Genomic DNA, 55532 nt, shown 5'->3' with positions numbered 1-55532 from the left:
GTTCTTGAGGTTCCATTCGCTCTGGCCATGGCGGACGAGCACGAGAAGGCGTTCGGACATCGGGCAGTCTCCGGTCGGATCAGGGCGGGGCGGAATTTCGGTTCAGGACGTTCGCTCAGGACGTGCGGCTTTAAGGAGGTGCGGACTTCAGGACTCGCCGAGGCCGAGCACGTCGGCCATGGAATAAAGGCCCGGCTTGCGGCCCCGGCCCCAGCGGGCGGCGGCCAGCGCGCCGCGCGCGAAGATCATGCGGTCCTCGGCCTTGTGCGCGAGCTCGATGCGCTCGCCCGGTCCGGCGAAGATCACATTGTGCTCGCCCACCACCGTGCCGCCGCGAAGCGTGGCGAAGCCGATATCGCCCGCCTGCCGCGCCCCGGTATGGCCGTGGCGGGTGAACACGCCGCGCTCTGTCAGAGAGATGTCGCGCCCTTCGGCGGCCGCCTCGCCCAGCAGCAGCGCGGTGCCGGACGGCGCGTCGACCTTGCGGTTGTGATGCATCTCGACGACCTCGATGTCGAAATCCTCGTTCAGCGCGCGGGCGGCGCGGCGCACCAGCGACGCCAGCAGGTTGACGCCAAGGCTCATATTGCCGGACTTGATCACCGTGGCATGGCGTGCGGCGGCCGCGATACGCGCATCGTCCTCCGGGGTGCAGCCCGTGGTGCCGACGACATGCACGATGCGGGCCTGCGCGGCGAGCGCGGCGAAGATCACGCTGGCCTGCGGCGTGGTGAAGTCGATCACCCCTTCCGCCCGCGCGAACAGCTCCAGCGCATCGTCGCTGACCGTGATCCCGGTCGGGGGCGTGCCGATCAGCTCGCCGACGTCGCGGCCGAGATGTTCGGAGCCGGCATGTTCGACCGCGCCGGCAAGGGCGAGGTCGGGAGCCTCGATCACCGCACGCATCAGCGCCCGGCCCATGCGCCCGCCGGCGCCGACGATGACCAGTCGCATCTGCGTCATTTAAGGTAAAACTCCTGTGCTACAGGCCGGTATAGCGGCCCGGCGCCGCCACGAAAAGTGCTTGATCGTTCGACATTTTGCCGATGAAATCATCTGCGGCTTGACGCGACCGGCGGCGGGCTGTAGAGGTCGCGCAACTTTACGAAGACGGAGCGCTCCGATGCGCAACATTATTATCCTTATCGTAGGACGGCGCGTCGCCGCGGAGGCTGCCTGACGGCTCCTCCGCCCAACGGTGACGCGCGACATTGGCCCCTGACGGGGCCTTTTGATTTTCTGGACCGCATTTCCCGATCCCTGGCACAGACCGACGAGTTCAAGAGGAAACGACCATGATGCGCGAGATGACCGGCGCCGAAATGGTGATGCAGGCCCTGATCGATCAGGGCGTCGAACACATGTTCGGCTATCCCGGCGGCGCGGTGCTGCCGATCTACGACGCCATGTTCCACCAGAACCAGGTGCGCCACGTGCTGGTGCGCCACGAGCAGGGCGCGGTGCACATGGCCGAGGGCTATGCCCGCTCCTCGGGCAAGGTCGGCGTCGTGCTCGTCACCTCCGGCCCCGGCGCCACCAATGCCGTGACCGGCCTGACCGACGCGCTGCTGGATTCCATCCCCGTGGTCTGCATCACCGGCCAGGTCCCGACCCATCTGATCGGCACCGACGCGTTCCAGGAATGCGACACGGTCGGCATCACCCGCCCGTGCACCAAGCACAATTATCTGGTCCGCGACGTCAATGATCTCGCCCGCGTGCTGCATGAGGCGTTCTATGTCGCGCAGAACGGGCGGCCCGGCCCGGTCGTGGTCGACATCCCGAAGGACGTGCAGTTCGCGCGCGGCATTTATGTCGGCCCCGAGAACATCCAGCACAAGACCTATCAGCCGCGCCTCAAGGGCGACCCGGAGAAGGTCAAGGCGGCCGTCGAGCTGCTGGCCAAGGCCAAGCGCCCGGTGTTCTACACCGGCGGCGGCGTCATCAATTCCGGGCCGGAGGCTTCGCGCCTGCTGCGCGAGTTCGCGCGCCTGTCCGGCTATCCGGTGACCTCGACGCTGATGGGGCTCGGCGCCTATCCGGCGGCGGACAAGCAGTGGCTGGGCATGCTCGGCATGCACGGCACCTATGAAGCCAACATGGCGATGCATGATTGCGACGTCATGGTGTGCGTCGGCGCGCGCTTCGACGACCGCATCACCGGCCGCGTCGATGCCTTCTCGCCGAACTCGAAGAAGATCCACATCGACATCGACCCGTCCTCGATCAACAAGAACATCAAGGTCGACATCCCGATCATCGGCGACGTGAAGCATGTTCTGGAAGACATGCTGACCATGTGGCGCGCCATGAAGGCCGAGCCGGACCGCAAGGCGATCGCCGCCTGGTGGGGCGAGATCGACCGCTGGCGCGCCCGCAAGTCGCTTGCCTATGTGAAGTCGCCCGACATCATCAAGCCGCAATACGCCATTGAGCGGCTGTACCACGCGGTGAAGGACAAGGACGTCTACATCACCACCGAGGTCGGCCAGCACCAGATGTGGGCGGCCCAGCACTTCCACTTCGAGGAGCCGAACCGCTGGATGACCTCGGGCGGCCTCGGCACCATGGGCTATGGCCTGCCTGCCGCCATCGGCGCGCAGGTGGCGCACCCGGACAGCCTGGTCATCGACATCGCGGGCGAAGCCTCGATCCAGATGTGCCTGCAGGAACTCTCCACCGCGCTGCAGTTCAACCTGCCAGTGAAGATCTTCGTGCTGAACAACGAGTATATGGGCATGGTGCGCCAGTGGCAGGACCTGCTGCATGGCGGGCGCTACTCGCATTCCTATTCGGAATCGCTGCCCGATTTCGTGAAGCTCGCGGAAGCCTATGGCGGCGTCGGCATCCGCTGCCACCGCCCCGGCGACCTCGACGGCGCGATCCAGGAAATGCTGAACGTCAACCGCCCGGTGCTGTTCGACTGCCTGGTCGACAAGATGGAGAACTGCCTGCCCATGATCCCCTCGGGCAAGCCGCATAACGAGATGATCCTCCCCGATCATCCCGAAGCGCTGGACGAGGCGATCAGCGAGGAAGGCAAGATGCTGGTGTGAGCCACGCATGACCGGCGCCTGACCGGACGGCGTTGTCCCTTAATGATCCTCTCCCCCTCGGCGGGGGGAGAGGTGGCCCGCGAAGCGGGTCGATGAGGGGCTCGCTCTCGCGACGTGCCGAATACTCTCTCCCCTCTCCCCCTCTGAGAGAGAGGGCTCACGACCTCCCCCAGCATTCCCGAGTGCCCCATGTCCTCCGAACCGATCGAACGCCACACTTTGTCCATGCTGGTCGACAACGAGCCGGGCGTTCTCGCCCGTATCGTCGGCCTGTTCTCCGGGCGCGGCTACAACATCGACAGTCTCACCGTCTCCGAGGTGAGCCACGATTCCAAGCTCTCGCGCATCACGGTCGTGACCACCGGCGCGCCGCCGATCATCGAGCAGATCAAGAGCCAGCTCGACCGGCTGGTGCCGGTGCACCGCGTGGTCGACCTCACCGTGGTCGGCAAGGCGGTGGAGCGCGAGCTGGCCCTGATCAAGGTGCGCGGCAAGGGCGAGATCCGGCAGGAGGCCCTGCTCATCGCCGACAGTTTCCGCGCCCGCACGGTCGACACGACGCTTGAGAGCTTCGTGTTCGAGATCACCGGCAAGCCGGACAAGATCGACCAGTTCGTCTCGCTGCTGGAGCCGCTGGGTCTGGTCGAGGTGTCGCGCACCGGCGTCGCCGCCATCGGCCGCGGCCCCGAGGGGATGTGACGCGGCAAGACACCCGCCGCCTCGCGCGTGAACGCCCATGAGCCCTGTTGAGACCGGGACAGCCGGTTCGCCGGCATCGGCGCGTCCGATCTGGCTTGTCACGGCGCCGTTCAGCTTCCTGCTGCTGTGGTCGGCGGGCTTCGCGATCGGCAGGATCGGGCTCGATTATACTGGCCCGTTCACCCTGCTGGCGTGGCGCTACGGGCTGGTGCTTGCCGTGCTGGTCCCGCTGATCGCGTGGTTCCGCCCACCACTTCCGCGCAGCCCGCGGGCCTGGATCGATCTGGCCGTGATCGGTTTCCTGATCCAGTTCCTCTATTTCAACCTCGCCTATTTCGCGTTCCGCTTCGGGATTTCCGTCGGCACCCTCTCGCTGATCGTATCAATGCAACCGATCGTGGTCGGGCTTGCCGCCCCGGCACTGGCCGGCGAGCGGGTGAGCGGGCGGCGCTGGCTCGGCCTGCTGCTCGGGCTGGCGGGGGCCGCGCTGGTGATCGCCTCGCGCTCGACCATCGAGCTGACCTCGCCCGTCGCCATCGGCCTGACGCTGGCCGCGCTGCTCGCCATGAGCAGCGCAACGCTTTACGAGAAGCGCTTCGGCGTCGCCCAGCACCCGCTCATTGCCAATGGCGTGCAGTACACCGTCGGCTTCGCCTTCACCCTGCCGCTGGCGCTGGCGCTGGAGGACGGCCATGTCGACTGGACGCTGCCGCTGATCGGTTCGCTGGCCTATCTGGTGATCGGCAATTCGCTGGTCGCGATCTCGCTGCTGCTGGCGATGATCCGCGCCGGCGAGGTCTCCCGGGTCTCCGCCCTGTTCTTCCTGGTGCCGCCGGGCTCGGCCCTTCTTGCCTGGCCCATGTTGGGCGAGGCCATGCCCGCGCTCGGCTGGGCCGGCATGGCGGTCGCCGCGGCCGGCGTCGCGCTGGTCTCGGCCACGCCGGGCTGGTGGCGGCGCCTGCGGCGGCATCGGGCGTAAGCCTTGCCACAACAGCGCTTGCAGCCCGCCGGCAACCTGCTATAGGACGGAACCGTAACGTACGGTACGGATTTCCAGCGTAATGGCGACACAGATCGATCACGGCAGCGAGGAGCTGACAGCCCGGCAGCAGGCCGTGCTGGACGCCGTGCTCGCGCTGATGGTCGAACAGGGCGGCGACCTGACCATGACCGCGGTGGCGCGGCGCGCGAGTTGCTCCAAGGAGAGCCTCTATAAATGGTTCGGCGACCGTGACGGGCTGCTGGCCGCCACGGTGCAGTACCAGGCCTCCCGGGTGCGCGCCGGCAATTATGACCGCACGAGGCTCGACGCCTCGGCGCTGCGCGACAGCCTGATCCGTTTCGCCGCCAACTGGCTCTCAGTAATTTCCAGCCCGACCTCGATCGCGCTCAACCGCTTCGCCATCGCGCAGGCCGGCACGCGCGGCTCCAATCTCGGCGCGATCATGCTGGCTAATGGCCGTTTCGCGATCGGCGAACGGCTCAAGCCCGTGCTCGACGCCGGCCGCGAGGCCGGGCTGATCGATTTCGACGACACCGAGACCGCGTTCCGCAGCTTCATCGGCCTAGTCGGCCGCGATGTGCAGATCCGGCTGCTGCTGGGCGATGGCCTCCATCTGCCCGCCGCCGAGATCGAGCGGGATGCCGCCCGGGCGACCGACCAGTTCCTTACCCTTTACGGCACGGGCCTTTCGGTCCCGGGCCGGAACCCGACCAACGCGTGAGACAAGGAGACCCCCAATGCGCGTTTATTACGACCGCGACGCCGACGTGAACCTGATCAAGGGCAAGAAGGTCGCCATCATCGGCTATGGCTCGCAGGGCCGCGCCCATGCGCTGAACCTCAAGGATTCCGGCGCCAAGGACATCGCCATCGGCCTCAAGCCCGGCTCGGCGACCGCCAAGAAGGTCGAGGCCGACGGCCTCAAGGTGATGACCGTCGCCGAGGCCGCCAAGTGGGCGGACCTGATGATGATGGCGACCCCGGACGAGCTCCAGGCCGACATCTACAAGGACGAGATCGCCCCGAACATCCGCGACGGCGCCGCGATTGCCTTCGCCCACGGCCTCAACGTGCATTTCGGCCTGATCGAGCCCAAGGCTTCGGTGGACGTGGTGATGATCGCCCCCAAGGGCCCCGGCCACACCGTGCGCGGCGAATACCAGAAGGGCGGCGGCGTGCCCTGCCTCGTGGCGGTGCATCAGGACGCCTCGGGCAACGCGCTCGACCTCGGCCTGTCCTATGCCTGCGGCGTCGGCGGCGGCCGTTCGGGCATCATCGAGACCACCTTCAAGGAAGAGTGCGAGACCGACCTGTTCGGCGAGCAGGTGGTGCTGTGCGGTGGCCTCGTGGAACTGATCCGCGCCGGCTTCGAGACCCTGGTCGAGGCCGGCTACGCGCCGGAGATGGCCTATTTCGAGTGCCTGCACGAAGTGAAGCTGATCGTCGACCTCATCTATGAGGGCGGCATCGCCAACATGAACTACTCGATCTCCAACACCGCCGAGTGGGGCGAGTACGTCACCGGCCCGCGCATCATCACCGACGAGACCAAGGCGGAGATGAAGCGTGTCCTCAAGGACATCCAGACCGGCAAGTTCACCTCGGAATGGATGCAGGAATACAAGGCCGGCGCCGCCCGCTTCAAGGGCATCCGCCGCATGAACGATTCCCACCAGATCGAGCAGGTCGGCGAGAAGCTGCGCGGCATGATGCCGTGGATCGGCGCCAACAAGCTGGTCGACAAGTCGAAGAACTGAGGTCAAGCGGAAACCGCTTTCCACAGGCGGTCCACAGGGAAGCGACTTGGTTACCCTCAAGATCGCAGTCGGAACCCAAGGCCTCCGCTATAATACCTTCAATGGTTTGCGGAGGCCCTATGGGCGAGACGGACGACTTCGAGTGGGACGATGACAAGGATGCGGCGAACCGTGCCAAGCATGGTTTGCCGCTCCTCTTTGCCGAATTCATATTTGACGGCCGCATACGTCTGGAGCGTCCATCTCCCAAGCTGGTTGTCGGCGACGCGCGCTTTGAGGCAATGGCCGAAGTGGGAGGACGTGTTATATTATGCGTCTTCGTCTGGAGAGGGCACCGTCGGCGGCCCATATCCGTGAGGCGAGCGCATCGGAGCGAGAGACGTGTCTTCGCACAAGCCATCGAGAGAAGCTGAACGTCTGTTGCGCGAGTTCGACTGGTCGAAGGTCGATGCGCTGACGGACGAGCAGATCATCGCTGCGGCGAAGGCGGACCCTGACAGTTCGCTGCCCACCGACGCCGAACTCGCCGAATTCGATCTCGTGCTGCCCGCCAAGGCGCGCCGCGAGAGGAAGAAGGGCGAACCGCCCGAGGAAGCCGCCGAATAGTTTCGCGCGCCGCCCGCCGGCCCGAGCCGAACGTCCGGCCTCCGCCTTATCACCCGGTCCAGTACTTCACCGCCGCCGCGCCGGGCGCGAGCAGCAGGAAGGCCCAGAGCATGGCCGAGGCGATGTTGACCATCTGGAACAGGAATTGCGGCATGGCGAACATGCCGGCGACCAGCGGAACCACGGCGCGCAGCGGGCCGGAGAACCGGCCGAGAAACACGCTCCAGGTGCCGAAGCGGTGGAAGAAACGCTCGCCGGGCTCGATGATGCCGGGATAGCGCGAAAGCGGCCAGATACGCCGCACGCTGTCCTTGAAATGGAAGCCAATCCAATAGGACAGCGCGTCGCCAAGCGTTGCCCCCAACATGGCGCCGAACCACACCGGCAGGAAGGCGATGCCGCCGGCCTCGATCAGCGGGCCGAGCCCGATGAGGATGAAGGTCGCCGGCACGAACAGTGAAATGACCGCCAACGATTCGCAGAAGGCCAGCGCGAAGGCGATGGCCGGCGCCCAATGGCCGTGGGCCTCGATGAAGGCCAGCGCGTCGCGCGCATAAGCCTCGAATGCAGGGAAAGCAACGTCCATCAGAACCTGTCGCGCAGGGCATAATAGGTGAGACCCGCAGCCAGCAACGGCCAGCGCATGACCGGCCCGCCCGGAAAGGCCGGCACCGGCAGGCCGGCGAGCAGATCGAACCGGCCGAGCTGCCCCGCCACAGCTTCCGCGAGGATCATGCCGAAATAGGGCGCGAGCATTACGCCCTGCCCGGAATAACCCGCGGCCGTAAGCACGCGCGGCGACAATTTCCGCACGAAGGGCATCCGGGTCATGGTGATGCCCAGCAGTCCGCCCCAGCCGTAGTCGATGCGCACATCGTGAAGCTGCGGGAAGATCTTCAGCATATAGGGGCGCACGAAGGCGCCGGGATGGGCGCGCAGCCGGCGAGTATAGCTCTCGCCGCCGCCGAACAGCAGCCGCCCATCCGCGCTGATGCGGTAATAATTAACCACGAACTTGGAATCGGCTACGGCGGCGCCGTTGGCGATCACATCGCGTGCGCGCGACCCCAACGGTTCGGTGGCGGCGATGTAATTGGCGATCGGCATCACATGGCGGTCGACGCGCCGGTCGAGGCCGTCCTGCAGGCCATCGCCGCATTCCAGCACCCAGTCCGCCTCGACCACGCCCTTCGCGGTGGTCACCGCCACTTTCGCGCCCTCGGTGATCGAGAGCGCGCGGGAGCCCTCGAACAGGCGCGCGCCAGCGTCCTGCGCCGCCTTGGCGAGGCCCAGCGCCAACTTGAGCGGGTGCAGATGCCCGCCGCCGCGGTCGATCATCCCGCCATAATAGGCGTCAGACCCGACCAGCGCCCGCAGCTCCTCGCGCGAGAGCGGGGCGGCGTCAGGGTAGTCATAGACCTCGTTCAACTTCCTCGCATAAGCGTGGCTATGGGCGACATAGCCGGGCTTGTGGTCGGCGATGATCAGCCCCGGCCGGACATCGCAGGCGATGCCGAGACGCGCGATGAGTGCGTAGAGGTGGGCCTTGGCGTCCTCGGCGAGGCGCCACAGCGCCTTGGCGTTGTCGAGCCCGGTCTGCGCCTCCAGCCAGTCCTGATCGCGGCGCTGGCCGGAATGAATCTGCCCGCCATTGCGGCCTGAGGCGCCGGAGCCGAGGCGCGAGGCCTCCAGCAGCACCACGTCGAGCCCGGCTTCCGCCAGATGCAGCGCGGCGGACAGCCCGGTATATCCACCGCCGACGATGCAGACATCGCAGCGCACCGTCCCGGTCAGTTCGGGCAGCGGCGCGGGAATGTCGACGGTCGCGGCGTACCAGCTTTTCGGGTGGTCCTTCTCGATCAACGGGCTCTACCTTCGCGCGAAAAGACGCTCGACATCGGCGAGCGACAGGGTGACGAAGGTCGGCCGGCCATGGTTGCACTGGCCGGCATTGGGGGTCTGTTCCATCTCGCGCAGCAGGGCGTTCATCTCCTCGACACGCAGCCGGCGCCCGGCGCGGACCGAACCGTGGCAGGCCATGGTGGCGGCGACATGGAGCAGGCGCCGTTCCAGCGGCAGGGCATCGTCCCATTCCGCCGCGTGCTCGGCAAGCTCGCGCAGCAGCTTGGAAATATCGGCGTCGCCCAACAGCGCCGGCACCTCGCGCACCAGCAGCGCGCCGGGGCCGAACGGCTCGACCACCAGGCCGAGCCTCTCCAGCGCCTCGGCGCGCTCGGCGAGCCGCGCGGCGTCGGACGGGTCGAGATCGACCACGAGCGGCACCAGCAGCATCTGCCGGGCGAGGCCGTCGCGCGTCATGGCGGCCTTCAGCTTCTCATAGACGATGCGCTCATGGGCGGCGTGCTGGTCGATGATCACCACGCCCTCGGAGGTCTGGGCGATGATGTAGGTCTCGTGGAGCTGCGCGCGCGCCGCTCCCAGCGGACGCTCCACCAGCTCGGCCGACGGGGCCGCCTCATGGGCGCGGGCATCGACGGAGGGCGCGGCGTCGAGCGCCAGCCCGCCGGCGGAGGCGTAAGGCGGCAGCTCGAAGACGGCCTGCGCGGTTTCCGCGAAGCCGCCCGCGGGCACGGTTTCCGGGGCCGCCCAGCTCCGGCGCCAGTCGAACGGGCCACTCGCCGGGCGCTCGCCACTCCAGCGGGAGGGTTGTGCCGGCAGGGTGGGCGACAGGCCGGGACGTGCCAGATCGGCCAGCCGATCGGCGGCGGTGGAGGCGGTGCGCGGCACGCCGGCGGTGAGCGCGTCGGTGAGCGTGCGCACGATCAGGGCGCGGACATTGCCGGCGTCGCGGAACCGCACCTCGGTCTTCGCCGGGTGCACGTTCACATCGACCTCGCGCGGGTCGAGATCGAGGAACAGCACGGTGACCGGGTGGCGGTCGGAGGGCAGTAGGTCGGCATAGGCCGCGCGAATGGCGCCGATCAGCACCTTGTCGCGCACTGGACGTCCATTGACGAACAGATACTGCGACAGTGAATTCGCCTTGGAGAAGGTCGGCAACCCCGCGAGCCCTTCCAGCCGCGCGCCCTCGCGCAGGCCGGAAATGTCGAGCGCATTGGCCGCCACCTCATGACCCAGAACATCGGCGATCCGGGCGCGCCGACCGGCGGAATCGGCGCTGCGCGCCGGCCAGCTCACCGGCGGGCGTTCATCGGTGGCGAGCGTGAAGCCGACATCGGGGCGGGCGAGCGCGAGCCGGCGCACCACGTCGACGGCGGCGGCGGTCTCCGCGCGCTCGGATTTCAGGAATTTCAGCCGCGCCGGGGTGGCGAAGAACAGGTCGCGCACCTCGACACGGGTGCCGTGGCCGAGCGCGGTCGGGCGCGAGGCGGATTTCTCCCCGCCCTCGACGCGGATCTCGAAGGCGGTCTCGGCACCACGCGGGCGGGAGGCGATGGAGAGCCGGGCGACCGCGCCGATCGAGGGCAGCGCCTCGCCACGAAAGCCGAGTGTGTCGATGGCGAGCAGGTCCTCGTCGTCGAGCTTGGAGGTGGCGTGGCGTTCCACGGCGAGGCTGAGCTCGGACGCCGACATGCCGCCGCCATCATCGGTGACGCGCATCAGCCGGCGACCGCCGCCGTCGATCACTACCTCGATGCGCCTCGCCCCGGCATCGAGCGCGTTCTCGACGATCTCCTTGAGCGCCGCGGCCGGACGCTCCACCACCTCGCCGGCGGCGATGCGGTCGACCAGCGTCGAGGGCAGGAGGCGAAGCGGCATGTCGGGTCCAGAGGCGATTCGGCGGAGGGCGCGGGCGACTATAGCAGCCCTGCCGCGCCCTCGCCCGACTTGTCCCCGGTCACGCTTCCGCCGCCGCCAGCCGCTCGGCCCGGGCACGCTCGATTTCCTGCCGCTTGGTCATGATCGAGGCGAAGATCACCACCACGGTGACGATGGCGATGAGGATGGTACAGGCGGCGTTGATTTCCGGCGTCACGCCGAGGCGCACCTGGGAATAGATGCGCATCGGCAGGGTGGTGGCGCCCGGCCCCGTGGTGAAGCTGGCGATGACCAGATCGTCCAGCGACAGGGTGAAGGCCAGCATCCAGCCCGAGATCACCGCCGGCAGGATGATCGGCAGCGTGATGACGAAGAAGGTCTTGAACGGCGTGCAGCCGAGATCGAGCGCCGCCTCTTCCAGCGAGCGGTCGAAGGTGACGAGCCGCGACTGCACCACCACCGAGACGAAGCACATGGTGAAGGTGATGTGCGCCAGCGTGATGGTCCAGAAGCCGCGATCGAACCCGACCGCCACGAACAGCAGCAGCAGTGACAGGCCGGTGATGACTTCCGGCATCACCAGCGGCGCGTAGATCATGCCGGAGAACAGCATGCGGCCGTGGAAGCGGCCATAGCGAGTGAGCGTGATCGCCGCCATCGTGCCGAGCACCGTGGCGACGCTCGCCGAAAGGAAGGCGACGCGCAGCGTCACCCACGCGGCGTCGAGGAGCTGCTCGTTCTGGAATAGCTTGAAGTACCATTCCACCGAGAACCCCGCCCACACCGTGACGAGGCGCGAGGCGTTGAAGGAGTAGATCACCAGGAGGATGATCGGAATGTAGAGGAAGGCGAACCCCAGAACGATGGAGGTGACGTTGAACCAGGAAAGGCCCTTTCTCATCAGCGGGCCTCCACTTCGCGGGCCTGGACGTTCTGGTAGAACACGATGGGCACCACCAGCACCAGCAGCAGCAGCACCGCCACCGCCGAGGAGACGGTCCAGGAGCGGTTCACCGAGAACTCGGTCCACAGCACCTTGCCGATCATCAGCGTGTCCGAGCCGCCGAGCAGATCGGGGATGACGAATTCGCCCACCGCCGGGATGAAGCACAGCAGGCAGCCGGCGAACACGCCCGGCAGCGAGAGCGGCCAGGTGATCTTCCAGAACGCTGCGATCGGCGTGCAGCCGAGATCGGCGGCGGCCTCCAGCAGCGTGTCGTCCATCTTCTCCAGAGCCGAATAGAGCGGCAGGATCATGAAGGGAAGGTAGGAATAGACGATGCCGATATAGACCGCCCAGTCGGTGGCGAGGATCTGCAGCGGCGCGTCCGGGCTGATGATGCCGAGCGCGATCAGCAGCTGGTTCAGCAGCCCCTCGGGCGAGAGGATGCCGATCCACGCATAGACGCGGATCAGGAACGAGGTCCAGAACGGCAGGATCACCAGCATCAGCAGCGTCGGCCGGATCGATTTCGGCGCCCGCGCCATGGCATAGGCGATGGGATAGCCGGCCATCAGCAGCAGCAGGGTCGAGATGCCGGCGATCCAGAGGCTGGAGCCATAGGCTTCGAGGAACTCGTTGTCCCAGCTCAGCACATAGCCGTAATTCTCGAAGGACAGCTCGCCAAGCGCCTCGCGGAACACGGCCCAACCCTCGGAGAGATCGAAGGTGGGGACATAGGGCGGCTGCGCGATCGCGTCCTGCGACAGGCTGATCTTGAAGACGATGAGGAACGGCGCCAGGAACAGCGCCAGCAGCCAGAGATAGGGGATGGCGACGACCAGCCAGCGGCCCCGTGCGTTGCGTGCCATGGCGGTCTCCTCAGCTCGTCAGCAGCACGCCGGCATCCGCCGACCAGGACACCCACACCTTGTCGTCCCAGCTGATCGGCCGCTCGACCATGCGCGTCAGGTTCGGCTTGGCCGCCTTGATGCGCGAGCCATTGGCAAGCTCGACATGATAGATCGACAGGTCGCCGAGATAGCCGATGTCCCACACCGTGCCCGGCAGGCAGTTGGCGCCCTGCTCGGTGGGCGGATCGAGATCGACCCGGACCTTTTCCGGGCGCACAGCGATGAAGGCGGTGTCGCCGGGCCGGGCGCTCACCTCCTGGTTGACGGTGAGCGGCATGTCGCCGGCGGCCTCGGCGCGCAGGGTCGCCGTGCCGGGGGCAACGCTCGCCACCGTCGCCTCGATGATGTTCACGTCACCGACGAAATCGGCGACATAGCGCGAATTGGGCTGCTCGTAGATCACCGCCGGCGGGGCGACCTGAACCAGCTTGCCGTGGTTCATCACCGCGATGCGGTCGGCGACCGTCATCGCCTCCTCCTGATCGTGGGTCACGATCAGGAAGGTCATGCCGAGCTCCATCTGGATGTCCATGAGCTCGAACTGGGTCTCCTCGCGCAGCTTCTTGTCGAGCGCGCCGAGCGGCTCGTCGAGCAGCAGCACCTTGGGGCGCTTGGCGAGCGAGCGGGCGAGCGCGACGCGCTGGCGCTGGCCGCCCGACATCTGGTGCGGCTTGCGCTTGGCGAACTTCTCCAGCTTCACCAGCTTGAGCATTTCCTCGACGCGGGCGGCGATCGCCTCCTTGCCCATGCCGTCCTGCTTCAGGCCGAAGGCGATGTTGTCCCACACGCTCATATGGGGGAACAGCGCATAGGACTGGAACATCATGTTGGTCTGCCGCTTGTAGGGCGGCGTGCCCACGAGGTCCTGCCCGGCGAGCGTGATCTGGCCGGAGGTCGGCTCCTCGAAGCCGGCGAGCATGCGCATCAAGGTGGTCTTGCCGCAGCCCGACGGGCCCAGCAGGGCGAAGAACTCGCGCTCGTAGATGTCGAGATTGAGATTGTCGATGGCGACGAAATCGCCGAAGCGCTTGGTGACGTTCTGGTAGCGGATGAGCGGAACGGCGGCCGGATCGTTCCAGGGAGCGAATTTCCGGCGGATGCCGCCGACGGTTTTCTGCGTCGTTGCCGTGACGCCCGTGCTCATGTGATGCCCCGTGATGCCCGCCGGTAGCCCGGCCCCGCCACGACGCTATCCGCGTTCCGGCGGCGGCTCAACCGTCCTCATGCAAACTATTTTACCATGCCCGGATTCAGGCAGGCCGGCCCCGCCTTGACGGCTCCGGTATGGGCATGATCCCTTGGCCCATCAGCGCGCTACGCGCAGCGAGAAGGTGTCATGGTCAAGAAGAAGCGCTCGGAAAAGGCGGCAATCCAATCGGGGCGCGGCGTCGCCAACCTCGCGGAGGCGAAGGCATGGATGGGCGCGCGCGGCATCACCGAGATCGAATGCGCGGTGCCGGACCTCGCGGGCGTGGGGCGCGGCAAGATCATGCCGGTGTCCAAGTTCCTCTCCGGCCCGGTGATGAACCTGCCGCTCAGCGTGTTCTTCCAGACCATCTCCGGCGACTATCCGCCTTATGAGAATCTGGTGGATTCGGTCGTCGCCGACAGCGATCTGGTGATGGAGCCGGATTTCTCGACGCTCGCCATCGTGCCCTGGGCGCAGGACCCGACCGCGCAGATCATCCACGACGCCTATCACCGCGACGGGCGCCCGGTGGAGCTCGCCCCGCGCCAGGTGCTGCGCAACGTGGTCGACCTCTATGCCAAGAAGGGCTGGAAGGCGGTGGTGGCCCCGGAGATCGAGTTCTACCTCGTCGAGCAGAACAAGGACCCGGACTATCCGCTCAAGCCCCCGATCGGGCGCTCGGGGCGCCCGGAGATCGGCCGGCAGTCCTATTCGATCCAGGCAGTGAACGAGTTCGACGCCCTGTTCGAGGACATGTACGACTATTCCGAGGCCCAGGGGCTGGAGATCGACACGCTGATCCACGAGGACGGCGCGGCGCAGATGGAAATCAACCTGCTGCACGGCGATCCGATCGCGCTCGCCGACCAGGTGTTCCTGTTCAAGCGCACCATTCGCGAGGCGGCGCTGGAGCACAACATCTACGCCACCTTCATGGCCAAGCCGATCGCCGACGAACCCGGCTCGGCAATGCATCTGCACCAGTCGATCGTCGATGCCGAGACCGGCAAGAACATCTTCTCCGACAAGGCGGGCGACCCGACGCCGGAATTCTTCTCCTTCATCGCCGGCCAGCAGCGCTATCTGCCGGCGGTGATGTCGATCCTCGCCCCTTACGTGAACTCCTATCGCCGGCTGACCCGCGATTCCATGGCGCCGATCAACGTGCAGTGGGGCTATGACAACCGCACCGCCGGCCTGCGCGTGCCGCCCTCCTCGCCAGCCGCGCGCCGGGTGGAGAACCGGGTGCCGTCCTCGGACGCCAATCCCTATCTCGTCATCGCCGCCTCGCTGGCCTGCGGCTATCTCGGCATGGTGGAAGGGCTGCGCCCGACCGAGCCGCTGGAAGCCGACGCCAAGGGCCTCGACTTCGAACTGCCGCGCGGCCTGCTGGAAGCGGTGGCGGCGATGCAGTATTCCGACGAGATCGCCACCGTGCTCGGCCCGTCCTTCGTGAAGACCTACACGGCGGTGAAGCAGCAGGAATTCGACACCTTCATGCGCGTCATCTCGCCCTGGGAGCGCGAATATCTGCTGCTGAACGTGTGAGCCGTGCCGGCCTCAGGCCGGCGGCATCCACCCCGTGCGCACCGAATGGGCGATTGCCGGCCGGCCATGATGTTCGGCCTGCCGGGCGGCGGTCTCGGCATCGTAGGGCACGGCCTGGAACCGCGCATGCCAGCCGGCGGGGCCGCGCTCCAGCAGCGCGTAGCGGGCATGGGGCGCGCCGGCCTCCACCACATGGGGAACCGGCAGCGCGGCGCGGTAGCCGGGCATGCCGACGCTGCCGGGATTGAGCACCAGAACGCCGCCGATAGTGGCCATGCGCGCGACATGGCTGTGCCCGCACAGCACCACCTGCGCCGCGCCGGCCCCGGCGAGCCGCGCGGCGATCGCCGCCTCGGTATCGAGGCGCGGGCGACCGGTGGACATGTCCTCCAGCAGATATTCCTCGTCGCCGCCGGCCGGGCTGCCATGACAGGCGAACACCGCGCCGTCCAGCAGCGTCAGCGTCGCCGGCAGGGCGGCGATCCAGCCGAGCTGGTCGGGGGAGAGCAGCGGCCGGGCGAGCGCGTCGAGCCCGTTGGCGCCGTTTTCCGTCAGGCCGCGCTCATGATTGCCGGCGAGCGTCGGGCAATTCAGCGCCATCTGCGCCGCGGCGCTGCCGGCGGGATCGAACGGCCCGGAAACCAGATCGCCGAGATTGACCACAAGATCGGGCGCGAAGCGGGCGATATCGGCGAGCACCGCCTCCAGCGCGACGAGGTTGCCGTGAACGTCGGCGATGATGGCGAGGCGCATGGCTCAGCTTCCAACCTGATGGGGGAGCGGCAGTGTCGGGAGGCGCGGCACACCGTGCAAGGGCCGGATCGAGGTCGGACGCGACAAAGCGGCGAGGCGCAACAAAAAAGCCCGCCGGAGTGAACCAGCGGGCTTCAGTTGGGCGACACGAGGGGCATGCCGCCAGAAATTCGGTCCGGTTTCCCGCCTGCCATGATCAGCGGCACGCGATCAGGGAGGCCTCGGAGGCCGGCGCGGTCTCATCCGCCGCGATCTGCTTGACGGCACGGGCGACGTTGCGCCGGCTGGCGCGGCGCTCCACCGCACGCACCACCAGAACCGCCGTCGGGTCCTGCCAGAGCGGGCCGGAAGCCGCGTCGCGCAGATCCGAGCGCGTCAGACCGATATCCTTGAGCATGCGGTCGTCGAACTCGCCGAGCTGGCTCAGCGTGTGACGGTGATAGACCGCCCTGGCAAAACCGAAAGCAGCCTTGGAACCGGCAACCAGAAGCGCGCTGGCCATGGTGCCGAACGAGGAGAACGCGGTTCTCCGAACTTCGCCAATATACGACATTGCTACCTCCATCCGCTGGGCGACGCGGGCGGCGAAGCCCGGCGCCTGTCGTCCCGCGTGATGTCTGCTTTGTCGCCGCGAACCACCCTGGCCGCCACCCGAAACCGACATCACTCATTTGCGATACGAGGGTTATGCCGGAGCGCAATCAATCACACTAGCGAATGTTTCTGATCTGACTTATCATGTTCCTTGATACCTAACGCCCCGGAGACGGATCCATGAGCGTGCTTCTCGACATTGATCAATTAAGAACCTTCATAGCTATCGCCGAAACCGGCAGTTTCACGAAAGCTTCCGAGGTGGTTCACAAGACCCAGTCGGCGGTGTCGATGCAGATGAAGCGGCTGGAGGAGCGGGTCGGCAAGCCGATCTTCGCCCGCGACGGGCGCGCCTCCCGCCTCACCGACGAGGGCGACCGGCTGCTCGATTACGCCCGCCGCATCGTCAAGCTGAACATGGAGGCGATGGCGAGCCTGTCCTCCGCAGAGCTCTCCGGGCGGGTGCGGCTTGGCGTGCCGGACGACTATGCCGACCGCTATCTGCCCGAGATCATGGCGCGGTTCTCCAACACCCACCCCAATGTCGAGCTGACCGTGGTGTGCGACCCGTCCACCGACCTGATCGACCGCATCGATACCGGCGATCTCGACCTCGCCATCGTCACCGATTGCGAGATGATCACCCGCGAGCCGGAAATCATCCGGCGCGAGCAACTTCTCTGGGTCAGCTCCGCGCGCCATTCCGTGCATCTGGACGAGCCGCTGCCGCTCGCGCTCGGGCGCCAGACCTGCAACTGGCGGCACGAGGCGATCGCCAAGCTGCAGGATATCGGCCGCCCGTTCCGCATCCTCTACACCTCGTCCAACGGCACGGCGGTGTCCGCGGCGGTGCTGGCGGGGCTGGCGATCTCGGTGCTGCCGGAATCCGGGCTGCGGCCCGGCATGCGCGTGCTCGGCCCCTCCGACGGCTTTCCCGCCCTCGCCCCCTGCCGCATCGGGCTGCTGCGCAACCGGCACGAATCATCCGCGCTCGCGGATGCGCTGGCCAATCACATCATCCAGGGCCTCGACAACATCTCGGAAGCCGCGATCGCCGCGGAATAGGCGCGCCATCTGCCGGCGCGCCTGGCACCGCTCAATAGGCGAGCTGGTCGAAGATCGGCTCCACCGAGCCGCCCCATTCGCCGTGATAGCGCTCCAGCAGCACCTCGGCCTGGGTGCGGCCGCTGGCGAGAAGCTCCTCGATCGGGCGCAGGAAACGGGTCTCGTCGCGGCCCTGGCTGTCGCGCATGTCGCGGCGGGCGAGGCCCTGCCGGGCGAGCGCCACCACCTCGCGGGCGACCTCCAGCAGCGGGCGGCCGGCGATCTGCGCCTTGAAGCCCAGCTTCGGCACGTCGTCGCGCAGTTGCTGGCGCTGCTCCGCGCTCCAGCCCTTCGCCAGATCCCAGGCGGCATCGAGGCTCTGCGTGTCGTAATAGAGCCCGGTCCACAGCGCCGGCAGGGCGCAGAGATTGCACCAGGAGCCGGCATCGGCGCCGCGCATTTCAAGGTACCGCTTCAGCCGCACCTCGGGGAAGATGGTGGACAGGTGATTGGCCCAGTCCGACACCGTGGCGCCCTCGCCCGGCACGGCGGGGTGTTTATGGGCCAGCAGATCGCGGAACGAGGAGCCGGCGACGTCGATGTAATGATCGCCGCGCTTGATGAAGTACATCGGCACGTCGAGGGCGTAGTCGACATAAGCCTCGAAGCCCATGCCGTCCTCGAAGGCGAAGGGCAGCATGCCGGCGCGGTTATTGTCGGTGTCCCGCCAGATTTCCGAGCGCATCGACAGGTAGCCGTTCGGCTTGCCCTCGGTGAAGGGCGAATTCGCGAACAAAGCGGTGGCGACCGGCTGGAGCGCGAGGCCGACGCGCAGCTTCTTCACCATGTCGGCTTCCGAGGCGAAGTCGAGATTCACCTGCACCGTGCAGGTGCGGTACATCATGTCGAGGCCGCGCGTGCCGACCTTCGGCATGTAGTTGGTCATGATCTTGTAGCGGCCCTTGGGCATGACCGGCGTTTCGGCGAGCGTCCATTTCGGGCTCATGCCAAGGCCGAGGAAGCCGAAGCCGAGCGGGGTGGCGACCTCGCGCACCTGTTCGAGATGGCCGTTCACCTCGGCGCAGGTCTCGTGGATCGACATCAGCGGCGCGCCGGACAATTCGAACTGGCCGCCCGGCTCCAGCGAGATCGCCCCGCCGCCGATGCTGTCGGCGAGGCCGATGATCGCGGAGCCCTCCATGATCGGTTCCCAGCCGTTCAGCGCCTGCATGCCCTCCAGCAGCGCGCGGATGCCATGGGGGCCCTCATAGGGCACCGGCTCATGGCCGTTCAACGTGAAGGGGAACTTCTCGTGCTCGGTGCCGATGCGGAATTTCGAGGGCGCCTTGCAGCCTTGCTCAAACCACGCGACGAGTTCATCGCGGCTTTGAATGGGCTGCGTATCGATCTGGTCTCGCGCCATGGAAAACTCCGGCCGGCATGCTGGGCGCGCGACCATACACAGGCGCGCCCGCGACGCAAATCGGGAGAATTCCCGCGCGGGGGCGAGCCATTCGCAGAACGCAATTCACTGGATCGAGGCGTGGGTCAGCCAGGTGGTCACCGCCTTCAGCGCCTCGGTACGGTTGCCGGTGCGGTGCGCGGCTTCCTGATAGACCGCGATCTGCACATCGGCGCTGGTGCCCCCGCTCAGTATGGTACGCAGCTGCTGCAACTCGGCCAGACAGCCGAGCGCGCGGGCATCCTCCGCCACGAGGTCGAGCAGCGCCTCCACCGCCTGCGCCACCGGCACCGCCTGTTTCGCGGCGCGGTCGACGAAGCTGCCATGGATGCCATAGCGCTGGGCGCGCCATTTGTTCTCGACCGCGATGGCGCGGTCCACCGCGTCGACGCCGGCATTGAGCTTGGGATCGCGCGCCAGATGGCGGACCAGCGCCCGATACAGCGCGGCGATGGCGATGGAATCTTCCAACCGCGTGCAGCTGTCCGGCGCGCGCAGTTCGAGGGTCGGGTGCTTGCGCGAAGGACGGATGGTCCACCACACATAGCTGGAATCGCGGATCGCCCGCGCCGCGACCAGCGCCTCGATATAGTCCTCATACGCCCGGGCGTTCTCGAACAGCTCTGGCAGGCCGGTGCGGGGCAGCTCGTCATAGGCGGCGAGCCGGTAGCCCATCAGCCCGGTGCGGCGCGATTCCCAGAACGGCGACGAGGTGGAGAGCGCGACGAAGATCGGCAGATAGGGCAGCATGCGCCGCATCACGTCGACCTGGATGTCGGGGTCGGGCAATTCGACATGGACGTGCAGCCCGCACAACATGTTGCGCTCGCCGAGCATCTGCAGGTCGTGCATCAGCCCGTCATAGCGCCGGGCCGGGGTGCGCTTGGCGCCGTGCCAGCTCGCGGTCGGATGGGTGCCGGCGGCAAAAAAGGCGAGGTCGAAATCATAGGCCACGCCGGACAGCGTACGGCGCAGCCCGGAGAGTTCGGCCCGCGCCGCGGCAAGATCCTCGTGCGGGCGGGTCATCACCTCGATCTGCGATTGCAGCATCTCGCCGGACAGCCGGTCGCCGAGCGTGTCGCGGGCCGCGTCCATGAAGCCTGGCGGCGTGCGGCGCAGAGCGCTGCGGGTGTCGCCGTCGACGACAAAATATTCTTCCTCGATCCCGACGCGGAACTCGGCTTTCATCGCTTCCCCCTGTTACCCCAATGCGTTCAGGCGCACATATCCGCCACCGCAGAAATATTCACGGTGAATCGGACCGAGATTCTGGATCGCGATAAAATAGGACCGAAATGTGACCCGAGTATTTCGGATACATTTCAATTAATTATACTGTTTGTGTTATAATTTTACTTCGACATTAACTGACATCCGAACCGAAATCCGAAAGCCGCAACTATCCGACACCAATGAACGCGCAAGGGCGCGATCGGTTCCCACACGCTCGCGACGATATTCCGCGCTCAGCCAAGCGACTGCCGCGCGGCCTCGACCAGCGCCAGCGCCGCGACGGCGGCGGTGTCGGCGCGCAGGATGCGCGGGCCGAGCGAGAGCACGATGGTGCCGGCGCGGGCGTTGAGCATGCGGCGCTCCAGATCGTTGAAGCCGCCCTCCGGGCCGATCAGCACCGCGAGCGGGCCGGCCACCGCCGCGCGCAGCGGCGCCAGCGGATCGCGCTGCGGCGCCGCCTCGTCGCAGAATACCACCCGGCGCGCCGGATCGAGCCCCGCCAGCCAGCGCTCCAGGCTTTCCGGCTCCAGAACCTCGGGGAGCGAGAGGATGCCGCATTGCTCGGCGGCCTCGACGGCGTTGGCGCGCATGCGCTCGGTGTTCACCCGCGTCGCCTGGGTGTGGCGGGTCATCACCGGCACCAGCCGGCCCGCGCCCATCTCGACCGCCTTTTGCACCATGTAGTCGAGCCGGGCGTGCTTGAGCGGCGCGAACACGTAGTCGAGGTCCGGCCGCGCGGTCTGCGCGCGCAGCCGCGCCTCGCAGGCCAGCACCACCTCGCGGCGCCCTCCTGGCTGGCGCACCGCGCGCCACTCGCCGTCGCGCCCGTTGAACAGGTGCAGCGCCCCGCCCACCGCGAGCCGGATCACGTCGTTCACATAATGCGCGCGGTCACGGTCGAGCTGGATTTCAACGCCCTCACCGAGCGGCTCGTCGACGAACAGCCGCTGCGCGCGGAAATCGTAGGCGGCGTCGCTGCGCGCCTCGACGGGCGAGAACGATGATGATTCACTGGGTCCGACCATGTTTTGATCGCATATTTCCGCTAGGTGGCTGTGCCGTGATGTTGCCCAATCTTTAGGGCCTCTGTATCACGCTGGGTCAAGAATGTTGCATGGGCGGACAAGCTGCATGAGACGATCGACGTCAATCGCCGGGGAAGGACGTGCGCTCCGCGCTACCGCGCGGCGGCATAGCGGACAGCTCGCAGCCTGCGCGCTGGCGGGTGTCCTCAGCCTCGCGGCGACCCTGCCCGCGAGCGCGCAGTGGATCGGCACGCCGGGTGGCAGCGTCACCTCCGAGGAACCGGCCGCGCTTCCCGCGCCGTCCGAGCCGGTCGCCCCCGCCGCGGCGCCCGCGCCGGCGCTGATGTCGCCCGACGGCATGCAGTCCCCGGGCTTCTCCCCCGGCCTTGCCGCACCTGGCGGCTTCTCGCAGGGTGGCATGGCTCCCGGCGGCATGGCTCCGGGTGGGATGGCTCCCGGTGGAATGTCCCCCGGAATGGGCATGCAGGCGGGCCCGAGCCCGGCCGACGTCGCCGCGATGGAGGAATGCAAGACCTCGATCGAGAAGCTCCGCGGTGATCTCGAAAAGCGTGGCCAGGCGATCCAGAGCGCGTCCAGCAAGAAGCGCCCGCCTACCGAGCTGTGCCCGATCTTCCGCAATTTCGTCAGCGCCCAGCAGAAATTCTACGACTATCTGAACACCAACAAGGCGCGCTGCGGCGTGCCGAACGACATCCTTCCCAAGATGAAGGAAAACCTCGCCAGCGTGTCCTCCGTCCGCAACAAGGTGTGCGACGCCGCCAAGGCGCAGGCCGCCGGCGGCGGCGGACCCAGCGGACCCCCGACGCAGGGCGCGGTGTCCTCGGGCCTCGGCCTGCCCTCCGGCCTGCCCTCCACCGCCAATTCCCGCCCCGGCGGCGTGTTCGACACGCTCGGCGGCAACGCGCTGCGCTGACAAGGGGCTTCGAGCCGCATGGCCGTGCCGACCGGAACCGCCGATCAGGCCGCCAAGCCGCTCCCGGCCGCGCTCGCCGTCGAAAGCCCCGCCGACGCCGCGCGCGGCAACTGGGTTGACCGACGCGCGCCCGCCGGGCTGCGGCCCTATCTGCGCCTCGCGCGGGCCGACCGCCCGATCGGCAGCTGGCTGCTGCTGCTTCCCTGCTGGTGGTCCGTGGCGCTCGCCGCCCTCATGCCCGGCATCGGCTGGTCGGTCTACGCGGTGCTGCTGCTCGCGCTGTTCGCCATCGGCTCGGTGGCGATGCGGGGGGCCGGCTGCACCTGGAACGACATTCTAGACCGCGACATCGACGGCCGGGTCGAGCGCACCCGCTCGCGCCCGCTGCCCTCGGGCCAGGTGAGCGTGCGGCGCGCCTTCGCCTTTCTTGGCCTTCAGGCGCTGGCCGGGCTGCTGGTGCTGGCGTGCCTGCCGCCCTTCGCCATGATCGTGGCGATCTCCTCGCTCGGCGTGGTGGCGATCTATCCGCTGATGAAGCGGGTGATCTGGATTCCCCAGCTCGTGCTGGGTCTTGCCTTCTCCTGGGGCGCGCTGATGGGCTTCGCCGCCCTCACGCAGAGCCTGCCGGCGAGCGCGCTGCTGCTTTACGCCGGCTGCGTGTCCTGGGTGATCGGCTACGACACGATCTATGCCCATCAGGATCGCGAAGACGACGCCATTGTCGGGGTGAAGTCCTCCGCCCGGTTGTTCGCCCAGAATACGCGGCCGTGGCTGGTGGCGTTCTACGCCGCCGCCGTGGCGCTGATCGGGCTTGCCCTCGCGCAGGCCGGCGCCGGCGCGCTGGCATATGCCGGGCTCGCGGCCTTTGCCGGCCACCTCGCCTGGCAGGTCTGGCGGCTCGATATCGACGATCCGGCGCTGTGCCTCGCCGTGTTCCGCTCCAACCGCGACGCCGGGCTCATCCTGTTCGCGGCGCTCGCGCTGCAGGCGGTCTTTGCGTGAAACGGCGCGCTACGGTTGATCGCCGGCGCGCGCGGATGTTAAGGAGCCTCCACTCCCGGCCCGGCGCGCCGCATGGCGATGCGGCGGCGCGTGCCGGCTGACCGGACGCCGCTCCAGAAAGCCCATGACATGACCATCCGCCTTCATCGCGGCGACCTGCCGGACCTTGCCAACTACACGCCCGCGCGCGCGCCCTTCGTGGCGATCGACACCGAGACGCTGGGGCTCAACCCGCATCGCGACCGGCTGTGCGTGGTGCAGCTCTCCAATGGCGACGGATCGGCCGACATCGTGCAGATTCCCGCCGGCGCCGGGCCGGGCAGCGCGCCGAACCTGGAGCGCCTGCTGGTCGATCCCGGCAATGTGAAGTTGTTCCACTTCGCCCGCTTCGATGTCGCGGTGCTGTCCAAGACCTTCGGGCTCACGGTCTCGCCGGTGTGGTGCACCAAGATCGCCTCGAAGCTGACCCGCACCTATACCGACCGCCATGGCTTGAAGGAGCTGGTGCGCGAACTGCTCGGCATCGACCTCTCCAAGCAGCAGCAGAGCTCGGACTGGGCGGCGACCGACCTCTCGGACGCGCAGCTCCACTACGCCGCCTCGGACGTGCTGCATCTGCACGCGCTGCAGGTGAAGCTCGCCGCCATGCTGGCGCGGGAAGGCCGCACCGGGCTGGCGGAGGCCTGTTTCGGCTTCCTGCCGACCCGCGCCGCGCTCGATCTCGCCGGCTGGCCGGAAGAGGACATCTTTTCGCACAGTTGAGAGGGCATGAAACGCCCGGCCGCCACGAAGCGGCGTCCTTGCACCCCTCGCGGGATGCGATCATCTTCAGAATATGTCTAAACCGGGGCGGCACGGACAGTCAGCGGACCAGATGAACCGATACGTGCAACCTCCCGAGCAGGCCGGCACCCGTCCGGCGCGGGCCGGCACCGGCCCGGCCGCGCCGCGCCCCGGCCAAGGAGCCGCCAGCGGCGGACGCCGGGCGGACGCCGCCTTCAAGGCCGCGCGCCGCAACAGCCGCTTCGTGCGCTTCCTGCGCGTCGCGCTGCCGGCCGGCGTGCTGATCGTGCTCGGGCTCACGGTGCTGGCCAGCTATATCGATCCGCTCAAGCTGGCGGTTAACCTGCCCTTCGATCTCGGACGCATCTCGCTCTCCGGCTCGCGCATCAAGATGGAGTTCCCCAAGCTCCAGGGCTTCACCGCCGACAATCGCGGCTACAGCGTCACCGCGCAGTCCGCCTCGCAGGACCTCACCAATACCAGCCGGGTCGATCTTGAACAGATCGAGGCGAAGGTGGAGCTGCCGAGCCAGGGCTGGGCCACGCTCAGCGCGAAGACCGGGCGCTACGACACCAAGCAGGAGCAGATCGTGCTGAGCGACGGCGTGCGCTTCGGCACCGATGCCGGCTATGGCGGCAAGCTCGAAGAGGCGGCGGTGGACATCAAGTCCGGCAAGATCACCTCCGACCGCCCGGTCGAACTTACCTATCAGGACGGCAGCCTCACCGCCGACCGCATGGAAATCTCGCAGAAGGATTCCCGCGCCTTGTTCACCGGCAACGTCCGGCTCAACTTCAAGATGCCGCCGCCGGGCGACGACAAGGCCGAGCCTCCCGCGCTGCGCGGCACGCCTTGAGCCGTGGGCACGCCATCCTCGCGCACGCGGCCCCCGCGCACGAAACCGTGCCCGCTCCGCCATTGAACGCCGCCGCCGCACCCGCTAGAGATGCTTGCATGATGTCGTCTCCCCGCCCGCTCCTTGCCGCCTGCGCCCTCGCTCTGCTGGCGCCGCTCGCCGCCGTCGCGCTGACGGGCTCCGCCCATGCGCAGGGCCGCAATGTGCCGAACGCGCTGCAGGGCTTCGCGACCAACCGCGACGAGCCGATCCGCATCGACGCCAACAGCCTCGAAGTGATGGATCAGGAGAAGCGCGCGGTGTTCTCCGGCAATGTCGTGGTGCAGCAGGGCGACACGACGATGCGCTGCAAGGAACTGGTGGTCTATTACGACGGCAAGGAAGCCGCGGCGGCTTCCGGCGGCAAGTCCACTTCCGGCGGCAAGTCCACTTCCGGCGGCGAGTCCACTTCCGGCGGCAAGTCCACTTCCGGGGGGAAGTCCAATGCCGAGGCGCTGGCAGCGGGCAACCCGATGAGCTCCTCGGCGATCCGCCGGCTGGAGATCAACGGCTCGGTCGTGGTCACCACCAAGGAACAGACCGCCACCGGCGACCAGGGCATCTTCGAGAACCGCACCAACACCATCACGCTGACCGGCAATCCGGTGGTGCTGACCTCGGGCCCGAACGTGATCCGCGGCAAGAAGCTCACGGTCGACCTGACCTCCGGCACCTCGCGTTTCGAGGGCGGGCGCGTGGAAAGCTTGATCGTGCCCAACAGCATGAAGCAGCCCGAAGGCGCCGCGCCGGGAGCGCCGAAGCCGCGCTGAACGGTACGCGCCGGCCACTGACCGCACGGTTCTGCGCCACCTTCGTGCGCTGCGCATTGCTGCGCAAGGCTTCCCGGCCGAATCGGCCCGGAACTTGCATATGCCATTTGCCAGAGCGCGCCTGAACGTTTATCACCTATTCCGTGGTGGCCTCACCACGGAGGGTGCGCGTGGGATTTTTTTCCAGTTTCGGCGGTAGAGCCAAGGCGCGGCAGACGACGCGGACGCGTAGCTTTGGTGATGGCGGCACGCCGCAACCGGCGCCGGCTGCCAAGCCCGAAGCGGGCGCTCGCCCAACCGACGCCACCGCCCGGCCGGCCGAGAAGGCGCCGGGCCGCGGCTACCCGACCCCGACCCATATCAGCGGCGAAGGCATTCTCAGCGCCACCGGCCTGATGAAGACCTATGGCCAGCGCACCGTGGTGCGCCAGGCCGGGCTGAACGTGCGCCGCGGCGAGGCGGTCGGCCTGCTCGGGCCGAACGGCGCCGGCAAGACCACCATGTTCTACATGATCACCGGGCTGGTGAGGGCCGATGCCGGACGCATCGAGCTCGACGGCCACGACGTGACCCACCTGCCCATGTATCGCCGCGCCCGCCTCGGCGTCGGCTACCTGCCGCAGGAAGCCTCGATCTTTCGCGGCCTCTCGGTCGAGAACAACATCCGCGCGGTGCTGGAGGCGGTGGAGCCGAGCCGCAAGCAGCGCGAGAAGGAACTCGACGGGCTGCTGGAGGAATTCCGCGTCACCCATGTGCGCAAGTCGCCCTCGATCGCGCTGTCGGGCGGCGAGCGGCGGCGCGTCGAGATCGCCCGGGCGCTGGCCTCACGCCCGACCTTCATGCTGCTGGACGAGCCGTTCGCCGGCATCGATCCGATCGCGGTCGGCGACATCCAGACGCTGGTACGCCACCTCACCCAGCGCGGCATCGGTGTGCTCATCACCGACCACAATGTTCGCGAGACGCTCGGCCTCATCGACCGCGCCTACATCATCCATTCCGGGCAGGTGCTCATGGAAGGCTCGCCGGACGAAATCGTCGCGAGCCCGGATGTGCGCCGGCTGTATCTTGGCGAGGAGTTCCGTCTCTAAGATGATCGCGCCCGCGTTCCTCAGCCCCCTCACGACCGCTCCTTCCAGGGAGTGCGCGTCATGTCGCTAGGCCCGCGCCTCGAATTCCGCCAGACCCAGTCTCTGGTGATGACGCCGCAGCTGATGCAGGCCATCAAGCTGCTGCAGCTCTCCAATCTCGATCTGGTGGCCTATGTCGAGGCGGAGCTGGAGCGCAACCCGCTGCTGGAGCGCCCCACCGAGCCCGAGGGCGAACGTTCCGGCGACGACGGCGAGGGTGGCGGCGAGGCCGGCGAGAGCGGACGGCACGACGACTATGAGGGCCGCCACGGCGAAGCGGACGGTGCGCTCGATTCCGGCGCCGATTCGCATGGCGCCGGGCGTGAGGAAGCGACCTCCGACTGGCTGGAGGAACGGCTCGACACCAGCCGCAGCGCGATCGAGGACCGGCTCGACACCGGGCTGGAGAACGTGTTTCCCGACGATGCCGGGCGCGAAAGCGTTGGTGCCTCCCCCGGCGCGGAACCGTCCTATTCGGAATGGTCCGGGGTCGGCTCGGGCGGCGGCGACGAGGACGGCTACAATCTCGAAGCCTTCGTCTCGGCGCAGACCACGCTCGCCGACCATCTGGAAGGCCAGCTCATGCTGGCGGTCGCCGATCCGGTCGAGCGGCTGATCGGCCAGCACCTGATCGACCTGATCGACGAGGCCGGCTATCTGTCCGCCGACCTCGCCGGCATCGCCGAGCGTCTCGGTGCCTCGTCCGAGCTGGTGCAGAAGGTGCTGGCCATCGTCCAGTCCTTCGACCCGCCGGGAATCGGCGCGCGCTCGCTCGCCGAGTGCCTCGCCATCCAGCTCAAGGAGCGCGACCGTTACGACCCGGCGATGGCGGCGCTGCTTGCTCATCTCGAACTGCTGGCCAAGCGCGAGTTCACCACGCTCAAGCGCGTCTGCGGCGTCGATGACGACGACCTCGCCGAAATGGTCGGCGAAATCCGCCGCCTCAACCCCAAGCCGGGCCTCGCCTTCGGCTCCGGCATCATCCAGCCCATCGTGCCGGACGTGTTCGTGCGCGGCACCGCCGACAACTGGCTGGTGGAGCTGAACTCCGACACGCTGCCGCGCGTGCTGGTGAACCAGGCCTATTACTCGCGGGTGCAGAAGACCACGCGCAATGAGCGCGAGAAGGCCTTCCTCACCGACTGCATGCAGACCGCGACCTGGCTCACGCGCTCGCTCGACCAGCGCGCCCGCACCATCCTCAAGGTGGCGATCGAGATCGTGAAGCAGCAGGACGCCTTCCTGACGCTGGGCGTGCAGTATCTGCGCCCGCTGAACCTGCGCATGGTGGCCGACGCCATCGGCATGCACGAATCGACGGTTTCCCGCGTGACGTCGAACAAATACATGGCGACGCCGCGCGGAATCTTCGAGATGAAATATTTCTTCTCGTCCTCCATTTCCGCCTCCAATGGCGGCGAGGCGCATTCGGCGGAATCGGTGCGCTTCCGCATCAAGCAGATGATCGACGCCGAGACGCCGGACGACGTGCTCTCCGACGACACGCTGGTGCAGAAGCTGCGCGAGGCCGGCATCGACATCGCCCGCCGCACGGTCGCCAAATATCGCGAGGCAATGCGCATTCCTTCCTCGGTGCAGCGCCGCCGGGAGAAGCAGGCCGCGGTCTCGGCGTGACGGAAGATGGGGCTTTCCACGGCTCCCCTACGGTTCGCGTTGACACTTTCCCTCGCGGCTCCTACCTCTTTAAGGCACCGGCCGGGCAAGTAAGGGGTTCGGGCAGACCGCCGGGCAGCGTGTCGACGCGCTGACGCACGGTTTGCCCCAGCAAAGGGACTAGGCACCATGCCGCTGCGGGTTTCTGGTAAAAATCTCGACGTAGGGGAAGCGCTGCGCCAACGCGTTTCCGAGCGACTGGCCGAGGCGATGGGCAAATATTTCGACGGCGGCTGGTCGGGCCACGTCACGGTGGCGCGCGAGGGGTCCGGCTATCGCTCGGACTGCGCGCTGCACCTCGACAGCGGCACCATCCTCCAGGCCCATGGCGACGCGCAGGATCCTTATGCCAGCGCCGACGCCGCCGTGGAGCGCATCGAAACCCGGCTGCGCCGCTACAAGAGCCGGGTGAAGCGTCACCTCGTCAATGGCGAGGACGCCGCCGCCGCCCTGCTGCCCGAGCGCGTGCCGCTCACGGTGTTTTCCGCGCCCGACCATGACGATGCCGAAGCCCTCGATGGCTGGAGCCCGACCGTGGTCGCCGAGCAGACCGCCAACCTGCCGCGCCTCGCTGTGAGCGACGCCGTGCTGGAGCTGGACTTCACCGGCGCCGCCGTGCTGGTGTTCCGTCATGCCGGCCATGGCGGGATCAATGTGGTATATCGCCGGGCCGACGGCCATGTCGGCTGGGTTGACCCGCCCAGCCGCGCCGCGGAAGACGTTCATTGACCGCCCTCCAATCTCTTGGGGCGCGCGAGGATCTTCCCCCGCGCCCCACAAAAAGGCTGCACCCGGATCTTCCCATGGCGTTGAACGATATACTGGCGCTGCCCGCCGTCTTCCCGACCCTGAAGGTCACGAGCAAGAAGCAGGCATTGCAGGAATTGTCGGCGCGGGCGGCGGAGCTGCTGAAGCGGGACGAACGCGAAATCTTCGAGACGCTGAACCAGCGCGAGCGCCTGGGTTCCACCGGCGTCGGCCACGGCATCGCCATTCCGCACGGCAAGCTCGCCAAGATGGACACGCTGTTCGGCATGTTCGCGCGGCTGGACAAGCCGATCGACTTCGAGGCGCTGGACGGCGAGCCGGTGGACCTGATCTTCCTGCTGCTGGCACCGGAAGCCGCCGGGGCGGACCATCTCAAGGCGCTGGCGCGCGTCGCCCGGCTGCTGCGCGACCCCGAGGTCGCCAAGAAGCTGCGCAACAGCCGCGACGCCGCGGCCATCCACGCCATCCTCACCGGCAGCGCCGCCTCCGACGCGGCCTGACCGCGGCGCAAGGCGCATAGCGAAAATCGCAGCGCGCGCGGAGCCGAATCCGGCTTCGCGCGTTGTTCCCCGATACGGATACCGCCGGGAGCCGGGAATGTTCCGGTTCGCGGCGCGACGGGAGAACAGGCGATGGCATCCTCGAACCTCACCCCCACGCTCTCAGCCGCGCAGTGCCGCGCGGCCCGCGCCCTGCTGGACTGGCCGGCCGACGAGCTTGCCAGCCGCGCCCGCGTGCCGGGCACATGGCTCGAAGCCTTCGAGCAGGGCGCCGAGCCCGGGGGCGACGATGATCCGGGGGAGACGGCGCGGCTGCGCCGGACGCTGGAGGCGGCGGGTGTCGAATTCCTCGACAGCGGCCTCGCCAGCGCCGGCGGCGGGCCCGGCCTGCGCGTGCGCGCGCCGGCCGACTATATTCCCGCCGAGCAGCTCAATTCCGCCAATGACGGCTGAGCCCGCCCCGGAGCGCCGCCGGGGCAGGACGTGACGGCAGCCCGAATCAGGGCGTGATCGCGACCTTGAGCACGCCGTCGCGCTGGTGCGAGAACAGCTCGTAGGCGGCCTCGATATCGTCGAGCTTGTAGCGGTGTGTCACCAGCGGCTTGAGGTCGACCCGGCCCGAGGCGATCACCTCCATCAGCCGGCGCATGCGCTCCTTGCCGCCCGGGCACAGCGTGGTGACGATCTTGTTGTCGCCGAGCCCGGCCGAGAAAGCGCCGAGCGGAATGGTCAGATCGCTGGAATAGACGCCGAGCGAGGACAGCGTGCCGCCGGGCCGCAGCACGCGCAGCGCCGATTCGAAAGTGCCTTGCGTGCCGAGCGCCTCGATCGAGACATCGACGCCGCGCCCGTCGGTGATCGCCATGATCTGGTCGACCACATCGCCCTTCTTGAAGTCGACGACATGATTGCAGCCGAGCGAGGCGGCGATGGCGAGGCGCGCGGGTACGGTGTCGACGCCAATGATCGTGGTCGCGCCCTTGAGTTTGGCGCCGGCCACTGCGCACAGGCCGATCGGGCCGAGCGCGAACACCGCCACCGTGTCGCCGATCTGTACCGCCCCGCTCTCCGCGCCGGAGAAGCCGGTGGACATGATGTCGGGGCACATCAGCACTTCCTCGTCCGACAGGCCGTCCGGCACCGGGGCGAGATTGACGAGCGCGTCCGGCACCAGGACATATTCGGCCTGGGTGCCGTCGATGGTGTTGCCGAACTTCCAGCCGCCCATGGCCTTGAAGCCGTGTTTGGTGCCCGCGCCGTCCTGCGAGCTGCAGCCGCATAGGCAGGCGAAGGAATGGCCGGAGGGGGTGATGGCGCCGGCGATGACGCGCTGGCCCTCGGAGAAGCCGGAGACGGCGGAACCCAGCTTCTCGATGATCCCGACCGGCTCATGGCCGATGGTCAGGCCCTTCTCGACCGGATACTCACCCTTGAGGATGTGCACGTCGGTGCCGCAGATGGTGGTGGTGGTGATGCGCACCAATGCGTCGAGCGGGCCAACGTCAGGGATCGGCTTCTCATCGAGGACGATGCGTCCGGGCTCGACGAAGATCGCGGCTTTCATCTTAGGCATCGGCGTTCCTTCCCTTGGTGAAGGCGCCAGAATGCCGGAAGATCATCCGGTTTCCATGACCGCGATCAATAGCCGGATCACGAGTTCGACATGATGCCGCGCTCTTCCATCAGCCGCACCACGGCGGCGCGCAGTTCGCCCATGCCGTCGCCCTCGCGGCTTGAGGTCGCGAACACGGTGGGGAACGCCGCCGGACGGCGCTTGAGCGCAGCCTCAGTCTCGGCGATGCGGGCCGCGAGCGCCGCCTGGCTGAGCTGGTCGGACTTGGTGAGCACGATGGCGTAGGACACAGCCGCCTTGTCGAGCCCGTCCAACACGCCGAGGTCGATCGGCTTCAGCCCGTGGCGGGAATCGATCAGCACGAAGACGCGGGCAAGATTTGCCCGGCCGCGCAGATAGGCGTGGATCGTCGCGGTCCAGGCATCAACCTTGTCCTTCGGCGCCTTGGCGAAACCGTAGCCCGGCATGTCGACCAGGGTGAGGTCCGGGCCGAGGCCGAAGAAGATCAGCTCCTGCGTGCGCCCCGGCGTCACCGAGGTGCGCGCCAGCGCCTTGCGGCCGGTGAGCGCGTTGACGAGGCTCGACTTGCCGACATTCGAGCGCCCGGCCAGCGCGATCTCGATGCCGCGCATCGGCGGCATCGTCTCGATGGTGGGCGCCGCCGACAGGAATTTCCATTCGCCCGCGAACAGCCGGCGGCCGGTTTCGATTTCCTCGGGCGAGAAGCCGGAGGCGTCGGGCTCCGACGTCATGATCGCGCGCCCGCCTCAGCTCGGCTTGGTTTTCTTGCGGGTGAACATCCCCTTGACGTTCCCCCACAATTCCACCTTCACGCCGTGACGGCGCATGATGATCGACTGCTGGATCACCGAGAGCGTGTTGTTCCACGCCCAGTAGATCACCAGGCCCGCCGCGAAGGACGACAGCATGAAGGTGAACACCAGCGGCATCCAGTCGAAGATCATCTTCTGGGTCGGGTCCGGCGGGGCCGGGTTCAGCTTCATCTGCACCCACATGGTGATGCCCATGATGATCGGCCAAACGCCGAGCAGCAGGAAGTGACCGATCACCGGCACGGTACCCGGATCCCACGGGATCAGGCCGAACAGGTTGAAGATGGTGGTGGGATCGGGCGCCGAGAGGTCCTTGATCCAGCCGAAGAACGGCGCATGCCGCATTTCGATGGTGACGAACAGCACCTTGTACAGCGCGAAGAAGACCGGGATCTGGATCAGGATCGGAAGACAGCCCGCGATCGGGTTGATCTTCTCCTTCTTGTAGATCTCCATCATCTCCTGCTGCAGCTTCATCCGGTCGTCGCCATAGCGCTCCTTGAGCGCGGCGATCTCGGGCTGCACCGCCTTCATCTTCGCCATCGAGGCGTAGCTCTTGTTGGCGAGCGGGAAGAACACGCCCTTGAGCATCACGGTGACGATCAGGATCGCGACGCCGAAATTGCCGACGAAGCGGTAGATCCAGTCGATGACCAGGAACAGCGGCTTGGTGATGAAATAGAACCAGCCCCAGTCGATCAGCAGGTCGAAGCGGTCGATATTGTACTGGGTCTGGTAGCCGTCGACGAGCTGCACCACCTTGGCGCCGGCGAACAGGCGCCCATCCGTGGTGCCCTTGGCGCCCGGCGCGACGGTGACGGCATCGCCGAGGAAATCGGTCTGGTAGGTGAGGTCCGGGCCGTTGCTGGTCGCGGAGAAGCGCGCCTGCACCTTCTCCTCGGCGCCGGGAATCACGGTCGCCGCCCAGTACTTGTCGGTGATGCCGAGCCAGCCGCCGACCGAGGCGAAGCTCTCGCTCTTGGTCTCGGCGATGGACTTGTACTTGATCTCGTGCAGGCCGGCCTCGCTGGTCACGCCGATGAGGCCTTCATGCAGGATGTAGTAGCCGAGCGTGTGCGGGGTGCCGTGGCGCGAGACCAGCGCGAAGGGATGCAGGGCCACCGGCGCGGCGGTGGCGTTGTCCACCTCGTCGACGACATGGAACATGTAGTTGTCGTCGATCGAGAGGGTGCGGCGGAAGGTCAGGCCTTCGCCATTGTCGAAGGTCAGCACCAGCGGGGTCTGGGGCGTGAGCTTGGCGCCTTCCGGCGCGGTCCACACCGTGTCGCTGCCGGGGACCTTGACGTTGGAGCCGGTCGCCGGGACCCAGCCGAATTCGGAGTAGAACGGATTAGGACCGCCCGAGGGCGAGAGCAGCACGATGATCGGGCTGTCGGGGTTCACCGTCTCTCGGTAGTTCTTGAGCGACAGATCGTCGATGCGCGCGCCGCGGAGCGAGACCGAACCGATGACGCTCGGGGTCTCGATGGCAACGCGCGGGGTGCGGGCGAGGGCTTCTTCGCGGGTCATCGCCTTGGGCGCGACCGCCGACGGGGCGGGCGCCGTGGCGCCGGGGGCGAGGGGAGCCGAGGTGCCGTCGGCGGCAGGCTGCGGCGCGCCCGTCGAGGCGGCCTGCTGCTGGGCCTGCTGGGCCTGACGCTGCGCTTCCATCTGCGGGACGCCGGAGAAGTACTGCCAGGCGATCAGCACCGCCATCGACAGCACGATGGCAACGATCATGTTGCGGTTTTCAGACGTCATTGGCGGCCTCTCCGTCAGCGCGCACGGCGTCCCGCGTCGCACGTCCCCCCGCAGCGGGCCTTGGCCCGCGCCGGCTTCCAGAATGGAGGCGGCCGATCCCGCGCTCCACGTCATTCACGAGTTCGGTAAAACGCGTGCCGAGCGCGGCGCGCCGGGCGACGATCACATAATCGAAACCGGGGCGGCCGGCGCGCGGCAGGGCGTCGCGGACCGCCTCGCGCAGGCGCCGCCTGATGCGGTTCCGCTCGACGGCATTGCCGTGTTTCTTGGTGACCGTGAGGCCGATGCGCGGACAATCTTCGTCCGCGCGATCACGGGCCTGCAGCAGCAAGGGGCCTGAATTGGCGCGCAAGCCTTTGGCAGCGGCCAGAAAATCCTTGCGCTTGACGAGCCGGTGCATGGGAGCGCCGATCCTCTCAGACGAGGGCGCGGCCAACTCCAGCCATGTCAGGCCGAGAGACGCTTGCGACCGTGCGCCCGGCGGGCGGCGATGATCTTACGGCCGTTACGGGTCGCCATGCGCGCACGGAAGCCGTGCCGGCGGGCGCGCACGAGCTTGCTCGGTTGATAAGTGCGCTTCACGGGAATTCTCCGCATCTGATTAAAAAAGCCGCCCGGACCGGAATGTCGCCCCGTATCCGGCCGGCCGCGAAACCTGTCGCGGCGCACATGCGCAAATGCGGAGAACAGCCCGACCGCCAAGGCAGCCGTGGTTCGGTGCGGCTTATAGGGGGGGCGCCCGGCCAAGTCAATCGGAGTCTCGATCACCAGGTCTCGATCCTCGAATCTGGATCCTCGACTCCCGATCCCGGAACGGTTCGCAGAAACCGATCCCGGCCTCTGCGGCACGCTCTCGGGCGGCGCTTCGCCGGCCCCTCCTTGCAACCCGCCTGGCGGATACTACGTATCCGTCTCGTCCGCGCCGCAATCATGCGCTGGAATCGCCGTAATGGACGCGCCCGCCCGTACGGCGAAGGCAGGGCGTCCTCCCCATGGAGCCCGAGTGACCAGCCGCGCGAAAACGCCTCCGCTGCCCCCTTCCCTGCCGGCCGCCGATAGCGACTCGGCGGGGGAATCGTGCGCGCGCGCGGCGGTAACCCGGATTCCCCGCCATCTCGGCCTCTCCGGCAAGCTGCTGGTGTTCACGCTCGCCTTCGTGCTGCTGGCGGAAATCCTGATCATCGTGCCCTCCATCGCCGCGTTCCGGCTGAACTGGCTCTCCGACCGGCTGGCAGCGGCGCGCACCGCCGCGCTCGTGCTCGACGCCGCGCCCGAGGGCATGATCTCGCCGGAGCTGACCCGCGAACTGCTCGACAGCGTGGGCGCGATCACGGTCGCGATGAAGCGCGACAATACCCGCCGCCTGCTCGCCTCCACCGACATGCCGCCGGAAGTCGACCACCATGCCGATGTCCGCGACGTCTCGCCCTGGCAGGCCGCGACCGAAGCCTTCGACACGCTGCTGGCCCGCGACGGCCGGGTGATCCGCGCGGTCGGCACCGCGCCGCGCGGCGATGGCTTCATCGAAATCGTGCTCAGCGAAACCCCGCTGCGCAAGGCGATGCTCCGTTTTGCCCGCAACATCGCGCTGGTGTCGCTGGTGATCGCCGCGCTGACCGGCGCGCTGGTCTATCTCGGCCTCGCCTGGATGTTCGTGCGCCCGATGCGCCGGCTCACCCAGCGCATGATCGCGTTCCGCGACAATCCGTCCGCCGCCCCGCCGCGCCCCGGCGCTGCCGACCGGCTCGACGAGATCGGGCAGGCCGAGCGCGAGCTCACACTGATGCAGCGCCAGATCGCCGATACGCTGCAGCAGAAAAACCATCTCGCCGCGCTCGGTCTCGCGGTTTCCAAGATCAATCACGACCTGCGCAACCTGCTGGCCTCGGTGCAGCTCATCTCCGACCGCCTCGCCGACATTCGCGACCCCGCCGTGCAGCGCTTCGCGCCGAAGCTGGAAGCCGCGCTCGACCGCGCCATCTCCTACTGCCAGCAGACGCTGGCCTATGGCCGCGCGCAGGAGCCCGAGCCGGAGCGGCAGATGATCCCGCTCGCGCCGCTGGTGGCCGAGGTGCGCGACACGCTGGGCCTCGGCCCGGAGGAAGAGGCCTCCATCGGCTGGGTGGAATCGATCGAGCGGGGCTTGAGCGTCGATGCCGACCCGGACCAGCTTTTCCGCGTGCTGCTGAACCTCTCCCGCAACGCGCTCGAAGCGCTCTCCGGCCGCGCGCCCAACGATCCCGACCGCGACCAGATCCGCATCACCGGCCGGCGCGAGGGCGCCACCGTGGTCATCGAGGTCGCAGATACCGGCCCCGGCGTGCCGGAGCGCGCCCGCGCCCACCTGTTTGAGCCGTTCCAGGGCTCGGCGCGGCGCGGCGGCACCGGGCTCGGGCTCGTGATCGCCTCGGAACTGATGAAGGCCCATGGCGGGGACATCGAGCTGGTGCCCGGCACCATGGGCGCCACCTTCCAGATCCGCGTGCCCGACCGCCCGGTCGATCTCGACGCCCACCGCGCCCGGCGCGCGCAGGGGTGAGCGCCGGGAACCGGCCCGGCCGCTGCTGAAAGGACCGCCATGCCGCGTCTCGACCGTCCCGGATTCCGCCGCGCCGTGCTGCTGGCCGGGCTTCTGCTCGCGTTACTGCCGGAGAACGTACAGGCCGCCGAGGTAACGATCGACGGCACGCAGCTTCGCGTCGACGGCTCCCCCTTCCGCGTGCGCGGCGCGGCCGGGGACGGGCCGCTGCCCGAGCTCGCGGCGCTCGGCGCCACCACGGTGCGCAACTATGGCGGCGATCCCGGCGCGCTGCTGGACGCGGCGCAGGCGGCCGGACTCAAGGTGATCGTGGGTTTGTGGGTGGAGCATCCCCGGCGCGGCGTGGACTATGCCGACCGGGCCTTCGTCGAGCGCCAGCTCGCCGCCTTCCGCGTCATTGTCGAGCGCTACCGCACCCATCCCGCCTTGCTGATGTGGGGCATCGGCAACGAGGTCGAATCCGAGCTCGCTGACACCTCCGCGGTCTGGCCCGCCCTTGAAGAAGTGGCGGCGATGGTGAAACGCCTCGATCCCGCCCACCCGACCATCGCCGTGCTGGCCGAGACCGGCACCGACAAGGTGGCCCGGCTGAAGGCCGCCGCCCCGCATATCGACGTGCTCGGCATCAACACCTATGGCGACGCGGTCTATTCGGTCGAGGCCCGCGCCCGCGACCAGGGCTGGACCGGGCCGATCGTGATCACCGAGCTCGGCGCGCTCGGCCAGTGGCAGGCCGCCACCGCGCCATGGGGCGCGCCGTTCGAGCTGACCTCGACCCAGCGCGCGATCCAGCTGCGCCGCTATCTCGCCGCGCTGGAGCCGAACGGCCCCGGCGCCATCCTGTTCCTGTGGGGCGACAAGCAGGAGGTGACGCCGACCTGGCACAGCCTGCGCCTGCCCACCGGCGAATGGACAGAGGCCTCCGAATCGATGGCCGAGGCCTGGGGCGGGCGCACGCCCGACGGCAACCACGCCCCGCGCATCGCCGCGCTGCGCTTCCGCGACACGGAAAGCGCGCCCTTCGCCTCCTGGCCGGCCACCGGCGGCGCCGTGGTGCTGGAGGCGAACGACCCGGACGGCGACGCGCTCCAGACCCGCTGGTACGTGATGTCGGAGAGCACGGATCGCGGCGTGGCGGGCGACGCCGAGCGCCGGCCACAAATTCACGAAGGCGCTGTGGTGGAAGGCGATTCGCGCGGCGCCCGCATCGCCGGCCTGCCGCCGGGGCGCTACCGGATCTTCGTCGATCTGCGCGACGGGCGCGGCGCGGCGGCGAGCGCCAATCTGCCCTTCGAGATTCGCTAGAGGCTTGCCCGACCAGATGGCGAGGTGACTGGAGCGCCGGTCCCGGTGTCCGCCGTAAGCGCTGGCGGGGCGTTTCCGACCGATGTTCGCCAATCTGCTGATCGAACTCTCCGAGGCCGAGGCCAAGTCACGGATTTGCGGCGGCGTTTTGACAAGGTGGGGAGGGATGACAGCGCTCGGCTGCACTGCCGGCGTACCACCCTCGGGAATGCGCGGCGGCGCAGCGGCGCGCCGGGCGTTCCCCGTGGCTGCCTTCGCCTGGCTTCTGATGAGCCAGCCGTTTCGCCGCCGCCTTGCCTTGCCCGCAACGGCTCAAAGCCCGGCCCGCAGCACCGCGTCGGCCACCACGATCTTCTTCGGCACGAGGCCGAGCTCGAAGAACGTGTCGGCAATCAGTTGCTGGTCGGCGATCACCTTGTCGGTCAGCGGCTTCACGCCGAAGCTCTGGCGGCCGATGGCGATGGACAGGATCGGCGCGGGAATGCCGGTGGTCGGCGCCAGTTCCGCGACGGCGGCGGCGGGATCCTTCTGGATCCACGCATTGGTCTCGTCGATGGCGCTGATCAGCGCCGCGATGACCTTGGGATTGGCTTCGGCGAAGGAACGCGAGCCGAGATAGAACTGGTAGTTGGGCACGATGCCCTCGGCCGTGGTGAGGACACGGGCCTTGCTCGCCACCTCGGTCGAGGCCTGGAACGGGTCCCAGATGACCCAGGCATCGATCGCGCCCTTCTCGAAGGCGGCACGCCCATCGGCCGGCGGCAGGAACTTCACGGTGATGTCGGAATAGGCGAGGCCGGCCTGTTCCAGCGCCTTCACCAAAAGGAAATGCACGTTCGATCCCTTGTTGAGACCGACCGTCTTGCCTTTAAGGTCCTTCACCGACTGGATCGGGCTGTTCTGCGGCACAAGGATCGCCTCGCCCTTCGGGGCCGGCGGCTCATTGGCGAAATAGACAAGATTGTCGCTCGCCGCCTGGGCGAAGATCGGCGGGGTCTCGCCGGTCTGGCCGATATCGATGGCGCCGGCGTTCAGCGCCTCCAGCATTTGCGGGCCGGCGGCGAACTCCGCCCATTTTACCGACACGCCGAGAGGCTCCAGCTTCTTTTCCAGAATGCCGCGGCCTTTCAGCAGCACCAGCATGCCGTATTTCTGGAAGCCGACGCGTACCTCCGTGGCGGCGGCGAAGGCCGGGCGCAGGCCGGGGGCCGCCAGTGCGGCGGTGAAGCCGGCGGCGCCGGCGAGGAGGGTACGTCGGGTCAGGCGTGTCATGGCAGTCTCCGGCGCGGGATGTGGAAAGAGGGTCAGCTGCCGAGCAGGCGGCTCAGAATCTGGCCTTCGAGGGCGGCAAGTTCGGCCGAGCCGCGCCGGCGCGGGCGCGGCAGCGGAACGTCGAGATCCAGCGCGATCCGGCCATGGTCGATCAGGATCACGCGGTCGGCGAGCGCCAGCGCCTCGGCAACGTCATGGGTGACGAGCACGGCGGTGAAACCCTGCTCGCGCCAGATGCGTTCGATCAGCGCCTGCATCTCGATGCGGGTGAGCGCGTCGAGCGCGCCGAGCGGCTCGTCCAGCGCCAGCACGCGCGGCCCGCTGGCGAGCGCCCGGGCGAGAGCCACGCGCTGGCGCTGGCCGCCCGACAGCACCGCCGGCCACTCGCCGGCGCGCGCGGCCAGCCCGACCTCGGCGAGAAGCGCCCGGGCGCGGGCATGGCGGCCCTCGCCCTGGAGCCGCGCGGGGACGCCGACCTCGACATTGGCGAGCACGCGCTGCCAGGGCAGCAGACGGGGCTCCTGGAACATGATGCGCACGGCGGCGTCGTCACGCGCGCCATTGAGATCGATCGTGCCGCCTGTGGGCGTATCGAGGCCGGCAAGGAGACGAAGCAACGTGCTCTTGCCGCAGCCGCTTTTCCCGATCACGGCGACGAACTGCCCGGCGGGGATGTCGAGATCGACGCCTTCCAGCACGCGCTTGGTGCCGAAATGGCGCGACAGGCGCCGGATCGATACGTCAAGGCCACCCGAGATCGCGGCGGATGCTTCAGCGAAGGTGGCGGGCGGGGCCGGCGCGTTCATTCCTCACCTCCGAGCGTCTGGAAGGCGGGATGCCATTGCAGGCAGGCGCGTTCCAGCTGGCGGGTGAGCACGTCGGCGAGCTTGCCCAGCAGGGCATAGATGAGGATGGCCAGCACGACGATGTCGACCAGCAGGAACTCGCGCGCCTGCATCGCCATGTAGCCGAGGCCCGAGGAGGCCGCGATGGTTTCGGCGACGATCAGCGTCAGCCACATGATGCCCAGCGCGAAGCGCAGCCCGACGAAGATCGAGGGCAGCGCGCCCGGCAGGATGATGCGGCGGAACAGGGTCAGCGGGCTCATGCCGTAGACCCGGCCCATCTCGATGAGCTGCGGATCGACACTGCGCACGCCGTGCAGCGTGTTGATGTAAACGGGAAAGAACACGCCGAGCGAGACGAGGAAGAGCTTCGCCTCCTCGTCGATGCCGAACCACAGGATGACCAGCGGGATCAGGGCCAGATGCGGCACGTTGCGGATCATCTGCAGCGTGGTGTCGGTGTAGCGGAAGCTGAGATCCCACAGGCCGTTGGCGATGCCCAGAGCAAAGCCGATGAGCCCGCCGACGAGAAGACCGGCTAAAGCGCGCAGCGTGCTGACGCCGATATTGTGCAGCAGTTCGCCGGATTTCAGCGCCTGCCAGCCGGCCAGCGCCACCGCCGAGGGGGCCGGCAGCACGGTGGGCGCGATCATGCCGGCGCGGGACAGCGCTTCCCATAACACGACCAGGAGGAGCGGCAGTACCCAGCCGGCGAGCCGTGCTTCCAGCCGCGCCAGACGGCGGCGAAGCGGGACGACCGCCCGCGCGGCTGTGGCTCGGTCGGCGGCGGCGGGCGAACGGGTCTCGGCGAGCGACATCAGGCGGCCGCCTCGGCCGCGCGGTGGCGGGCGCGCACCCGCCCCTCGGCCGCGTGCGCCGCTTCTTCCACCAGACGCGCCAGACGCTGCTGGGCAGGCTCGGTGACGATGCGGCCATCGACCAGCTCGCGCTCGGTCAGGAATAGCCCGGTGCCGAGCGGCTGGGCCTGGAAAAAGGCGAAGAGCGGGCGCAGCTGGTGCTCGATCGCCAGCGCATGGCGCTCGCTGCCGCCCGTCGCCAGCAGCGCCACCGGCGTGCCGATCAGGCTGCGGTAATCGACCAGATCGATGAAATGCTTGAACAGGCCGGAATAGGAGCCCTTATAGACCGGCGAGCCGACGACCAGCAGATCCGCCTGCTCCACCGCCCGCAAGGCGTCCTCTTCCGGCGTATCGGCGTCGGCGCGCGAACGCAATTGCCCGATGCCCGGCAACGCCGCGACATCGATAATGCGGGACTGCGGCACGAGCCCCGCCTTGGCGGTCGCCCGCGTCACCGCATCGACGGCAAGCGTGACAAGCGACAGCGTGCGCGAGGGGGAGGACAGGCCCCCGCTCAATCCGACGATGGTAAACTGGCTCATGAACCCTTCCCTCTCTGGCGGGACGGTAATGCGTGGCACAGCCCGATCTTATTGTCTATATTAAAGATAGATTATTAGTCGATGAGGCGGCGGTGGCGCATTGGGACGCCGGAAATTCATGTGAGGAGAGGCGCATCTCCCGGCCCATTATCACATCAATTTCATGTCTTTTTATCGTATTTCCACGTATTCGCGTGAAATCGAATTGCCGAGCCGTCGCGCATCTGGCGCGCATTGCCTCCACCCGAGCGGATGGGCCTTCTGCGCCTTCTGCGCCCGTTCGGGGACGTCCATCGTTTCCGCATCGCCCCGCAGGTCGAGCCCGCGCTGGCCCGGCCCGATTTCTCCCGGCCCCGCTCCGGTTGCTGGCGTCCCGAGCCCTATCAAATCCCTGGCGCGCCTGCACGGTCCGTACCGTGCCAATCAACTCAAGGCACCTCGCTTCAGATCCTCAGCCGTGTCAGCCCGCGGCGGCAGCTCCGCGGTTGGATGCGGGACTGTCAGCGATCCGCGACGGCGCGGGCGCCCGCAGCAGCCGCGTTCATCGCACCTGGTCGCGCCAATGCGGCGCGGCCCATCGATGCCTTTGTGTGCCGCAAATCTCTGCGTAGAGATGATGCGGAGCTGCGCCGTTCTCTGTCGTCTATCTGATGCGCAAGGTCGGATAGGTCACTCCGATACGCAGCCTGCCGTGTATCAGTGGCCGCAGCCTGCCCACGGCCTGACAGGATGCCATGTCCCACCTGGAGACCGTCTGGATCGCTCTGAAAGACGGCTGCCGGCTGCCCGCCCGTAAGGCCGGCTCGACAGAGCTTGCGTTTGATTGGGCCGGGATCGACAGACCCGGCCTTCTGCGTTTGAGGGAACGACCATGAAGGACAGCCTGCATATCGCAGTGGCCCAGACCGCCACGCCGCCGGAGAGCCATGACGAAGCACTCGCCATGGTGCAGCGGGCCATCGATAGCGCGCCGGAGGCCGAGCTCATCGTGCTGCCGGAGCTTGCCTTGTGCGGTTATGGGGAGGCCCAGCGCGTGGAGCGGCTGGCCGTGGACCAGGATTCCGCGTTCATTCTGGAGATCGGCGCGCTTGCCCGGCGCGCGGGCAAAGGCATCATCGCCGGCTATGCCGAGCAGGCGGGTGCCACGCGCTACAATTCCGCCATCGCCATCGGTCCGGACGGGACGGTGCGCGGCAATTATCGCAAGGTGAATCTCTGGGGACCTTACGAGAAGAGCCTGTTCGCCCCCGGCACGCCCTCGCCGGTCATGGAGTGGGGCGGGCTGAAGCTCGGCCTGCTGATCTGCTATGATCTGGAGTTCGCCGAGGCCGCCCGCGATCTCGTGCTGCGCGGCGCGGATACGCTCATCGTCATCAGCGCCACCAGCCGGCCATACAGCGTGGTGCCGGACGTGCTGGTGCCGGCGCGCGGCTATGAGAATGGCTGCCACGTCGTCTATGCCAATGTCGTGGGCCGCGACGCGACCTTCGATTTCATCGGCATGAGCCGCATCACCGCGCCGAATGGATCGGTGCTGGCGGGGGCGGACGATCAGGGTGCCGCGATCATCGCTGCCGAAGTGAAGCGCTCCACCGTCGACGCCTGGCGCGCCGGCCATAACTATCTGGCGGACCGCCGGCCGGACATCTACCGGCTGAGCTGAGCCGAGCCGGGACACTGCCACACATGCAAATGGCCGGGCTGCACCCGGCCATTCCTCGTTTCGGCTCTGCGCGTTGCGCGAGAGAGCAGGCCTCAGATCAGGCCCTGCTGCTTCAGGAAGCCGGCGGCAGCCTCCTCCACCGTCTTCTTGTCGACGTCGATCGAGGCGTTGAGCTTCGCCATGGTGGCGTCGTCGAGCTTGGCGGAGAGTCCGTTCAGGATTTCGGCCAGCTGCGGGTTGGCGTCGAGCACCTGCTTGCGGACCACCGGGGTCATCGCATAGGTCGGGAAGTAGCCCTTGTCGTCCTTCAGCACCACGAAGTCGAAGGCCGGGATGCGCCCGTCAGTGGCGAAGACCAGGCCGACATCGACCTGACCATCCTTCAGCGCCTGATAGACGATGCCGGTATCCATGCGCTTCACCGAGTCACGGCCGAAGCTGAAGCCGTAGCTGTCTTCGAGCGGCTTCAGGCCGTCCGGGCGGGCGTAGAATTCGGCATTCGAGCCGAAGGTCAGCTTGTCGCCGCCGTTGATCTTGGCCGCGAGGTCGGAGATCGAGACGATGTTCTTGGCCTTGGCGTCCGCCGCGCGCATGGCGAAGGCATAGGTGTTGTTGGCCTTGGACGGATCGAGCCAGACGAGGCCCTTGGCGGCGTCGAGTTCCTTCACCTTGGCATAGGTGCCGGCGGCATCGAGCTTGTCGGTGATCTTGTTGAAGGTGATCAGCGAGGTCCCGGTGTACTCCCAGTACACGTCGATCTGGCCGTTCTCCTGCGCCTGGCGCAGCGGCGCGGTGCCGAGCCCGGCGCGCTTGTCGACGTCAAAACCCTTGGCCTTGAGCAGTTGGGCCGTCATCTCCGACATCAGCTGCTGCTCGGTGTAGTTCTTGCCGCCGACCACGATGGTCGCGGCGCTCGCCGCGCTGGCCGCGCCGAGAAGAAAGGCGGCGATGGCGGCACGCTTCAGGAAACGCAGTGACATGGTCTTCTCCTCTGGAAGTGTTTTTATCTCAAGGGGTTGACGCCGCGCGGCACCAGCCAGAACTGGAGCTGCCCCGCGACGAAATCGACGATCACCGCCAGCATTGCCGTGGGGATCGCCCCCGCGAGCAGCAGACCGGTGTCCATCAGGTCGATGCCGGTGAAGATCAGTTCGCCGAGCCCGCCGCCGCCGATCAGGAAGGCCAGCGGCACGGTGCCGACATTGATGGCGAGCGCGGTGCGGATGCCCGCCGCCATCACGAACAGCGCGTTGGGAATCTCCACCTGGAACAGGATCTGCGCCGGGGTCATCCCCATGCCGCGCGCGGCTTCGATCAGCGCGGGCGGCACGGCGCGCAGGCCGGAAACGGTGTTCAGCACCACCGGCAGCAGCGTCAGCACGGCAAGGCCGAAGATCGCCGGCGGCGCGCCGAGACCCAGCACCGTCATCGCCAGCGCGAGGATCGCGAGCGTCGGGATGGTGGTGCCGAGATTGATGATCTGGGCCAACACCGGGCCGAACATGCCGAGGCTGCGCCGCGCCAGCAGAATGCCGATCGGAATGCCGGTGACGATGGCGATCGCCCCCGAGATCGCCACCAGTTCGAGGTGCTGGACCGTGAGGAAGGCGATGTCCTCGCGATAGGCCATCATCGCGGTGAGCGTGCCGCTCGCGCTCGCCCAGATGCCGAGCAGGAACACGAGGCCGAGCACGACAAGCCGCCACAGGCTCGCCAGCGCCGCCATCGGATGTGCGGTGCGCGCGCCTGTCATCACTTGTCCCGATAGGTGGCACCGAGCAGGTGCGTGATGCCGCGCTGGGTGATGTAGCCCTCATAGAGCCCGTCCGCGTCCACGCAGGCGAGCCAGGACTGGTCGTTGGAGAACATCTGCGAGACCGCGTTACGCAGATTGTCGTCGGAACGCACCACGCTGGTCAGCTTCTCATAATGCTCGCCAACCTTGCCGCGCTTGCCGCGCAGGGCTTCCAGCCGCACAAAGCCCAGCACCTTGCCATGGGGGCTCACCATCACCACCGAGACATGGCCGTGGCTTTCCATCCTGGAGATCGCCGTTTCGACGCTGTCGTCGGCCACCACCGAAGGCGGGTTGGTCGTCATCGCCTCACGCACCGCGATCAGCCGCAGGCGCTTCAGCGTGCGATCCTGACCGACGAAATCGGCGACGAAGCTGTCGATCGGGTGGGCGAGGAGATTGTCGGGCGTGTCGTACTGAACCAGCCGGCCGGAGCGGAAGATGGCGATGCGCGAGGCCATCTTCACCGCCTCGTCGATATCGTGGCTGACGAAGATGACGGTCTTCTTCATCGCGGCCTGCAGCTTCATGAACTCGTCCTGGATCACCTCGCGGTTGATCGGATCGATGGCGCCGAACGGCTCGTCCATGAGCAGCACCGGCGGATCGGCCGCCAGCGCACGGATCACGCCGACGCGCTGCTGCTGGCCGCCGGAAAGCTCCTTGGGGTAGCGCTTCGCATAGGCCGCCGGTTCGAGATTGACCATTTCCAGAAGCTCGGCGGCGCGCTTGCGCGAGGCCTTGCGGTCATGGCCGAGCATGTCGGGAACGACACAGATATTGTCCTCGACCGTCTTGTTGGGAAACAGGCCGATCTGCTGGATCACATAGCCGATGGAACGGCGCAGCTCGACCGGGTTGACCTCGGTCACGTCCTTGCCGTCGATGAAGATACGCCCGCCCGAAGGCTCGATCAGGCGATTGATCATCTTCATGGTCGTGGTCTTGCCGCAGCCGGAAGGGCCAAGCAGCACGCACACCTCGCCGGCGCCGACCTCCATCGACACATTGTCGACCGCGGTGGTGCCGCCATAGATCTTGGTGAGGTTCTTGAGCCGGATCATGTCGCCCCCGCGCGTCAGGATTGGCGCAGGCCGACGGGGGTGAGCCGTCGCTGCAGCAGGAGAAGGCCGAGATCGGCGAGGATGGCGAGGACGCTCACCGCAACGGCGCCGGTGATGAGCTGGCGCGGATCGGTCTGCGAGATGCCGCGCGAGATGAACACGCCAAGACCGCCGGCGCCGATATAGGTCGCGATGGTGGCGATCGCGATGTTCAGCACCACGGCATTGCGCACCCCGTTGATGATGACCGGCAGCGCAACCGGCAGCTCGACCTCGCGCAAACGCTGGAACGCGGTCATGCCCATGCCGCGCGCCGCCTCCCGTAGCGCCGGGTCGATGTTCATGATCGCGGCATAGGTGTTCCGGATGATCGGCAGCTGCGAATAGAAGATCAGCGCGATGACCGCCGGCAGATAGCCGATGCCCTGCCCGATCGGCGAAAGCACCGGGATCAGCAGACCGAAGAAGGCGATGGACGGGATCGTCATGATGATCGCGGCCACATAGAGCACGCGGTCGGCCGCCACCCGGCTCTGGGTGATCAGGATGCCGATCGGCACGCCCGTCAGCACCGCGATGCCCACCGCGACGCCGACCAGCGAGATATGCTCCCAGCCTCTGGCGAGGATCTGCGACCAGTTCGCTATGGCGAAATTCAGCGTTTCCAACGAGGGCTTCCCGGCAGTGTATCAAGGCCCGTTTCACCAGAGCCTTGCTGGAACGCGTCTACTGATGCACGGGCAGGAGCCGGCCTTGGTAAGGCTTTTCGACATGGAGGAAAAGGAATCCGACATCCGGCGGATTTCCGACAAGATTTCTGCCTGACGATCGAGCATGCCTCGACAAGGTGCCCATTTGGCCGTTTGCATCCGTTGCGCCACGATTTCGGTCGTTGGATGTCGCCTTTCTGATTGTGCGGGTCGCAAAGTTGAGAGTGTCGGGCCGCGCTCCGGCGCAAGGATTGCGACATGCTGCGGCGCGACACCGTCGGGGATATTCCCAGGACAGTGCACGGCCCCACGAAGGCGACATCATGCACGTCCAGGACTTCATTCACGATCTGCGTTTCTCCGACCTGCCGGCGCCGGTCATGGTCATGGCGCGGCGCTGCCTGCTCGATCTGATCGGCGTGGCGGCGAGCGGCCGGCGTACCGATCTGGCGCGGATCGTCACCAACCATGCCGCCCGGCAGTTCGGGGCTGGCGAGGGGCGTGGCGCGCGGATGATCTTCGACGGCCGCCGCGTCTCGCCGGTCGGCGCCGCCTATGCCGGCGCCTCGCTGATCGATTCCTTCGATGCCCATGATGGCCACGCTTTGACCAAGGGCCATGCCGGTGTCGCCATCCTGCCGGCGCTGCTGGCTTTCTGGGAGGCCGAGGATCTGGCACTCGATGACCAGGACGTCCTGACCTCGATCGTCATCGGCTATGAGATCGCGACCCGCGCCGGCATCGCGCTGCATGCCAGCGCCTGCGATTACCACACCTCCGGTGCCTGGAACTCGCTGGCCTGCGCCGCGATCGGTGCCCGACTGATGAAGCTTTCCCCGGCGCAGACCCGCGAAGCGCTGGGCACCGCCGAATATCATGGCCCGCGCAGCCAGATGATGCGCTGCATCGATTACCCGACCATGCTGAAGGACGGCTCCGGCTGGGGCGCGCTGGTCGGCGTTTCCTCCGCCTATCTCGCCGCCGACGGCTTCACCGGCGCACCGGCGCTGACGCTGGAGGCTCCCGAGCAGCAGGCGCTGTGGGGCGATCTCGGCTCGCGCTGGTACATCCTCGACCAGTACTTCAAGCCCTACCCGGTCTGCCGCTGGGCACAGCCGGCGGTGCAGGCGGCGCGCGACCTGATGAGCCAGCACGGACTTACCGGCGCCGACATCGCCGATGTCGAGGTGCGCACCTTCGCCGAGGCGGTGCGGCTGCATTCGGCTCGCCCGGCCACGACGGAAGAAGCGCAATACAGCCTGCCGTTTCCGCTCGCGGCGATGATCCTGCGCGGGCGTATCGGTGCTGACGAAATCACCGGCGCCGGCCTTCGCGATGCCGAAGTCCTCGACCTTTCATCCTCGATCCGCCTCGTCGAGGATCCGCAGATCTGCGCGCGCTTCCCGGCGGAACGTTTCGCCGTGGTGTCGCTCGGCACCAGGGATGGCCGCCGCGTCACCTCGGAGTGGACGCAGGCGCATGGCGGACCGGAGAATCCCCAGTCCGATGCGGAGATTTCCGCAAAGTATCAGGCGCTTGCCGGGCAGCTCGGCGACAATCGCCGCCAAGCGATCGAAACCATGATTGCCGGCATGGGAACCGGGGCGCCGGCCGGTGATCTTGCCGATCTGGTGCTGGAACCGATCGGGGATGCGGCATGACGATCGATCACCGCTCCGTCGCCGACAAGAAGCTCAGCGTCGAGAGCCACACCCAGCTTCTCGTGGTCGGCGCCGGCCCGGCCGGTCTGGCGGCAGCGATCGACGGCGCACGGCGCGGACTGTCGGTCATGCTGGTGGACGAGAACCCGGTGCCGTTCGAGACCATGGGCGAGAGCGTGCCCCTGCATTTCGGTGGCCGGGTCGGCGGTGCCGCGCGCAACCGCAACGCCATGATGGAGGCGATGCTGGAAAGCGCGCCGGCCATTGCCGAGGCGTTCGAACTCGGCGTCGACGTCCGCCTCGGCACCGCCTGCTGGGGGCTCTACGCCAACGGCACCAATCTTGGCTGGATGCCCTCCCCGCTCGCCGGCCTCGTCGATGACGAGAACGGCACGCATCTTGTCAGCTTCGAGCGCGCCATCGTGGCCACCGGTCGCCGCGACATGGGCCTTGCCTTTCCCGGCTGGGAGCAGCCTGGCGTGATGGGCGCCACCGCCGCGGTGCAGCTCGCCAAGCGCTACGGCGCGCTGGAAGGCACACGCGCCATCGTGCTTGGAACCACCACCGAGGCTCTGCTCGCCGCGCTCGACATTCAGGCCAGCGGCATCGAGATCGCGGCGATCCTTGAGCACGATGTCGCTCCGGTCGGCCCGGCCGATCTGGTCGCGGCGGTGCGAGCCGCCGGCATCGAGATCCACGTCGGCGAGGTCGTCAAATCGGTCGAGACCGATCTCGAAGGTGTCCGCGCGGCGGTGACCTCCTCCGGCCGAATTCCCTGCAATCTTGTCATCCTCGGCATCGGCGCGGTGCCGATGGTCGATCTGATCGACGCGGTCGGCTGCACGCTGGCTTTCCAGCCCGAGCGTGGCGGCTTCACGCCGCTCGTCAATCAGGACGGGCAGACCAGCGTCGAGGTGATCCAGGCGGTCGGCGATTGCGCCGGCATCTGGCCCGCCAAGAGCCGCACCCCTGATATCGCGGAAGCCGAGGCGCGGCGCGCCGTCGCTGTTGCCGCGCATGCGCTTGGCCTTGATGCCGAGACCCCCGCCGCCGCCCCGCTGCCGGAAGCGCCGACCTACGACATCGACGGCTATCGCAAGGGTTGGGTGCACGCCAGCATCATCGAGGCGAATGCCGAGCCCTATGTCTGCCAGTGCGAGGAGGTCACCGCGCGCGAGATCCTCGAAGTCCGCCCGCCGCGCTATCTCGGCTGGCAGGCGGCGGATAATCGCGAGCGCACACTTTCCGCCCTGCTCGGCGACGGCCCGCCGAACCCCGACCAGATCAAGCGCCTGACCCGCGCCGGCATGGGCCCCTGTCAGGGGCGCCGCTGCCGCGAGCAGGTGCAGGCGCTGCTGGCGCTTCAGGCGGCCGTACCGCTCGCCTCGGTGCCGCTCGCCGGCTATCGCGCTCCCGTCCGCCCGTTGCCCCTCGCGGGCGCCGCCCCGCGCGACGAGGATGCCGCTTTCGGCGAGCAGTGGGATTCCTGGTTCGGCATGCCCCGGCAGTGGGTGCCGTTCTGGGATGTCGATCCCGAATACACCGTCGCCAGCCTTGCCGTGGAAAAGCCTCATGCCAGCGAGTGATCCGTCTACGAGAGCCATCGGCACGGCCGACCTGCCAAAGGGCGCTTCCGTCGTCGTGGTCGGTGGCGGCGTCACCGGGCTCTCCGCCGCCTGGTGGCTGGCGCGCAATGGCGTCGACGTCGTCGTCATCGAGAAGGGCATCGTCGGCTGGGAGGCCTCGGGCCGCAATGGCGGCGGCTGCTCGCACCATCATTCACCGCTCTTTGCAGAAGAGCAGCGGCTCTGGCCGCTGATGGACGAGATGCTCGGCTACCCGACCGAGTTCCAGCCCAACCGCGTTCGCATCGCGCTCAACGAGAAGCAGCTCGCGCTCTACACCCGCGCCGTGGTGAATGCCCGCCATCAGGGCTTCCGCATCGACGAGATCGATGCCCGGCAGGTCCGCGAGCTGGTGCCTCTCGCCGGCGACAATGTCTTTGCCGGCCACTATTACCACTTTGGCGGCCATGCCAATCCCCACCGCACCGTGCAGGCCTATGCCTGGGCGTTGCAGGACCTTGGCGGCCGGGTGATCCAGCACACCGGCGTCACCGGATTCGAGGTCGCAGGCGGCAAGGTCGTTGCGGTCGAGACCGACCGGGGGCGCATCAGTTGCGACCATCTGGTGCTGGCCGCCGGACCGCAGACGGGCCGTCTCGCCGGCATGCTCGGCATCGACATTCCGATGAAGGTGGCCCGCGCCGAGATGATCGTCACCGAGGCGCTGCCGCTGATGCCGATCGGCGGTGTCGATGGCAACGGGCTCTATGGCCGCCAGACCCTGCGCGGCAACCTCGCCTATGGCGGCGGCCCGCATGAATGGGTCGAGACCGAGGAGTTCCCCGGCCGCGCCCGTCCCTCGACGCCGCTGATGCAGAACATCGCCAAGCGCGTCGCCGAGCTGCTGCCGCTCGCCGGCCATGTGAAGATCATCCGCTCCTGGGCCGGGCTGATCGAGAACACGCCGGACGGCCGCCCGGTCATCGACCGGCCCGATGGCTGGGAGAATCTGACACTGGCCACCCTGTCCGGCGTCGGCTTCGGCCTGTCGCCGGCGAGCGGCCATGCCATCCAGCAACTGGTGACGGACGGCACCTGTCGGTTTGCCGATCTGTCGACACTACGCCTGTCGCGCTTCGCCCATCTGGAACCTGACTGGGCGGCCCTTCAGGGCTGGCAGTCGATGCAGATGGCCTCCTGATCCAGGGGAAGGCGAGCCCACCATCATGTCGGATTTGTTGCGTTGGTGACGTATTCGCGCAATTCTCGCGGCGCCTTCATGTTGGGTGCCGGCATGTTCTACGATGGCGTCGCGGAGCCGCTGACCTTCAATTTCCTGCTCATCGACAATCTGTCGATGATGAGCCTGTCCTCGGCGATCGAGCCATTGCGCTCGGCCAATCGTCTTCTGGATCGCGAGGCGTTCCGCTGGCGGCTGTGCAGCATCGATGGCGCGCCGGTCACCGCCTCCAATGGTATCGAGCTTCAGGCGCGGCCGGTGGAGGAGGCGCTGGAAGGCGCGCACGCGGTCTTCGTCTGCGGCGGCATGCGCATCGCCCCGGTCGATGAGAAGCGCTACCTCGCCCTGCTCCGGCAGGCGGCCCGGCGCGGTCTGGCGGTCGGCTCGCTGTCCACCGGCAGCCATCTGGTCGCCAAGGCCGGCCTCCTGGACGGCTATCGCTGCACCATCCACTGGGAGAACGCCGCCGCCTTCGAGGAGGCGTTTCCCAAGGTGATCGCCACCGGCAAGATCTATGAGATCGACCGCGACCGCCTCACCTGCTCCGGCGGCACGGCGGCGATGGACATGATGCTGCACATCATCGCCGACCGGCACGATCCCGATCTCGCCCAGCGCGTCGCGAACCAGTTCCACCATGAACGCATCCGCGACGCCAATGACGAGCAGCGCGGCGGCCGGCTGCGCCGCGTCGGCAGCCTGCCCGCGCCATTGCAGCGCACGATCCAGACCATGCAGGCCAATCTTGAAAGCCCTGTCAGCGTCGGCGAACTGGCGGAGGCGGCAAATCTGAGCCCGCGCCAGCTCGAACGGCTGTTCGGCCGCCATCTCGGCATGACGCCGGCGCGATATTACATCGCCCTTAGGGTCGACCGTGCGCGCGAATTGCTGATCTACACCAATCAGCCGATCCTTGAGATCGCGGTCGCGGTCGGTTTCGCCTCGACCTCGCATCTCGGCCAGTGGTTCAAACGCATCTTCGGCATGCGCCCCGGCGAACTGCGCGAGAAGGCCAGCCGCCGTCAGGGCATGGGAGGCGACGTCGCCTCCCTGTCACCGGCTGTCGCATTCGGCGCGGCATCCGAACTGGAATAACTCCATAATCGCGCTTCGATTGCCGGGAGCCGATGATGAGCGCGATTGAGAAAGTCTCCGATCTGATGGCGCAGTACCGCGCAGGCTATAGCCTGCCGGGGCCGCTCTATTACGATCAGGACGTCTTCGACCTTGAGATGAAGGCCATCTTCGGCACGCAGTGGCTGTTCGCCTGCAACGAGTGCGAGGTGAAGGAGCCCGGCGACTATCTCACCTTGGAGCTCGGCCGCAACTCCATCATCATCGTGCGTGACGACCATGGTGAGGTAACCGCCTGGCACAACACCTGCCGCCACCGCGGCTCGCGCATCTGCCAGGAGCACAAGGGCTCGGTCGGGCGTCTGGTGTGCCCCTATCACCAGTGGACCTACGACCTCGACGGCAAGCTGCTTGCCGCCACGCAGATGCCCGATGATTTCGATCCGAAGCGCTATTCGCTCAAGCCGGTCCATGTCTGCAACGTCGCCGGCCTCATCTATATCTGCCTCGCCAAGGAACCGCCGGACCTTGAGCACTTCAAGCGGACAGTCTCGCCCTATATCACCCCGCACCAGCCGGCCCGCACCAAGGTGGCCTTCGAATCGGTGCTGATCGAGAAGGCGAACTGGAAGCTCGTCATCGAGAACAACCGCGAGTGCTATCACTGCGCCGGCAACCACCCGGAACTCCTCGTCTCGCTGGTCGAGGCGGCGCTGCCGAACGATACGCGCACCCACTGGTTCGCTGATCTGATGAAGCGCAAGGGCGAGGAATGGGACGCCCTCGGCCTGCCGCACCAGCCGGTGAATGGCGGTATCGAGTTCCGCTGCATCCGGCTACCCTTTAACGAGGGCGTGACCTCCATGACCATGGACGGCAAGCCGGCGTGCAAGAAACTGGTGGGCGATCTCACCGAGCGCGATCTCGGCTCGGTGCGCATGTTCCATGTGCCCAACAACTGGAATCACTTCCTGTCCGACCACATCATCCATTTTCGCGTCCTGCCGCGCGGCCCGATGGAAACTGAGGTGCGCACAACCTGGCTGGTGCATGAGGATGCGGTGGAGGGCTGGGATTACGATGTGAACCGGCTGGCGGAAGTCTGGCAGATCACCAACCAGCAGGATCAGGTGCTGGCCGAGCAGAATTTCCTCGGCGTGCAGTCCGATGCCTATGAGCCCGGCCCCTATTCGCCGACCGGCGAGTTCATGATCCTCGACTTCAATCGCTGGTACACGACCACGATGGGTGAGCATCTTCCGCCCGGCGCGCCGGGTTTGCGGGTGGCGGCGGAATAATGCCGCCCCGCGATCTGCGCCTTGCCTGCGTCGCGCGCCGGCAGGAAACCGCCGACGTCGTCACCTTCGCGTTTCGCGATGTGGAGGGCCGCCCGCTCAAGCATCTGCCAGGACAGGCGCTGACGCTCGCTCTGCCGCTGCCGGGTGAGACGGCATGGCGCACCTTCACGATCGCCTCGACGCCGACGCGTCCGGGCGAGGTGGAGCTGACGGTGAAGGCGGCGCCAAACGGCTATGCCACGCGCTGGATGCACGAGGCGCTGCATCCCGGCATCGAGATCGAGGCGCGAGGTCCGGTCGGCCAGTTCTCCATCGCCCATCACTATGCGCCGTCCTTCGCGCTGATTTCCGGTGGCAGCGGCATCACGCCGATGATGTCGATGCTGCGCTGGCTGGCGGATCGCGGCGAGACCGTCGATGTCGTCTTCATTCATGCCGCCCGCACGCCGGAGGATGCGCTGTTCGTGCGGGAACTGGCCGATCTCGACCGACAGATGCCCAATCTGCGTGTCGTTACGGTGGTGGCTGACGTGCCCGCGGGCCAGAGCTGGAGCGGCTATCGCGGCGTGATCGACCGCCGGATGATGGCGGTGATGGTACCTGATCTTGCGCGACGCGAAGTGTTCTGCTGCGGCCCGGCCGGCTTCATGGGCGCGATCGGGCGCATCTTCGACGCCGAAGGCGGCGACGCGGCGCATTTCCACACCGAGAGCTTCGGCGCCGCGAAGGCCGCCGAGGTCACGCCTCCCGTTATTACCACGGCCGAGGCGAAGGCAAACGGCCCGACCCTGACCATCAACGGCCGCGCCATTGCCGTGGCGGCGGGCACGACGATCCTGGCGGCGGCGCGCGCGGGGGGCATCGTCATTCCCACAGGCTGTCAGGAAGGCATGTGCGGCACCTGCCGGGTGAAGAAGCTCGACGGCTCGGTCGAGATGACCCACAGGGGCGGCATCACCGCCCGCGAGGAACGGCAGGGCTACATCCTCGCCTGCTGCTCGCGCATGACCGGCGATGTTCAGGTGACCACCAAGGCCTGATCGTCACCTCAAATGACGAATCGACTGAACGGGACCCGCCGGCCGAAACCGCTGTCTCGGGGCGGATATTCTGCGGCTGCTGTGGTGGACCGTGTTCTCTGCGCGGATCCCACCGCTTCGCCGGCTCAAACCGCGCCTGCCAAATCGAGAATCCGGCAGGCGCAGGTACGAGTCGGTCGCCATCGACTCCGATGTCGTAGGTAGGTCTTCCCGTCGTTGGTTTCGAATGACTGTCGGGTGTCGCCGGGTGCCGGGCGGCTTCGTTCGCCGGGCGCTGACATGGAAGGCTGGAGCGGTTGCTGATCGAGTTGGACGGCCGAGTTGGACGGCATAGATCACGCGGGCGCGGGCGCTTAGTGCTCGATCCAGCTCTCGACGACGAGCCTTGATTTAGCGGTCGTTTGAGTGCCGTGCGCCACCGGGACTACCGTGGAGGTGCCGATCTTGCTCGTTCTTCATCCGAACTGGAGACATCAGGCAGCACTGATACCGGCAACTATCGCCGCGATCATCTGCGCCCGCTCGCTCAACGCATCGCGGTGGTGAGCGAGTTGGAGATTCGGCTGATGGGAAACAAATCGGACCTGCAGCGCACGCTGGCTGCCGCATCAAGCGTAGGAGCGACGGCGAACGGCGTTCGCAGTTTGTAGCGAAATGGCGCGCCGACCAAAGCGAAACTGCGAACACGTATATGATTGAGATTCCGCTTATTTAGTTGGCCGACAAGCTCCAAAGCGACGAGCGAGGATCGTGTCCCGTAGGGTGGTGTAGCTGAGGAGAAGGTGGCCATCGACGGAACGCCGGTATGGTCGGAGTTGCGAGAACCAACCCGACCGAGGAACCACCGATGACCGACATGATGATGAGCCTGC

The 55532-nt window shown here is 67.5% G+C and carries 55 protein-coding genes (1 of these 55 running past the window's edge); 28 read left to right on the top strand and 27 right to left on the bottom strand.

The features are described from left to right. Positions 1-60: the 5' portion of a 2,3-bisphosphoglycerate-dependent phosphoglycerate mutase gene (locus VRZ77_RS10575; protein WP_414592613.1), read on the bottom strand. It extends 564 nt beyond the left edge of the window; only the first 60 of its 624 coding nucleotides appear in the window; it begins with the start codon at positions 58-60; the stop codon falls past the left edge of the window. 87 nt (positions 61-147) lie between these two features. Continuing rightward, a complete protein-coding gene (dapB, locus tag VRZ77_RS10570; RefSeq protein ID WP_414592612.1) occupies positions 148-963 on the bottom strand; it encodes a 4-hydroxy-tetrahydrodipicolinate reductase in 816 nt (271 codons plus the stop codon). Positions 964-1295: 332 nt separating this feature from the next. On the opposite strand from dapB, the gene VRZ77_RS10565 reads away from it, so the two are divergent. From VRZ77_RS10565 to VRZ77_RS10535, 7 genes are all read left to right on the top strand, one after another. Beyond that, complete coding sequence (locus VRZ77_RS10565; RefSeq protein ID WP_414592611.1) at positions 1296-3056, top strand: acetolactate synthase 3 large subunit; 1761 nt, start codon at positions 1296-1298, stop codon at positions 3054-3056. Positions 3057-3245: 189 nt separating this feature from the next. After that, on the top strand, positions 3246-3755 hold the full coding sequence (gene ilvN / locus VRZ77_RS10560) for an acetolactate synthase small subunit (RefSeq protein WP_414592610.1): 510 nt from the start codon (positions 3246-3248) through the stop codon (positions 3753-3755). 37 nt (positions 3756-3792) lie between these two features. Then, positions 3793-4734, top strand: a complete 942-nt coding sequence (locus tag VRZ77_RS10555) for a DMT family transporter (RefSeq protein WP_414592609.1) — start codon at positions 3793-3795, stop codon at positions 4732-4734. A gap of 82 nt (positions 4735-4816) precedes the next feature. Next, positions 4817-5479, top strand: coding sequence for a TetR/AcrR family transcriptional regulator C-terminal domain-containing protein (locus VRZ77_RS10550; protein ID WP_414592608.1), 663 nt, complete (start codon positions 4817-4819; stop codon positions 5477-5479). A 16-nt stretch (positions 5480-5495) separates the two neighbouring features. After that, complete coding sequence (gene ilvC, locus VRZ77_RS10545) at positions 5496-6515, top strand: ketol-acid reductoisomerase (protein WP_414592607.1); 1020 nt, start codon at positions 5496-5498, stop codon at positions 6513-6515. A 101-nt stretch (positions 6516-6616) separates the two neighbouring features. Next, positions 6617-6928, top strand: coding sequence for a BrnT family toxin (locus VRZ77_RS10540; RefSeq protein ID WP_414592606.1), 312 nt, complete (start codon positions 6617-6619; stop codon positions 6926-6928). Beyond that, complete coding sequence (locus VRZ77_RS10535) at positions 6897-7121, top strand: hypothetical protein (protein WP_414592605.1); 225 nt, start codon at positions 6897-6899, stop codon at positions 7119-7121. Before VRZ77_RS10540 ends, VRZ77_RS10535 begins: the two co-directional genes overlap by 32 nt. A 49-nt stretch (positions 7122-7170) precedes the next feature. Here VRZ77_RS10535 and VRZ77_RS10530 read toward each other — a convergent pair whose 3' ends face one another. The 6 genes from VRZ77_RS10530 to VRZ77_RS10505 all read right to left on the bottom strand — a co-directional run bounded on the left by VRZ77_RS10530 (position 7171) and on the right by VRZ77_RS10505 (position 13860). Next, entirely contained in the window at positions 7171-7707 is a 537-nt protein-coding gene (locus tag VRZ77_RS10530) for a DedA family protein (RefSeq protein WP_414592604.1), read from the bottom strand. After that, on the bottom strand, positions 7707-8981 hold the full coding sequence (locus tag VRZ77_RS10525; protein WP_414592663.1) for an NAD(P)/FAD-dependent oxidoreductase: 1275 nt from the start codon (positions 8979-8981) through the stop codon (positions 7707-7709). The genes VRZ77_RS10530 and VRZ77_RS10525 overlap by 1 nt, the downstream gene beginning before the upstream one ends. Before the next feature lie 9 nt (positions 8982-8990). Beyond that, positions 8991-10862, bottom strand: a complete 1872-nt coding sequence (gene mutL / locus VRZ77_RS10520; RefSeq protein ID WP_414592603.1) for a DNA mismatch repair endonuclease MutL — start codon at positions 10860-10862, stop codon at positions 8991-8993. 79 nt (positions 10863-10941) lie between these two features. Next, entirely contained in the window at positions 10942-11763 is an 822-nt protein-coding gene (locus VRZ77_RS10515; protein WP_414592602.1) for an ABC transporter permease, read from the bottom strand. Next, positions 11763-12674 carry an ABC transporter permease gene (locus VRZ77_RS10510; RefSeq protein ID WP_414592601.1) on the bottom strand — a complete coding sequence of 304 codons (912 nt, stop codon included), beginning with the start codon at positions 12672-12674 and terminating at the stop codon, positions 11763-11765. The genes VRZ77_RS10515 and VRZ77_RS10510 overlap by 1 nt, the downstream gene beginning before the upstream one ends. Positions 12675-12684: 10 nt before the next feature. Further along, positions 12685-13860 carry an ABC transporter ATP-binding protein gene (locus VRZ77_RS10505; protein WP_414592600.1) on the bottom strand — a complete coding sequence of 392 codons (1176 nt, stop codon included), beginning with the start codon at positions 13858-13860 and terminating at the stop codon, positions 12685-12687. A 192-nt stretch (positions 13861-14052) separates the two neighbouring features. Between VRZ77_RS10505 and VRZ77_RS10500 the strand changes: the two genes are divergently transcribed. Beyond that, the gene (locus tag VRZ77_RS10500) at positions 14053-15453 is read left to right on the top strand and encodes a glutamine synthetase family protein (RefSeq protein ID WP_414592599.1); all 1401 of its coding nucleotides are present in this window, start codon (positions 14053-14055) and stop codon (positions 15451-15453) included. A 12-nt stretch (positions 15454-15465) separates the two neighbouring features. On the opposite strand, the gene VRZ77_RS10495 is transcribed toward VRZ77_RS10500, so the two are convergent. Together VRZ77_RS10495 and VRZ77_RS10490 are read right to left on the bottom strand one after the other, a co-directional pair. Then, positions 15466-16206: a metallophosphoesterase family protein gene (locus VRZ77_RS10495; protein ID WP_414592598.1), complete on the bottom strand. Its 741-nt coding sequence runs from the start codon at positions 16204-16206 to the stop codon at positions 15466-15468. Positions 16207-16402: 196 nt separating this feature from the next. Beyond that, positions 16403-16759, bottom strand: coding sequence for a DUF1127 domain-containing protein (locus tag VRZ77_RS10490; RefSeq protein WP_414592597.1), 357 nt, complete (start codon positions 16757-16759; stop codon positions 16403-16405). Positions 16760-16980: 221 nt separating this feature from the next. On the opposite strand from VRZ77_RS10490, the gene VRZ77_RS10485 reads away from it, so the two are divergent. Continuing rightward, on the top strand, positions 16981-17865 hold the full coding sequence (locus VRZ77_RS10485) for a LysR substrate-binding domain-containing protein (RefSeq protein ID WP_414592596.1): 885 nt from the start codon (positions 16981-16983) through the stop codon (positions 17863-17865). 31 nt (positions 17866-17896) lie between these two features. Here VRZ77_RS10485 and VRZ77_RS10480 read toward each other — a convergent pair whose 3' ends face one another. The 3 genes from VRZ77_RS10480 to VRZ77_RS10470 all read right to left on the bottom strand — a co-directional run bounded on the left by VRZ77_RS10480 (position 17897) and on the right by VRZ77_RS10470 (position 21564). Next, positions 17897-19267, bottom strand: a complete 1371-nt coding sequence (locus VRZ77_RS10480) for a glutamate--cysteine ligase (protein ID WP_414592595.1) — start codon at positions 19265-19267, stop codon at positions 17897-17899. A 105-nt stretch (positions 19268-19372) separates the two neighbouring features. Then, positions 19373-20494 carry a carboxylate-amine ligase gene (locus VRZ77_RS10475; RefSeq protein ID WP_414592594.1) on the bottom strand — a complete coding sequence of 374 codons (1122 nt, stop codon included), beginning with the start codon at positions 20492-20494 and terminating at the stop codon, positions 19373-19375. Positions 20495-20772: 278 nt separating this feature from the next. Further along, positions 20773-21564, bottom strand: coding sequence for a 16S rRNA (uracil(1498)-N(3))-methyltransferase (locus VRZ77_RS10470; RefSeq protein ID WP_414592593.1), 792 nt, complete (start codon positions 21562-21564; stop codon positions 20773-20775). A 106-nt stretch (positions 21565-21670) separates the two neighbouring features. Here VRZ77_RS10470 and VRZ77_RS10465 point away from each other — a divergent pair, with 106 nt between their 5' ends. The 10 genes from VRZ77_RS10465 (at position 21671) to VRZ77_RS10420 (ending at position 30473) form a co-directional block, all read left to right on the top strand. Then, a complete protein-coding gene (locus tag VRZ77_RS10465; protein ID WP_414592592.1) occupies positions 21671-22498 on the top strand; it encodes a hypothetical protein in 828 nt (275 codons plus the stop codon). An 18-nt stretch (positions 22499-22516) separates the two neighbouring features. Continuing rightward, positions 22517-23500, top strand: coding sequence for a 4-hydroxybenzoate octaprenyltransferase (ubiA, locus tag VRZ77_RS10460; RefSeq protein ID WP_414592591.1), 984 nt, complete (start codon positions 22517-22519; stop codon positions 23498-23500). A gap of 129 nt (positions 23501-23629) precedes the next feature. Next, entirely contained in the window at positions 23630-24262 is a 633-nt protein-coding gene (locus VRZ77_RS10455) for a ribonuclease D (RefSeq protein WP_414592590.1), read from the top strand. Positions 24263-24374: 112 nt separating this feature from the next. Beyond that, positions 24375-25139: an LPS export ABC transporter periplasmic protein LptC gene (gene lptC, locus VRZ77_RS10450; RefSeq protein WP_414592589.1), complete on the top strand. Its 765-nt coding sequence runs from the start codon at positions 24375-24377 to the stop codon at positions 25137-25139. Between the two features lie 98 nt (positions 25140-25237). After that, positions 25238-25948, top strand: coding sequence for an LptA/OstA family protein (locus VRZ77_RS10445; RefSeq protein WP_414592588.1), 711 nt, complete (start codon positions 25238-25240; stop codon positions 25946-25948). Between the two features lie 170 nt (positions 25949-26118). Further along, a complete protein-coding gene (gene lptB, locus VRZ77_RS10440) occupies positions 26119-27039 on the top strand; it encodes an LPS export ABC transporter ATP-binding protein (protein ID WP_414592587.1) in 921 nt (306 codons plus the stop codon). 60 nt (positions 27040-27099) lie between these two features. Next, entirely contained in the window at positions 27100-28713 is a 1614-nt protein-coding gene (rpoN, locus tag VRZ77_RS10435; RefSeq protein WP_414592586.1) for an RNA polymerase factor sigma-54, read from the top strand. A 168-nt stretch (positions 28714-28881) separates the two neighbouring features. Then, on the top strand, positions 28882-29481 hold the full coding sequence (gene hpf / locus VRZ77_RS10430; protein ID WP_414592585.1) for a ribosome hibernation-promoting factor, HPF/YfiA family: 600 nt from the start codon (positions 28882-28884) through the stop codon (positions 29479-29481). Between the two features lie 74 nt (positions 29482-29555). Beyond that, the gene (gene ptsN, locus VRZ77_RS10425; protein WP_414592584.1) at positions 29556-30020 is read left to right on the top strand and encodes a PTS IIA-like nitrogen regulatory protein PtsN; all 465 of its coding nucleotides are present in this window, start codon (positions 29556-29558) and stop codon (positions 30018-30020) included. Between the two features lie 132 nt (positions 30021-30152). Further along, positions 30153-30473 (top strand): XRE family transcriptional regulator, encoded by a 321-nt coding sequence (locus VRZ77_RS10420; RefSeq protein ID WP_414592583.1) that lies wholly within the window; start codon positions 30153-30155, stop codon positions 30471-30473. A 46-nt stretch (positions 30474-30519) separates the two neighbouring features. Here VRZ77_RS10420 and VRZ77_RS10415 read toward each other — a convergent pair whose 3' ends face one another. The 5 genes from VRZ77_RS10415 to rpmH form a co-directional block, all read right to left on the bottom strand. Further along, positions 30520-31593 carry an NAD(P)-dependent alcohol dehydrogenase gene (locus VRZ77_RS10415; RefSeq protein ID WP_414592582.1) on the bottom strand — a complete coding sequence of 358 codons (1074 nt, stop codon included), beginning with the start codon at positions 31591-31593 and terminating at the stop codon, positions 30520-30522. 77 nt (positions 31594-31670) lie between these two features. Then, complete coding sequence (yihA, locus tag VRZ77_RS10410) at positions 31671-32345, bottom strand: ribosome biogenesis GTP-binding protein YihA/YsxC (protein WP_414592581.1); 675 nt, start codon at positions 32343-32345, stop codon at positions 31671-31673. Between the two features lie 15 nt (positions 32346-32360). Continuing rightward, a complete protein-coding gene (gene yidC, locus VRZ77_RS10405; RefSeq protein WP_414592580.1) occupies positions 32361-34187 on the bottom strand; it encodes a membrane protein insertase YidC in 1827 nt (608 codons plus the stop codon). Then, entirely contained in the window at positions 34177-34587 is a 411-nt protein-coding gene (gene rnpA / locus VRZ77_RS10400) for a ribonuclease P protein component (RefSeq protein ID WP_414592579.1), read from the bottom strand. Before rnpA ends, yidC begins: the two co-directional genes overlap by 11 nt. A 47-nt stretch (positions 34588-34634) precedes the next feature. Further along, positions 34635-34769 (bottom strand): 50S ribosomal protein L34, encoded by a 135-nt coding sequence (gene rpmH, locus VRZ77_RS10395; RefSeq protein WP_213340341.1) that lies wholly within the window; start codon positions 34767-34769, stop codon positions 34635-34637. A 520-nt stretch (positions 34770-35289) separates the two neighbouring features. On the opposite strand from rpmH, the gene VRZ77_RS10390 reads away from it, so the two are divergent. Together VRZ77_RS10390 and VRZ77_RS10385 are read left to right on the top strand one after the other, a co-directional pair. Further along, entirely contained in the window at positions 35290-36726 is a 1437-nt protein-coding gene (locus VRZ77_RS10390) for a sensor histidine kinase (RefSeq protein ID WP_414592662.1), read from the top strand. A 39-nt stretch (positions 36727-36765) separates the two neighbouring features. Then, complete coding sequence (locus tag VRZ77_RS10385; RefSeq protein ID WP_414592578.1) at positions 36766-38031, top strand: glycosyl hydrolase; 1266 nt, start codon at positions 36766-36768, stop codon at positions 38029-38031. A 312-nt stretch (positions 38032-38343) separates the two neighbouring features. On the opposite strand, the gene VRZ77_RS10380 is transcribed toward VRZ77_RS10385, so the two are convergent. Genes VRZ77_RS10380 through VRZ77_RS10365 form a run of 4 tightly spaced genes read right to left on the bottom strand, consistent with a single transcriptional unit; the run spans position 38344 to position 41550 of the window. Next, a complete protein-coding gene (locus VRZ77_RS10380) occupies positions 38344-39303 on the bottom strand; it encodes a sulfonate ABC transporter substrate-binding protein (RefSeq protein ID WP_414592577.1) in 960 nt (319 codons plus the stop codon). A 32-nt stretch (positions 39304-39335) separates the two neighbouring features. Continuing rightward, entirely contained in the window at positions 39336-40109 is a 774-nt protein-coding gene (locus VRZ77_RS10375; protein WP_414592576.1) for an ATP-binding cassette domain-containing protein, read from the bottom strand. After that, complete coding sequence (locus VRZ77_RS10370; RefSeq protein WP_414592575.1) at positions 40106-40966, bottom strand: ABC transporter permease subunit; 861 nt, start codon at positions 40964-40966, stop codon at positions 40106-40108. The genes VRZ77_RS10375 and VRZ77_RS10370 overlap by 4 nt, the downstream gene beginning before the upstream one ends. Beyond that, positions 40966-41550: an NAD(P)H-dependent oxidoreductase gene (locus VRZ77_RS10365; RefSeq protein WP_414592574.1), complete on the bottom strand. Its 585-nt coding sequence runs from the start codon at positions 41548-41550 to the stop codon at positions 40966-40968. Before VRZ77_RS10365 ends, VRZ77_RS10370 begins: the two co-directional genes overlap by 1 nt. A gap of 871 nt (positions 41551-42421) precedes the next feature. On the opposite strand from VRZ77_RS10365, the gene VRZ77_RS10360 reads away from it, so the two are divergent. Then, on the top strand, positions 42422-43213 hold the full coding sequence (locus VRZ77_RS10360) for a nitrilase-related carbon-nitrogen hydrolase (protein WP_414592573.1): 792 nt from the start codon (positions 42422-42424) through the stop codon (positions 43211-43213). 92 nt (positions 43214-43305) lie between these two features. Here the strand turns inward: VRZ77_RS10360 and VRZ77_RS10355 are convergent, their stop codons facing one another. From VRZ77_RS10355 to VRZ77_RS10340, 4 genes are read right to left on the bottom strand one after another with little or no spacing between them, the layout of a single operon-like run. Further along, complete coding sequence (locus tag VRZ77_RS10355) at positions 43306-44193, bottom strand: glycine betaine ABC transporter substrate-binding protein (RefSeq protein ID WP_414592572.1); 888 nt, start codon at positions 44191-44193, stop codon at positions 43306-43308. A gap of 23 nt (positions 44194-44216) precedes the next feature. After that, on the bottom strand, positions 44217-44966 hold the full coding sequence (locus VRZ77_RS10350; protein ID WP_414592571.1) for an ABC transporter permease: 750 nt from the start codon (positions 44964-44966) through the stop codon (positions 44217-44219). Beyond that, positions 44966-46072, bottom strand: coding sequence for an ABC transporter ATP-binding protein (locus VRZ77_RS10345; RefSeq protein WP_414592570.1), 1107 nt, complete (start codon positions 46070-46072; stop codon positions 44966-44968). Before VRZ77_RS10345 ends, VRZ77_RS10350 begins: the two co-directional genes overlap by 1 nt. 14 nt (positions 46073-46086) lie before the next feature. Further along, entirely contained in the window at positions 46087-46740 is a 654-nt protein-coding gene (locus VRZ77_RS10340) for an ABC transporter permease (RefSeq protein WP_414592569.1), read from the bottom strand. A 365-nt stretch (positions 46741-47105) separates the two neighbouring features. On the opposite strand from VRZ77_RS10340, the gene VRZ77_RS10335 reads away from it, so the two are divergent. The 6 genes from VRZ77_RS10335 (at position 47106) to VRZ77_RS10310 (ending at position 54660) form a co-directional block, all read left to right on the top strand. Then, entirely contained in the window at positions 47106-48443 is a 1338-nt protein-coding gene (locus VRZ77_RS10335) for an MmgE/PrpD family protein (RefSeq protein WP_414592568.1), read from the top strand. Further along, positions 48440-50029 carry an NAD(P)/FAD-dependent oxidoreductase gene (locus tag VRZ77_RS10330; protein ID WP_414592567.1) on the top strand — a complete coding sequence of 530 codons (1590 nt, stop codon included), beginning with the start codon at positions 48440-48442 and terminating at the stop codon, positions 50027-50029. The genes VRZ77_RS10335 and VRZ77_RS10330 overlap by 4 nt, the downstream gene beginning before the upstream one ends. After that, positions 50016-51209 (top strand): NAD(P)/FAD-dependent oxidoreductase, encoded by a 1194-nt coding sequence (locus VRZ77_RS10325; protein WP_414592566.1) that lies wholly within the window; start codon positions 50016-50018, stop codon positions 51207-51209. The genes VRZ77_RS10330 and VRZ77_RS10325 overlap by 14 nt, the downstream gene beginning before the upstream one ends. A 93-nt stretch (positions 51210-51302) precedes the next feature. Continuing rightward, a complete protein-coding gene (locus VRZ77_RS10320; RefSeq protein ID WP_414592565.1) occupies positions 51303-52343 on the top strand; it encodes a GlxA family transcriptional regulator in 1041 nt (346 codons plus the stop codon). Positions 52344-52378: 35 nt separating this feature from the next. Next, positions 52379-53620, top strand: coding sequence for an aromatic ring-hydroxylating oxygenase subunit alpha (locus tag VRZ77_RS10315; RefSeq protein ID WP_414592564.1), 1242 nt, complete (start codon positions 52379-52381; stop codon positions 53618-53620). Next, positions 53620-54660 (top strand): 2Fe-2S iron-sulfur cluster-binding protein, encoded by a 1041-nt coding sequence (locus VRZ77_RS10310; RefSeq protein ID WP_414592563.1) that lies wholly within the window; start codon positions 53620-53622, stop codon positions 54658-54660. Before VRZ77_RS10315 ends, VRZ77_RS10310 begins: the two co-directional genes overlap by 1 nt. A gap of 526 nt (positions 54661-55186) precedes the next feature. Here the strand turns inward: VRZ77_RS10310 and VRZ77_RS10305 are convergent. Continuing rightward, the coding region (locus VRZ77_RS10305; RefSeq protein WP_414592562.1) for a hypothetical protein at positions 55187-55532 on the bottom strand (346 nt) is incomplete at its 5' end.

The sequence above is a fragment of the Ancylobacter sp. G4_0304 genome (assembly GCF_047501495.1).
Lineage (GTDB): Bacteria > Pseudomonadota > Alphaproteobacteria > Rhizobiales > Xanthobacteraceae > Ancylobacter.
This window is presented reverse-complemented; position numbering and strand designations above follow the sequence as displayed.

What these genes read in the sequence shown, in the direction of transcription:
- VRZ77_RS10565 (WP_414592611.1), top strand. Translation starts at nt 1,296, where the DNA reads ATGATGCGCGAGATGACCGGCGCCGAAATGGTGATGCAGGCCCTGATC.
- VRZ77_RS10475 (WP_414592594.1), bottom strand. Translation starts at nt 20,494, where the DNA reads ATGAAAGCCGAGTTCCGCGTCGGGATCGAGGAAGAATATTTTGTCGTC.
- VRZ77_RS10540 (WP_414592606.1), top strand. Translation starts at nt 6,617, where the DNA reads ATGGTTTGCGGAGGCCCTATGGGCGAGACGGACGACTTCGAGTGGGAC.
- yihA (WP_414592581.1), bottom strand. Translation starts at nt 32,345, where the DNA reads ATGACGTCGGAGCCCGACGCCTCCGGCTTCTCGCCCGAGGAAATCGAA.
- VRZ77_RS10310 (WP_414592563.1), top strand. Translation starts at nt 53,620, where the DNA reads ATGCCGCCCCGCGATCTGCGCCTTGCCTGCGTCGCGCGCCGGCAGGAA.
- VRZ77_RS10365 (WP_414592574.1), bottom strand. Translation starts at nt 41,550, where the DNA reads ATGAGCCAGTTTACCATCGTCGGATTGAGCGGGGGCCTGTCCTCCCCC.
- ubiA (WP_414592591.1), top strand. Translation starts at nt 22,517, where the DNA reads ATGGCCGTGCCGACCGGAACCGCCGATCAGGCCGCCAAGCCGCTCCCG.
- VRZ77_RS10500 (WP_414592599.1), top strand. Translation starts at nt 14,053, where the DNA reads ATGGTCAAGAAGAAGCGCTCGGAAAAGGCGGCAATCCAATCGGGGCGC.
- VRZ77_RS10530 (WP_414592604.1), bottom strand. Translation starts at nt 7,707, where the DNA reads ATGGACGTTGCTTTCCCTGCATTCGAGGCTTATGCGCGCGACGCGCTG.
- VRZ77_RS10510 (WP_414592601.1), bottom strand. Translation starts at nt 12,674, where the DNA reads ATGGCACGCAACGCACGGGGCCGCTGGCTGGTCGTCGCCATCCCCTAT.
- dapB (WP_414592612.1), bottom strand. Translation starts at nt 963, where the DNA reads ATGACGCAGATGCGACTGGTCATCGTCGGCGCCGGCGGGCGCATGGGC.
- VRZ77_RS10445 (WP_414592588.1), top strand. Translation starts at nt 25,238, where the DNA reads ATGATGTCGTCTCCCCGCCCGCTCCTTGCCGCCTGCGCCCTCGCTCTG.
- VRZ77_RS10555 (WP_414592609.1), top strand. Translation starts at nt 3,793, where the DNA reads ATGAGCCCTGTTGAGACCGGGACAGCCGGTTCGCCGGCATCGGCGCGT.
- ilvC (WP_414592607.1), top strand. Translation starts at nt 5,496, where the DNA reads ATGCGCGTTTATTACGACCGCGACGCCGACGTGAACCTGATCAAGGGC.
- VRZ77_RS10455 (WP_414592590.1), top strand. Translation starts at nt 23,630, where the DNA reads ATGACCATCCGCCTTCATCGCGGCGACCTGCCGGACCTTGCCAACTAC.
- VRZ77_RS10385 (WP_414592578.1), top strand. Translation starts at nt 36,766, where the DNA reads ATGCCGCGTCTCGACCGTCCCGGATTCCGCCGCGCCGTGCTGCTGGCC.
- VRZ77_RS10485 (WP_414592596.1), top strand. Translation starts at nt 16,981, where the DNA reads ATGAGCGTGCTTCTCGACATTGATCAATTAAGAACCTTCATAGCTATC.
- ptsN (WP_414592584.1), top strand. Translation starts at nt 29,556, where the DNA reads ATGGCGTTGAACGATATACTGGCGCTGCCCGCCGTCTTCCCGACCCTG.
- VRZ77_RS10495 (WP_414592598.1), bottom strand. Translation starts at nt 16,206, where the DNA reads ATGCGCCTCGCCATCATCGCCGACGTTCACGGCAACCTCGTCGCGCTG.
- VRZ77_RS10335 (WP_414592568.1), top strand. Translation starts at nt 47,106, where the DNA reads ATGCACGTCCAGGACTTCATTCACGATCTGCGTTTCTCCGACCTGCCG.
- VRZ77_RS10360 (WP_414592573.1), top strand. Translation starts at nt 42,422, where the DNA reads ATGAAGGACAGCCTGCATATCGCAGTGGCCCAGACCGCCACGCCGCCG.
- VRZ77_RS10480 (WP_414592595.1), bottom strand. Translation starts at nt 19,267, where the DNA reads ATGGCGCGAGACCAGATCGATACGCAGCCCATTCAAAGCCGCGATGAA.
- lptC (WP_414592589.1), top strand. Translation starts at nt 24,375, where the DNA reads ATGAACCGATACGTGCAACCTCCCGAGCAGGCCGGCACCCGTCCGGCG.
- hpf (WP_414592585.1), top strand. Translation starts at nt 28,882, where the DNA reads ATGCCGCTGCGGGTTTCTGGTAAAAATCTCGACGTAGGGGAAGCGCTG.
- VRZ77_RS10350 (WP_414592571.1), bottom strand. Translation starts at nt 44,966, where the DNA reads ATGACAGGCGCGCGCACCGCACATCCGATGGCGGCGCTGGCGAGCCTG.
- VRZ77_RS10420 (WP_414592583.1), top strand. Translation starts at nt 30,153, where the DNA reads ATGGCATCCTCGAACCTCACCCCCACGCTCTCAGCCGCGCAGTGCCGC.
- ilvN (WP_414592610.1), top strand. Translation starts at nt 3,246, where the DNA reads ATGTCCTCCGAACCGATCGAACGCCACACTTTGTCCATGCTGGTCGAC.
- VRZ77_RS10550 (WP_414592608.1), top strand. Translation starts at nt 4,817, where the DNA reads ATGGCGACACAGATCGATCACGGCAGCGAGGAGCTGACAGCCCGGCAG.
- VRZ77_RS10515 (WP_414592602.1), bottom strand. Translation starts at nt 11,763, where the DNA reads ATGAGAAAGGGCCTTTCCTGGTTCAACGTCACCTCCATCGTTCTGGGG.
- rnpA (WP_414592579.1), bottom strand. Translation starts at nt 34,587, where the DNA reads ATGCACCGGCTCGTCAAGCGCAAGGATTTTCTGGCCGCTGCCAAAGGC.
- VRZ77_RS10415 (WP_414592582.1), bottom strand. Translation starts at nt 31,593, where the DNA reads ATGCCTAAGATGAAAGCCGCGATCTTCGTCGAGCCCGGACGCATCGTC.
- VRZ77_RS10490 (WP_414592597.1), bottom strand. Translation starts at nt 16,759, where the DNA reads ATGTCGTATATTGGCGAAGTTCGGAGAACCGCGTTCTCCTCGTTCGGC.
- mutL (WP_414592603.1), bottom strand. Translation starts at nt 10,862, where the DNA reads ATGCCGCTTCGCCTCCTGCCCTCGACGCTGGTCGACCGCATCGCCGCC.
- VRZ77_RS10465 (WP_414592592.1), top strand. Translation starts at nt 21,671, where the DNA reads ATGAGACGATCGACGTCAATCGCCGGGGAAGGACGTGCGCTCCGCGCT.
- VRZ77_RS10315 (WP_414592564.1), top strand. Translation starts at nt 52,379, where the DNA reads ATGAGCGCGATTGAGAAAGTCTCCGATCTGATGGCGCAGTACCGCGCA.
- VRZ77_RS10505 (WP_414592600.1), bottom strand. Translation starts at nt 13,860, where the DNA reads ATGAGCACGGGCGTCACGGCAACGACGCAGAAAACCGTCGGCGGCATC.
- VRZ77_RS10330 (WP_414592567.1), top strand. Translation starts at nt 48,440, where the DNA reads ATGACGATCGATCACCGCTCCGTCGCCGACAAGAAGCTCAGCGTCGAG.
- VRZ77_RS10370 (WP_414592575.1), bottom strand. Translation starts at nt 40,966, where the DNA reads ATGTCGCTCGCCGAGACCCGTTCGCCCGCCGCCGCCGACCGAGCCACA.
- VRZ77_RS10325 (WP_414592566.1), top strand. Translation starts at nt 50,016, where the DNA reads ATGCCAGCGAGTGATCCGTCTACGAGAGCCATCGGCACGGCCGACCTG.
- VRZ77_RS10345 (WP_414592570.1), bottom strand. Translation starts at nt 46,072, where the DNA reads ATGATCCGGCTCAAGAACCTCACCAAGATCTATGGCGGCACCACCGCG.
- VRZ77_RS10320 (WP_414592565.1), top strand. Translation starts at nt 51,303, where the DNA reads ATGTTCTACGATGGCGTCGCGGAGCCGCTGACCTTCAATTTCCTGCTC.
- VRZ77_RS10375 (WP_414592576.1), bottom strand. Translation starts at nt 40,109, where the DNA reads ATGAACGCGCCGGCCCCGCCCGCCACCTTCGCTGAAGCATCCGCCGCG.
- VRZ77_RS10355 (WP_414592572.1), bottom strand. Translation starts at nt 44,193, where the DNA reads ATGTCACTGCGTTTCCTGAAGCGTGCCGCCATCGCCGCCTTTCTTCTC.
- VRZ77_RS10380 (WP_414592577.1), bottom strand. Translation starts at nt 39,303, where the DNA reads ATGACACGCCTGACCCGACGTACCCTCCTCGCCGGCGCCGCCGGCTTC.
- yidC (WP_414592580.1), bottom strand. Translation starts at nt 34,187, where the DNA reads ATGACGTCTGAAAACCGCAACATGATCGTTGCCATCGTGCTGTCGATG.
- rpoN (WP_414592586.1), top strand. Translation starts at nt 27,100, where the DNA reads ATGTCGCTAGGCCCGCGCCTCGAATTCCGCCAGACCCAGTCTCTGGTG.
- VRZ77_RS10470 (WP_414592593.1), bottom strand. Translation starts at nt 21,564, where the DNA reads ATGGTCGGACCCAGTGAATCATCATCGTTCTCGCCCGTCGAGGCGCGC.